Source organism: Streptomyces sp. NPDC101181 (assembly GCF_044767975.1).
In the GTDB taxonomy this organism is placed as follows: domain Bacteria; phylum Actinomycetota; class Actinomycetes; order Streptomycetales; family Streptomycetaceae; genus Streptomyces.
In genome coordinates this window covers 171,351-228,595 of record NZ_JBIWOX010000004.1, presented here as the reverse complement: position 1 = coordinate 228,595, position 57,245 = coordinate 171,351, and the positions used below count along the sequence as shown (strand labels likewise).

Here is a 57,245-nt window from a genome sequence, read left to right as displayed (position 1 = left end):
ACCAGACCCCCGAGCCGCACCCCTCGGGCGCGACACCGCCGAAGATCCCCGGTGAGCTGGTGCCCCGGCACGTCGCCGTCGTGATGGACGGAAACGGCCGCTGGGCCAAGGAGCGGGGCCTGCCCCGCACCGAGGGCCACAAGGTCGGTGAGGGCGTCGTCATGGACGTGCTCAAGGGCTGTATCGAGATGGGCGTCAAGAACCTCTCGCTGTACGCCTTCTCCACGGAGAACTGGAAGCGCTCGCCGGACGAGGTGAAGTTCCTGATGAACTTCAACCGCGACGTGATCCGCCGCCGCCGCGACGAGATGGACGAGCTGGGCATCCGCATCCGCTGGGTGGGCCGTATGCCCAAGCTGTGGAAGTCCGTCGTCCAGGAGCTCCAGGTCGCCCAGGAGCAGACCAGGGACAACGACGCGATGACGCTGTACTTCTGCGTCAACTACGGCGGCCGCGCCGAGATCGCGGACGCCGCGCAGCGCGTCGCCCAGGACGTGGCGGCCGGACGGCTCGACCCGTCGAAGGTCAACGAGAAGACGTTCCAGAAGTACCTCTACTACCCGGACATGCCGGACGTGGACCTCTTCGTCCGCCCCAGCGGCGAGCAGCGCACCTCGAACTACCTGATCTGGCAGAGCGCCTACGCGGAGATGGTCTTCCAGGACGTCCTGTGGCCGGATTTCGACCGCCGGGACCTGTGGCGGGCCTGCCTGGAGTACGCCCAGCGCGACCGGCGCTTCGGCGGTGCGCAGGAGGCGGAAGCCGCCAGGTGAGCGACGAGCGGGGGCGGGACCGGTTACGCGTGCCGGTCCCGCCCCCGCTCGTCCGTGTCCGCCGTCACGCCTTCTTCGCGGCGCACTCCGCGCAGGTGCCGAAGATCTCGACGGTGTGCGCGACGTTGACGTAGCCGTGCTGGGCGGCGACCGTCTCGGCCCACTGCTCGACGGCCGGGCCCTCCACCTCCACGGCCTTGCCGCAGAGCCGGCAGACCAGGTGATGGTGGTGGCTGTCGGTCGAGCACCGCCGGTAGACGGCCTCGCCCTCGGTGGTGCGCAGCACGTCGACCTCGCCCGCGTCGGCGAGGGACTGGAGGGTCCGGTAGACCGTGGTGAGGCCCACGGAGTCACCGCGGTGCTTGAGGACGTCGTGCAGCTCCTGGGCGCTGCGGAACTCGTCGACCTCGTCGAGGGCCGCCGCCACCGCCGCGCGCTGCCGGGTGGACCGGCCGCGTACCGCCGCCGCGTTCGTGCCACTGATCGGCGCCGTGGCCACAGGTGCCTCCTCGTGTCGCCCGTACATGTGTCGGGCCATTGTGCCAGCCCGACCGGACGCCGAGCTCATACGCGCACGTCGTCCGTGCCCCGCCGGGCGGGCGGTACTTCCAGGGTGCACTCGGTCTCCTTGGTCTCGCTCGCCCTGGCCCGCCGCTTCGCGAGCGGAGCGGCGAGCGCGGTCGTGACGACGAACACCGCGATGGCCAGCAGCACGATCGTCGCGCCGGGCGGTACGTCCTGGTAGTACGAGGTCACGGTGCCGGTCAGGGTCACGGCCGTGCCGATCACCACGGAGAGCACGAAGGTCACCTTGAAGGACTTGGTGATCTGCTGGGCGGCCGCCACCGGCACCACCATCAGCGCGCTGACCAGCAGCAGCCCCACGACCCGCATCGCGACGGTCACGGTGACCGCGGCCGTGACGGCGACCAGCAGGTTCAGCAGCCGCACCGGCAGCCCGGTGACGCGGGCGAACTCCTCGTCCTGGCTGACGGCGAACAGCTGCCGCCGCAGCCCCACGGTGACCAGCACCACGAAGGCGGCCAGCACGCTGATCGCGACGACGTCCGCGTCGGAGACCGTGGAGAGCGAGCCGAAGAGATACGAGGTCAGGTTGGCGTTGGAGCCGGTGTCGGAGAGGTTGATCAGCATCACGCCGCCCGCCATGCCGCCGTAGAACAGCATGGCCAGGGCGAGGTCGCCGCGGGTGTGGCCGTACCAGCGGATCAGCTCCATGGTGACCGCACCGGCCACGGCGACGGCGGTGGCCATCCACACGGGGCTGGTGGACAGCAGGAAGCCGAGGCCGACACCGGTCATCGCGATGTGCCCGATGCCGTCGCCCATCAGGGCCTGACGGCGCTGCACCAGGTAGATGCCGATGGCGGGCGCGGTGATGCCGACCAGGACGGCCGCGATCAGCGCCCGCTGCATGAAGGGGGGGTTGAGGAATTCGAGCATCATCAGGTCAGCAGTCCCGTCCGGACCGGTTCGACGGTCGCGTGGGGGTGTACGTGGTCGTGGCCGGGCAGCGCGTGCTGCCCCAGCGCCTCCGGCGGCGGGCCGTCGTGGGTGACGCAGCCGTCGCGCAGGACGACGGCCCGGTCGATCAGGGGCTCCAGCGGGCCCAGCTCGTGCAGCACGAGCAGCACCGAGGTGCCCACCGCCACCTGCTCGCGCAGGGTCGCGGCGAGGATCTCCTGACTGGCCAGGTCCACCCCCGCCATCGGCTCGTCCATGATCAGCAGCTCCGGCTCGGCGGCCAGGGCGCGGGCGATCAGCACCCGCTGGTGCTGGCCGCCCGACAGGGCGCTCACGGAGTCCTTGGCGCGGTCGGCGAGCCCCACCAGCTCGATGGCCCGGTCCACCGCCGCCCGGTCGGCCTTGCCGGGCAGGCGCAGCCGGGTCCGGGCCAGCCGCCCGGAGGCGACGACCTCGCGGACGGTGGCGGGCACCCCGCCCGCGGCCGTGGTGCGCTGCGGGACGTAGCCGACCCGGCCCCACTGGCGGAAGCGGCGCAGCTCGGTGCCGAACAGCTCGACGGTGCCGCCGGTCAGCGGGACCTGGCCGATCACCGACCGTACGGCGGTGGACTTGCCGGAGCCGTTGGCCCCGAGGAGGGCGATGACCTCGCCGCGGCCCACGGTGAGGTCCACCCCGCGCAGCACGGGGCGCGCGCCGAGGGTGGCCGTGGCGCCGCGGAGGCTGATGACGGCCTCGCGGGCGGTGGTGGTCTCACGCTCCGGCATGAGCGCCTCCGTTCCGGGTGTGGGGCGGGTCCTGCGGGTCACTTCGCGCCGAGAGCCTTCTCCAGCGCGGCCAGGTTGGCCTCCATGACCTCGAAGTAGTCAGCGCCCTTGGACTTGTCGTTGATTCCCTCCAGCGGGTCCAGGACGTCGGTCTTGAGGCCGGTGTCCTTCGCGAGGGTCTTGGCGGTCCGGTCGCTGGCGAGCGTCTCGAAGAAGACCGTGGTGGCCTTCTCCTTCTCCGCGATGGTGTGCAGCTCCTGGACGCGGGCGGGGGTCGGCTCGGCCTCCGGGTCGATGCCCGCGATGCCCTGCTGGGTGAGCCCGTAGCGCTCGGCGAGGTAGCCGAAGGCGGAGTGGGTGGTGATGAAGGTCTTGGTGGCCGGGTTCTTCAGCCCCGTCTCGAACGCCGTGTTCAGCTTGTCCAGCTCGCCGACCAGGGCCTCGGTGTTCTTCTTGTAGTCGGCGGCGTGGTCGGGGTCGGCCTTCTCCAGGGACGCGCCGACACCCTTGGCGACCTCGGCGTACTTCACCGGGTCCAGCCAGACATGCGGATCGGCGCCGCCTTCCTCGCCGTGGTTGTGGCCGTCGCCCTCGGCGTGCTCCTGGTGGGCGTCCTCTTCGTGGCCGTGCCCGTCCCCGCCCTCGTGCGCGTGCCCCTCCTCGCCCTCGTGGCCGTGGTCGTGGCCGACCTCGGCGCCGTGGTTCTCCAGCGTCGTGAGGGTCGCGGCGTCGACGGTGTCCTTCACCCCGGACTGCTTGATGGCGTCGTCCACGGCGGGCTGGACGCCCTTGAGGTACAGCACGTAGTCGGAGTCGCTGATGGAGCCGATCTGGCGCGGGGTGAGCTCCAGGTCGTGCGGCTCCACGCCCGGCTTGGTCAGGCTGGTGACGGCGACGTGCTCCCCGCCGATCCGCTCGGCGAGGAACTGCATCGGGTAGAACGACGCGGTCACCTTCAGCTTGTCCCCGCCGCCTCCCTCCGCGGCGTCGGAGGTGGAGCAGGCCGAGAGGGCGGTCAGGCCGAGGGCGACTGCTCCGGCGACGGCGGTGGTGGGTATCAGACGACGTACGTTCATGACTCTCATTTTCAACAAAACTGGAAACGATTGTCAACAAGGCGGATGAGATGCCCGGAAGATCACAAGACGGCGGCGGGGTGCCCGTACGCCCCCCGCCGATTTGATACGAGGGGTGCGCGCGCCGGTAACCTGAGCCCTTCGCCGTTCGTCATCGTCGTATGAAGAGAGCACCGTGGCCGCCGACAAGATCGACACCATCGTCAGCCTGAGCAAGCGCCGTGGCTTCGTCTACCCGTGCAGTGAGATCTACGGTGGCCAGCGCGCCGCCTGGGACTACGGGCCGCTGGGCGTCGAGATGAAGGAGAACCTGAAGCGCCAGTGGTGGCGCTACATGGTCACCTCGCGCGAGGACGTGGTCGGCATCGACTCGTCGGTCATCCTGGCCCCGGACGTCTGGGTGGCCTCCGGCCACGTGGCCACCTTCACCGACCCGCTCACCGAGTGCACCTCCTGTCACAAGCGCTTCCGCGCCGACCACCTGGAGGAGGCGTACGAGGAGAAGCACGGCAAGCCCCCGGTGGGCGGCCTCGCCGACCTCAACTGCCCCAACTGCGGCAACAAGGGCACCTTCACCGAGCCCAAGCAGTTCTCGGGCCTGCTCTCCACCCACCTCGGCCCCACCCAGGACTCCGGCTCGGTCGCCTACCTGCGCCCCGAGACCGCCCAGGGCATCTTCACCAACTTCGGCCAGGTGCAGCAGACGTCCCGCAAGAAGCCGCCGTTCGGCATCGCGCAGATGGGCAAGTCCTTCCGGAACGAGATCACTCCGGGCAACTTCATCTTCCGCACCCGTGAGTTCGAGCAGATGGAGATGGAGTTCTTCGTCAAGCCGGGCGAGGACGAGGAGTGGCAGCAGTACTGGATGGACCAGCGCTGGAACTGGTACACCGACCTCGGCCTGCGCGAGGAGAACATGCGCTGGTTCGAGCACCCGCAGGAGAAGCTGTCCCACTACTCCAAGCGCACCGCCGACATCGAGTACCGCTTCCGCTTCGGCGGCAGCGAGTGGGGTGAGCTGGAGGGCGTCGCCAACCGCACCGACTACGACCTCAAGGCGCACTCCAAGGCCTCGGGCACCGACCTCCAGTACTACGACCAGGAGGCCGGCGAGCGCTGGACGCCGTTCGTCATCGAGCCCGCGGCCGGTGTCGGCCGCGCGATGCTGGCGTTCCTGCTCGACGCCTACGTCGAGGACGAGGCCCCCAACGCCAAGGGCGTCATGGAGAAGCGCACCGTGATGCGTCTCGACCACCGCCTGGCCCCGGTCAAGGTCGCGGTCCTGCCGCTCTCCCGCAACCCGCAGCTCTCGCCGAAGGCCAAGGGCCTGGCGACCGACCTGCGCAAGAACTGGAACATCGAGTTCGACGACGCGGGCGCCATCGGCCGCCGCTACCGGCGCCAGGACGAGATCGGCACCCCCTTCTGCGTCACCGTCGACTTCGACACCCTCGACGACAACGCGGTGACCGTGCGCGAGCGCGACACGATGAAGCAGGAGCGCGTCTCCCTCGACCAGATCCAGGCGTACCTGGGTGCGCGCCTGATCGGCTGCTGACGGCCTTCGTACGCCGCCCCACGCGCGTGAGGCCCCCGGTTCCGGGTACGGAACCGGGGGCTTCGTCGTTTCCTCGGAGCCCCCCTCGGACCCGGGAGGCACGATGCCGTCGATCCTCACCAGCAAGGTCAGCAGATGGGACCAGCACGGGCGCGAACACGTCGTGCACGTAAGGAAGTCGGGGGTGACGCGTCAGCTGACCTGTGACACCTGCGGATGGCGGCGCTCGGCGCAGTTCCTGCCCTGGCTGAAGGCCGAGGAGCACCTGACCGAGACCCACCAGGCGACGGTCGACCCGACGGCCTGAAAACCTGGTGCGGCGCGCGCCGGGAGCGCGGTACCGTTCCGGCATGTCTTCGTTCTTCCAGATCTACGAGTGAGAGCGCGGCGGGTGCGACCACCCCGCCGCCCCCGGGGACCGGCGCGATCGGCGCGGCCCCGAGCACCTTCACCGCATGACTTCACACTCCGTAGGGGAGAACACCATGGCCAAGAGCCGCAACAACCTGCTCGGCGTCGGCGGACAGCGCAAGAAGCTGTCCCGCGCCGACCAGCAGGGCGCGGGTTCCGCGCGCGACGCCGACCGCAAGGTGGCCGAGGACAAGAAGCAGGAGCTGGTCCGCAAGATGCGCGAGCGCGCCGAGGCCCAGGCACCGGCCACCGCCGGGCCGGGCGGCGACCAGGACACCTCGTCGGCGGGGAGCTGACGCCCGCGCGGCGACAGCCCGCCTGACGGCAAGCCCCAGAACACCCGTGGGCCCGGATCATCCGTGATCCGGGCCCACACCCGTACCCCCTACTCCGCGAACCGCACACCCGTCAGCTTCTCGGAGACCTCCCACACCCGCTGGGCCTCCTCCGTGCCGGTCAGCCGGGTGTACAGCTTCTGCTCCGCGGGCGGGCCGCCCATGTGCCCGGGGCCGCTCGGCCCGTAGAACGCGCCGCCGCGGGAGTCCGGCGAGGCGGCGGCGTACAGCGCGGGCAGCTTGGCGCTCTCCACGGTGCCGACGACGATGCCCCGCGCCGACAGGAAGCGGATCACGCGGATGCCCGGGGTGTCCCTGGCGCGGCCCACCTCGGGGCGGGCGGCGAGCAGGCTCGTCGGCGCGATGCCCGGGTGGGAGAGGTTGCTCGTGATGCCCCACCCGCCGGCTTCGCCGCGCCGGTGGAGTTCGAGACCGAAGAGGCCGAAGGCGATCTTCGACTGGCTGTAGGCGCGCATTCCGTCGTAGGACTTCTCCCAGTTGAGGTCGGACCAGTTGATGCTGTCGCGGTTCGCCGAGACGCTGATCTGCGAGGTCACCCGGGCCCGCCCCGCGCGCAGCAGCGGCAGCAGACGCCCCACCAGGGCGAAATGCCCGAGGTGGTTGGTGCCGAACTGAAGCTCGAAGCCGTCCGCGGTCCGCTGCCGGTCGGGCGGTGTCATCACCCCGGCGTTGTTGACCAGCAGGTGGACGGGCCGGCCCTCGGCGAGGAGGGCGTCGCCGAGGGCCGCGACGGAGTCCAGGGAGGACAGGTCGAGCGTCCGCAGCGAGACCTGCGCGCCGGGGATCTCCCGGCGGATCCCGGCGGCCGCCTTCTCGCCCTTGGCGGGGTTGCGTACGGGCAGGACGACCTCGGCGCCCGCGGCGGCGAGCCGGGTGGCGATGCCGAGTCCGATGCCGTCGCTGGCTCCGGTGACGACAGCGCGCCTGCCGGTCAGGTCGGTCAGAGGGATGTCGGTGGTCTGGCGATGCATGAGGGCTCACTTCCGTTCGGTCCGCTGCTCCCCACAGTGGCGACGGCGCACGGGGCTATCCAGGGCCTCCCGATCCACCGATACCCGGGCCGTGGCTACGGGGGCCCGAGCGGGAACGGGCGGGCGGCGGAGGGGAGAACCGGCGGGCCGGAGGGGGTGGGGGAAGGGCGGATGGGGGGATCGGCAGGCCGTGGTTGCCGTCGGCGCCGCGCGGTACAAAGAGATTCAGTGCCGCGGAAGGAAATCTATGGAGATCGACCGGGCCCAACTGGCCGCGTTCCTGCGACGCCGCCGGGAATTGCTGCAACCGGAGGACGTCGGCCTCCCGCGCGGGCAACGCCGCAGGACCGGCGGACTGCGCCGGGAGGAGGTCGCGGCGCTCTGCCACATGTCGACCGACTACTACGCCCGGCTGGAGCGGGAACGCGGCCCGCAGCCGTCCGAGCAGATGGTCGCCTCCATCGCCCAGGGACTCCACCTCTCCCTGGACGAACGCGACCACCTCTTCCGGCTCTCCGGGCACACCCCGCCCACCCGGGGCACCGCCGGCGAACACATCAGCCCCGGTCTGCTCCGCATCCTCGACCGGCTGGACGACACCCCCGCCGAGATCGTCACCGAACTCGGCGAGACGCTGCGCCAGAGCCCGCTCGGCGTCGCGCTCACCGGCGACACGACGAGCTACACCGGTCTCGCCCGCAGCATCGGATACCGCTGGTTCACCGACCCCGCGACCCGGGCGCTGTACGTGGCCGACGACCACGCCTTCCTCTCCCGCATGTTCGCCTCCGGCCTGCGGGAACTGGCCACCCTGCGCGGGACCGGCTCCCGGGCGGCGCACTGCGCCGAACTGCTGCGCGAACAGAGCGGGGAGTTCCGCCGCCTCTGGGACGAGCACGAGATCGGCATCCGCCCGCACGAGGTCAAGCGCTTCATCCACCCGGAGGTCGGCGTACTGGAGCTGAACTGCCAGCGGCTGCTGGACCCGGACCAGTCGCACAGCCTGCTCGTGTACACGGCGGCCCCCGGCAGCGAGAGCCACGAGCGGCTGCGCCTGCTGTCGGTCATAGGGACGCAGTCCATGCGGACGACCAGCTGACGGCACGGGTGCGGGACCCCGCGCGGCGACCGGGGGACGGGGCGGTGTCAGAGGGGGTGGATACCCTGCGGGAATGAGCAACGCGACGTGGGAAGCCCTGGCAGCGACGCCTCTGGAGGAGGTGCGCCGCCGCGCGGCCGTCCTGGACGAGCTGGCCGAGGTCGAACCGGTCCTGGTGCCCGGAGCGCGCCGCCTCGCCTGGAACGACAGCGGTGGCCAGTCCGCCGTCTGGTATTTCGCGGAGGACGGCCGGGTGCTGCTGCTGACCTTCGACCACGAGGCGACGCTCAATCTGTACGCGGAGGAGGACTACGCCCTCCAGGAGTCCTTCTACGCCGGTGTCCCGGCCTCCCTCGTCGACCTCGTCCGCGACCGCCTGGAGAACTACGAGTCGCTGAACCTCACCGACCCCGCGACGGGCCGGACGATCCACTACGCGGGCGGCGTCTTCTGGTACGACGGCGCGGACTGGCACGTGTCCGAGGGCACGGCGGAGCACTGCCGCCGCGAGGAGATCGACCTCTTCGGCGAGTCCGGCTTCGACTACTGCCTGAGGGACTACCGCTTCGGCGCCGACCTGACCCCGGAGGCCGTGGTGGAGTCCCGGGACGAGGGCGGCTGGTACGGGAGCGAGCAGGAGAGGGAAGCGGACCTGGCGCGCGTCCGCGAGCTCTTCACCCGGCAAGCGTAGGGGGCCGGTCGCACGGACCGGTCGCGGACGCGGCGATGAGTTCCGCCCGCCGGACAGGTCTCACCACCGCTGTCGACCACTCAGGAGGAACAGATGGCTCAACTACTGAGAGTCCAGAACTTCAACGTCTCCAGTGACGGGATCGGTGCGGGCGAGGACCAGACCCTCGACAGGCCCTTCGGTCACGTCGATCCCGAGAGGCTGTTCGCCTGGGCCGGTGCCACGGCGAGCTGGCCCATGCGCACCGACCCCGGGGGGAGCCGCGGGCTGGACGACTACCTGACGCGGGACTACGCCCGCAACATCGGCGCCGAGATCATGGGGCGCAACAAGTTCGGTCCCCAGCGCGGGCCCTGGCAGGACCACGAGTGGCAGGGCTGGTGGGGGGACGAGCCGCCGTTCCGCACCCCGGTCTTCGTCCTGACCCACCACGAGCGCCCCTCGTTCACGCTGTCGGACACCACGTTCCACTTCGTCCACGACGACCCGGCCACGGTCCTTCGAAAGGCGCGGGAGGCGGCGCGGGGCAAGGACGTCCGGCTCGGCGGCGGGGCCACCACCATCCGGCAGTTTCTCGACGCCGACCTCGTCGACACCCTGCATGTGGCGGTCTCACCGGTGAAGCTCGGGTCGGGAGTACGGCTCTGGGAGTCCCCCGACGAGCTGCTCGACCGGTTCCACCGGGACGTCGTTCCCAGCCCGAGCGGGGTGACCCACCACCTGTTCTGGCGCAAGTGACCTGGGCGCCGGGAGGCGTACACAGCGCGAAGGCGAGGAGAAAGCTCTCCTCGCCACTCTCAACGTATAGCGCACAGGGGGTCTTGCCGCAAGGCCCTGGGTGAGGCGCAGAATGTCCGCCTATGCCACAGCCTGCGGAAGAAACCTGGAATGACGACGTGTACGACAAGAGGCGTGACAAGAGGTCCGACGAGGGACGTGAGACAGCGGGCCGCCCCGGTGCCGCCGGTGAGGACACCACCCCCGGCAGCCGTGAGGGCGGCGGTGTGAGCGGGGTCTACGTGCTGGGGCTCGGCGAGGCCGACGAGGCGCGGGCCGGGCTCGTCGGCGGCAAGGGGGCCCGCCTCGGCGCGCTCTCCCGGGTCGACGGTGTCCGGGTGCCGGACGGCTTCTGTGTGACGACCGACGCCTTCCGGCGGGTGATGGCGGGGGCTCCGGCGGTCGACGCCCTGCTCGGCCGGCTGGCGGGGACGGACCCGGACGACCACCAGGCGGTCCGGGCGCTCGGCACGGAGATCCGGCGGGCCGTCGAGGAGGCGGACATCCCCGGTGATCTCGCCGCCGAGATCACCGGGGCGGTCGCCCGGTCCGGCGAGGGGGCCGCGTACGCCGTGCGGTCCAGTGCCACGGCGGAGGATCTGCCGACGGCCTCGTTCGCCGGACAGCAGGACACGTATCTGAACGTCGTGGGACCCGCGGCGGTCCTCCGGCACGTCAGCCGGTGCTGGGCATCGCTGTTCACCGAACGGGCGATGACCTACCGGCACCACCACGGCATCGACCACCGCACGGTCCACATGGCCGTGGTCGTCCAGCGCATGGTCTTCCCGGACGCGTCCGGGGTCCTGTTCACCGCCGACCCCGTCACGGGCAACCGGCGGACCGCCACCGTGGACGCCGGGTTCGGGCTCGGCGAGGCGCTGGTCTCCGGGCTGGTGAACCCGGACGTCTTCACCGTGCGGGACGGCGAGGTCCTCGCCAGGACGATCGCCGTCAAGCGGCGCGCTCTGCACGCCCTGCCGGGCGGCGGCACCCGGGAGGTGACGGTCGCCCCGCAGCAGCGGGAGCGACCGGCGCTGACCGACGCGCAGGCCGTCGAGCTGGTGCGGCTCGGGCGTCGCATCGAGGCCCACTTCGGGCGCCCGCAGGACATCGAGTGGTGCCTGACCGACGACGGCTTCCGGATCGTCCAGAGCCGCCCGATCACGACGCTGTTCCCCGTCCCGGTTTCCGTTCCCGAGCCGGTTTCCGCTCCTGACCCCGATTCCGTCCCTGAGCTGGGTTCCGCTCCTGACCCCGAATCCGTTCCCGCAGCCGGGGCCGCCGACGGCCGGACCCCGAGCGTCTACCTCTCCGTCGGCCACCAGCAGATGATGACCGACGCCATGAAGCCGCTGGGCTGGTCCATGTGGCAGCTCACCGCCATGGCGCCGATGCACGAGGCCGGCGGGCGGCTGTTCGTCGACGTCACCCCGCGCCTGGCCTCACCCGCGTCCCGCGCCGCCCTCCTGGACGTCGTGGGGAAGGGCGATCCACTGGTCCGGGACGCCCTGGAAACGGTGCTGGAGCGGGCCGGGTTCCCGCCGCCGGTCCCGGACGCGGAGCCCGCGGCTCCCGCGACCCCTCCGGCGGACGGCGCGCCCGGAGCGCCGGTGACCGAAGCCGATCCGGCCATCGTCGCGGAGCTGGTCGAGCGCAGCGAGACGTCCCTCGCCGCCCTGGACCGCGCCATCCGGACGAAGAGCGGACCCGCGCTGTTCGACTTCCTGGCGGAGGCCTTCGAGGAGCACAAACGCGTGCTGAGCGACCCGTTGAGCATTCGGGCGATCATGGCGGGGATGGAGGCCACGTGGTGGCTCAACGACAGGCTGGGGCAGTGGCTGGGCGAGAAGAACGCGGCCGACGCGCTCACGCTCTCCGCCCCCGGCAACATCACGTCCGAGATGGGTCTCGACCTGCTCGACGTGGCTGACGCGATCCGCCCGCACCCCGACGTCGTGGCGTTCCTGAACACCGTGCGGGACGACGGCCTGCCGTTCCTGGACCACCTCGGGAAACTGCCCGGCGGGAGTGGGGCGCGCGAGGCGATCGAGGCGTATCTCCTCCGCTACGGCATGCGCTGCGTCGGCGAGATCGACATCACGCGGCCCCGGTGGAGCGAACGGCCCGCCACGCTCGTCCCGCTGATCCTCGACCACGTCCGGAACTTCGGGCCCGGTGCCGCCGGACGCCGCTTCGAGCAGGGCCGGCAACGGGCGCTCCAGGCTGAGCGGGACGTGCTGTCCCGGCTGCGGGCGCTCCCGGACGGAGAGCGGAGGGCCGAGGAGACCGAGCGGATGATCGACCAGGTACGGGCCTTCGCCGGGTACCGGGAGTACCCGAAGTACGGCATCATCTGCCGCTACTTCCTCTACAAGCGGGCCCTGCTGGAGGAAGCCGGGCGGCTCGTGCGGGACGGTGTGCTCGCCGAGCGGGAGGACGCCTTCCACCTCACCTTCCAGGAGCTGGAGAGCGCCGTCCGTTCGCACCGGGTGGACGACGGGCTCGTCGCGCGGCGCAAGGAGGCGTTCCGGTCCTACCAGGCGCTCACCCCGCCCCGGGTGCTGACCTCGGACGGTGACGCCGTGAGCGGCGCGTACCGGCGCGACGACGTACCGGCGGGAGCCCTGGCCGGTCTCGCGGTCTCCACCGGGAGCGTGGAGGGGCGGGCGCGCGTCATCCTCGACCTCGCCGACGCCGAGGTCGCCGAGGGCGACATCCTGGTCACCCGGTTCACCGACCCCAGCTGGTCGCCGCTGTTCCCCGGCGTCGCGGGGCTGGTGACGGAGGTGGGCGGACTGATGACCCACGGCGCGGTGATCGCCCGCGAGTACGGACTGCCCGCGGTCGTCGGCGTGGACCGGGCCACCCGGCTGATCCGTAACGGCCAGCGCATCCGCGTGCACGGAACGGACGGGTACGTCGAACTCCTGGACTGACGGCCGCCTACGGCGACCGGGCGGCCCCGGCGAAACCCTCCCAACGGAGCCCCGCGGGGCGCCCGGCACCGCGGTCTCGCCGGACGTCCCACGGGGTGTCCGGCCCCGTCCCGCCACGGTTTCGAACGGCTGCCCGGGGGCATCCGGCCGCCATGGAGACCAATGAGCGCACCGAAGCAGCGGCCCCGACCCAGGGCGACGAGCACCACGTCCTCCTCAGCGCCGACACCAACGGCGACGGCAAGCCCGACGTCTGGATGACGGACACGACCGGTGACGGGACGGCGGACCTCTACCAGTTCGACACCACCGGCGACGGCACGATCGACGTGACGGTCGTCGAGGGGGCCGAGCAGCCCGGCACGGACCGGCTCGTCGTCGAGGGCGACGGCGGCCACCCGCAGCCGGTCTGACCACTGCGGGGTCCGACTCCCGGCACCCGGGGCGGCGGGGGGGGGGGGGGCGCGCGCCGCGGGGGGGGGGCGCCCCCCCCCCCGGGGGGGGGGGGGGGCCCCCCCCCCCCCCGCGCGCGGCCCGGGGGCGGGGGGGGGGGGGGGGGGGGGCCGGGGCGGCCGCGGGGGGGGGGCCCCCCGGGGGGGCCCCCCCCCCCCCGCCGCCCCGGGTGTACTCGGTTCAGCCGCCTCCTCCCGACGGGCGGGCCGGGCCCGCGCGAGGGGGTGACTCGCAGGCAAACAGGCGTGTAGGCAAGGAAGTTGGGGGCATCCGAGCGTTAGGCCGGTCACTTCGAGACCGGAGCTCGGAGCGATCGTCCCGAAGGAGCGAGTGATGGCTACGCAGTACGGCAACCAGCCGACCGGACAGCAGCACAACGGCGCGCCCAAGGCCGGTGCCGACGGCAACGTCTTCAGCATCATCGCGATAGTCCTGGGCGTGATCGGGTTCATCTTCCTGCCGATCGTCTTCGCCCTGGGCGGGCTGATCATGGCCATCATCGCCAAGGTCGTCCGGCACGAGAGGCTCGCCACGATCGCCATCGTGGTCAGCGCCGTCGGACTGGTCGGCGGCATGGTCCTGGGCGCCGTCCTCGCCAGCATGTAAGTGCTGGGCGCGAGTCCACGAGAGGCCTGAGGGCTCTGAACGCCTCGAAGCCCGCACAACCGCGAAGGTCCTGAAGACCCTCCCGAAGCCCTGACGGCTTGTGGCGACCTCGGCGGCCCTGAGAAGCCCTGAAGGTCTTGCGTCCGGCGGCACATGACCCGGACGCAAGACCTTCACGGCCTCTCAGGGCCCGTCATGGCCCGTCGCGGCTGGTCAGGGCTCATCGCCGTGTTCGCACTCAGACGCTGATCACCCGCCTTCCGCGCGTATGGCCGGCCTGGCTGTCGATGTGCGCGGCGGCCGCCTCGGTGAGCGGATACACCTTCTCCACCGGGATGTGGAGCCTCCCGCGCGCGATGAGCTCCGCCGCCTCGGCCAGCGCGTCCGGCACGCTCCCCGCCACGCCCGAGAAGCGGACGCCGAGTTCCGGCGCGCCCAGGTCGGCGATGGAGACCACCTTCCGTGCGTCCCCGGTCAGTTCGACCAGTTCGCGGATCACCCCGGAGCCCGCCAGGTCGAGCGCGGCGTCGACGCGGCCGAGCCGCCGTACCCGCTCCACCCAGTCGTCGCCGTACGTCGTGGCGAGCGCGCCCAGGCCGCGCAGATAGTCCTGGTTGGCGGACCCGGCCGTACCGATCACCGCGATGCCCCGGTCCCGGGCGATCTGCACCACCGCCGAGCCGACACCGCCGGAGGCCCCGCTGACCAGCAGCGTCTGCCCCGGCCGTACGCCCACCTCACGGATGACGCGCAGCGCCGTCTCCACGACGGAGGGGTAACCGGCCGCCTCCTCGAAGCTCAGCCCCTCGGGCATGAGGGCCCAGGCGGTCAGGACGGCGAACTCCGCGTATGTGGCCGCGCCTTCGCCGAACACACGGTCGCCCACGGCCACCCCCTCGACACCTTCACCCACCTCGTCGACCACTCCGGCGGCATCCAGCCCCACGCCGGACGGCAGCTCGATCGGATGGGCGCCGAGGACCTGGCCCTCGCGAAGGCGCCAGTCGACGGGGTTCACGCCCGCCGCGCGGACGGCGACACGGATCTGGCCGGGGGCCGCGTGGGGCTCGTCGGCGGTGATGAGGCGCAGGACATCGGGACCGCCGAACTCGGCGAAGCTCACCTTCTTCATGGAGCCGACCGTAACACTAACCGTTAGCTTTTAGGAACGGTTCCATCTTCGGATCTGGTAGCTTCAGGTCATGATCGAGCGGACCGGAAGCGCCGAGCGGACCGGAGACAGGGAACGGGCCGGGGGCGCCGAGCAGGGCGGGCGGCGCGAGCGGAAGAAGGCCGCCACCCGCCGGAAGATCGCCGACACCGCGCTGCGGCTCTTCCTGGAGCGCGGCTACGACGAGGTGGGCATCCGGGACGTGGCGGCCGAGGCGGACGTGGCCGTGACCACGCTCTTCTCTCACTTCGCGTCGAAGGAGGCCCTGGTCTTCGAGCAGGACCAGGGCTTCGAGCACGGCCTCACCCGGGCGGTGGCCGACCGTGCCCCGGACGAACCGCTGATCCCCGCGCTGCGCGAGGAGATCCACGCCCTGGTGCGGCACTGCACGGCGCCCGAGGCGGCCCCCGTCCGGGGCCTGATCGACGCGTCGCCGACGCTGCGGGAGTACGAGGAGTCCATGCGGCTGCGCCACGCGGAGTCGTTGGCGTCGGCCATCGCCGCCGACCTCGGGGTGCCGGAGACCTCGACCGCCTGCCGCACGATCGCCCGCTTCGTGATCGACGCGTACGCCTTGGCGCGCGAGGCGGCCGACCCGGAGGCGGCGGTGGACGAGGTGTTCCGGATGATCGAGGCGGCGTGGGCGGTGGGGCGGCCGGGGGCGCGCGGGGAGTGAACGGGCGTGTTGTTCCGTGCCTCGCGGTGGCCGGAGCGGCGTGACTCCGACACAGCGGGATCCACGCGGCCTGCCGTTTCCTGGCGGAGGCCCAGGCGGAAGCCTCGGCGGAGACCGCCCTCGCCTCTGAGGCGGAAGCTTCCCTGTGTCCGGGAAGCCTCTTTCGTACCCCGACAGGTCCTGTTCATCCTGGAATACGGCCAAGGATCAACAGGCACAGGGGGCGCGGGAATGCAGGAGAATCTTGCGGATGACTTTCCGCTGATCGAACGGGCGGGCGGTTGGTCGGAGACCGCGGTTCTGGCGGAGGCGACCAGCCAGATCCGATTTCACGACGACCGGTCGGTGGCACGGTTTCGTGCCTTCTCACTGGGCGAGGTCCAGCTGTCCGTGCTCCGCTACTCCTCCATGCTGGTGCGGCGCACACCCCGCCTGGTGCGGCAGTCGGACCCCGATATGTACGGGGTGTGCGCGGTCATCAAAGGAGACCATGCCGCCGAGCACGCGGGGCGGAACGTCGCTTTCAAGGGCGGTCACATGCTGGTGTACGACAGCGCTCTGCCGTACTACATGGATGTCGACGCGACTCAGTCGGACGCCCAGGGAATGGTGGTGCAGATCCCGAAGAAGTCAGTGCCGATCAGGGAACGCCACATCCGCCCGGTTCTGGGGGTGACTCTCGGGGAGAACAGCGCGGTGGAACGTATGCTCTTTCGCTTTCTGGCCGAGCTTCGGCGGGAAAGCGGAAACTGCACGCCCCAGGACCTGGTGCGGCTCCAGACGACGGTCATCGACCTGGTGGGGGCGGCTGTGGCCCACCGCGTGGACCGCGAGGACCAGTTGCCGCACGAGCCGCGGCAACGGGTTCTGTTCTTGCGGGCGGTGGCGTTCATCCGAGGGCATCTGAACCACGCGGACCTCGGCCCCGCTCTGGTCGCCGCGGCGCACCAGGTGTCCGTGCGGACCCTGCACCGCGTCTTCGAGGAACAGGGCACCACGGTCTCCTGCTTCATCAGGAGGCAGCGCCTGGAGCGTATTCGTACCGACCTGACGGCACCGCACCTGAGTCATCTGACGGTGCACGCGATCGCCGCTCGCTGGGGATACCCGCGGCCGACCGCGTTCAGCAGAGCGTTCCGTACGGCCTACGGCGAGTCTCCCGGTGCCTACCGACGACGGATTCCGGCAGGGTGAAGCACCTGGCACGCGGTGGTAAGCCCTTGGCGCGGAGCGGCAATGTCACCGGTTCCGAGGCTGGCTACGTTGGCTGTCGGTCGGGCACCGGCCCGGCTTTCCACCATGACGAGCCCGCCTGACGGGCCGGGCTCATGCCGGAAGGACGTGACGAGATGCGCGCTCACTTCATCAAAGCAGCAGGAACGGTCGGCGGACTGGTGCTGACGGCAGGCTTTCTGACCTCCGCACCCGCGACCGCCGTCTCCGCCGGACAGCAGACCAGCACGCAGGAGCAGCAGGTTCTGGCCTGCCGCGACCACGCCAAGTCCTACACCAAGGCGAAGGGGAAGAAGAACACCGCGACGGCCACCACCACCGGCCGCTGCACCGATATCCAGATCAGGACCAATACCGCCCGGAAGGTGAGGGTCTGCCTCAAGCCCAGCGGCGGCGGCACGAATTGCCGACCGTGGAAGACCACGAAGGCGAAGACCTGGAAGAACCTGGCCAGCGACGTGGCTGACGGTACGAAATTCTACTTCAACTTCGCCTCGTCGGCGCGTTCCACGGGCAAGTGGGCGGCCTGACACAGGCACGCCGCTCGGCGCACCGCGTAATCGGGGGAGGCAGCACCGCGTAATCCGGGGAGGGAAGGTTCACAGGAAAGGGTTCACAGGGAAAGGCTCCTGAGCCACCGAGCCCGTAGCCTGTGCCCCGGGAATGACCGAGGCCCGGCCGGCGACAACACCGGCCGGGCCTCGACCGTGCGAGCGGGCCACTTCGCACCGCAACCTTCCCCGGCCACTCCCACAGGGACCACAGGGCCAACCCGCCGCATCGAGGGGTGCGGCGGGCCGGGGGAGTGGTTCAGCGGTAGGGCAGTGGTCCCGAGAGCAGCCACGTGGTGGAGGCCGCCCCGCACAGGACGCACACCGCGTTCGCCGCCCAGCGGGGGCGTTGAGCTTCGCCGTGGCGTCGGCCGCTTCAGCCGTGATGAGAAGCCCGCTCAGGAGTACCAGGACGCTTGAGGACCAGGTGAACTCCGGGCGCCCGATGCCGAGCCGGCCGACGGCGATCCCGAACCGATCCGCGACCGCCTTGCGGTGCGCCCCGAGGCCGCCTTGCGACGCTTGGCGTACGTACGGATGAGGTTGGCGGTCCTCTTCACGCCGATGTGCTTCACCAGGCGGACCGCCGTCCAGACCTTCGTGGAGGAGCCGGCGGGGGTCAGGGCGAAGACGACGCTCGCCACGGCCGCCGCGCACGTGGTGCTTTTCCACGTGGTCGACCAGAAGCCGGGGTCGTGGGGATGGTGCGGCCGCCCGCGCCCTTCTCCTCTCCCACGGGGCGTCGAAGAAGGCCGTGGCTTTCCGGGCCGGGGCCGCGTCGTGGTTGGTGTCGCCCGGCGAGTAGAGGGAGACCGAACCGTCGTCTGAACTACCGCGATAATGTTCACGTTTTATCTTTTATTTTTGTGCCGGATAATCAAAGTCGATATAAAAACGAAAGCAAGGCAAATGGCGAGTCCGGGCAGGGCCCACCCCTCGGGCACCCATGACCCCTTTCCTTCACTTGCGAAAATCCGCATATGTTTCACCTGTGAGGTTTGCGGCCTGGATTTGTCGGAATTGACCGAGCTTTGTGGATCAGCGGTCAGGTGGCAATTGTTCCGCCGGTGATCATCGCTGCGGCGTGGACTCCCGGGTCGGTACCGCCCGCAGTGACGCTTGCGACCACCGAAGCGACAAAGAGTGTCACCGCTAATCGAATATAGAAGGGAGGATCGCCTTGCATGGCCATTTTTCCTTTGTGGTGCGTCGTCGCGGGATATCTACCGTTGGCGCCATTTGGCGAAAGCGATAACGGCCGCAACGATCAGCAGGCCGATAAGGGCTACTGGAAGCTCCATACCTTCGAGAATCCAAAAACCTTTTCCCTGGTTCTCTGCGATGTGAATCACTGAACCTCCAGTGGTGAGATTATGGGGCCGGTGAGGTTTTCCCGAACGTGGGAATCGACCATGCCACCCAAGTCTGCTGCGATCATGCTCGGCCGCTCTTTCCTCTCTGGATGAAAAAATATCCCACCAGTGAGATGCACGCGATAATTGCCAGGAGCCCCCACCCTCCGCTATTTCCCGAAGCAATCAAGAAGATCGAGAAGGCTACGCCCAGAACTGCGAAAACGGCCGCAAATTGCACATAGCGCTTAACTGTGGCGCGCTGTTCCAGTGTCCATCCGACATGTGGCTCCGACATGCTGAATTCCTTACCGTCGTCGGGTGGGGAGAAGGATTCTCCTCCCCACCCGTAACCTTAACTATCCGCTGACAGCGTTAGACGCTATTTGCCTTGCGTTCCACGAAATTGCCTAGCACCCGCCGTAGCGCCCAGGGGCCCTCTGTAGATAAAGAACAAGCTCAGTTCCGGTGCCACGCTGCTCACCATCCGTGCAGGGCTGCAGAAAACACTAACCGGTCCTGCCGCCCATGAGGCAGGACCGGTTGGTGTGCTGATCTCTCCGGTGCAGTTGGCAGCAGAGCGGTCAGTACGACCGATCTCACCTGCGAGCGGTCACTTGCAGACCCTGCTCGAGGTTCACCTGGCTCGAAGGCCAAATCCGTTCGTCAGGATGGAGATGCCGGCGATGGCCATAACTGCTGCTGCTGCTACATACGTCAACACTCCACGTCCTGTTATAGCCAGCGCGATAGCTACCAGAATCAGGACCACTGCGAGAATTTTCATGGCTTTTGAACTCTGCTCGTTCTGCACCGATTCTCCTGGGCTCTTAGTTCACATTCTCCGTATGAGGTAGGAGACCTCATACGGAGGCGGGTGCTATTCGCTGGTTGCGACGCCGAAGATTCCGGCCCCTGCCGCGACCGCACCGCATACGGGTGTCGCAGGTGAAGGAACTGCGGCGCAGGCAGATGCTCCGGCTGCTGCCCACTGAGTTTTTTTGTTGATCTTCTTCTTTGTCTTCTTGTCAGCGCAGGCCCCGACACCGAGGGCGGCCTTAAGTACCGAGTTGTCACAGGCCGCAAGCCCGCTTGGATCGATGAGATTGACGGGGTCGCCTGCGGCGTATAGGTAGGGGTTCTTTTCCTGGCCGGAGGGGTCGGGGGTGGTGAAGCGGCCGATGTTGGGGTCGTAGTAGCGGGCCGCGAAGTGGTAGAGGCCGGTGGGGTCCTCGTAGCCGCCGACGAGCCGTAGGGCTGAGGGGCCTGCTCGGTGGTGGCGGCGCGCTGGACGCCGCGCGGGCTGTAAACGTTATGTGTGGAGGTGAGGTGGTTTTACTGTCTGGGTCCGCCACCCAAGGTTGGGTGGCGGACCCAGGGGCCGCCTTCTGTGGTATGTCGGCTCTCAGGCGTGATGCGATCGCTAATCGGCGGTCATAATTCCTACCGCGATCGCGGTGACGATGAGCAGTCCCCACAGCAAGTACTGGACGACTTTCTGGCCGCTCATATGAAAGGCTCCTCTTGCTTCCTAGTCACCTTGGAAGTCGCTGGTCGGATCTGCGCAGTCTCGCAAGTCCGACAACTCACTTTTTATTGTTCCATCCTCCGAGCCTCCGTCAGTCAGCGAATTGGAGGTATAGCAGAGAGCAACCCACGCAGGCGCTGGCTTTCCTCCCCTCAGGAACTTTTTTCCGCCCTTCTTGATGTCATCCCATGAGAGCAGTCCGGTGAGGTCGATGCGGTTGACCGGGTCGCCTGCGGCGTACAGGTACGGGTTCTTTTCCTGGCCGGAGGGGTCGGGGGTGGTGAAGCGGCCGATGTTGGGGTCGTAGTAGCGGGCCGCGAAGTGGTAGAGGCCGGTGGGGTCCTGGTAGCCGCCGGCGAAGCGGTAGGGCTGGGGGACCTGCTCGGTGGTGGTGGTGCGCTGTACGCCGCGTGGGCTGTAGGCGTACGTGTTGACCTTCGTGCCCGCCTCGTCGGCGAGGGCCACGACGCTGCCGAGTGCGTCGGTCAGGTAGTAGTGGTTCTTCCCCCCACGGGTCATGGAGTTCAGCGTGCCCCCGGGTTCGCGGTTGAATCCCGTGTCGATTCCGGCCGTTGAGGCGGCGGAGAGGCCGAGCGGGCCGTTGTGGAAGAAGGTGTCGCCGAGCTTGATGCGCTCGGACTGGTCGGTGGAGCCGTACTGGCCCGTGTGCGTCTTGCCGCCGGTGGTGATCGACGTCATCTGCGAGTGGTCGGTCCACTTGATGCCGGTGCGCGTCCCCTCAGTAGTGGAGGCGGCGGCGGTTTCGTTGCCGATCTGGTTGTAGGACCAGTTGGTGGTGGAGCCGTCCTTCGCGGTGATCTGCTGGGCGTCGTTGATGGTGTAGGTGGTGCCGCGCGGGCAGCCCTTGTCGGTGCCCTGCGAGGTGAGGTTCCCGGCGAGGTCGTAGCAGTACTGCCAGGAGGAGGCGAGCGTCGTGCCCTTCTTCTCCGCCGCGTAGGAGAAGCGGCCCGCGCTGTCGTACTCGTAGCTGGTCTTCGTGCCCGCCACCGCGTCCGTCGTCGTGCGGATCTTGCCGCCGTCGGTCGCACCGCCGGTTCCGTAGCCGTAGGTGTAGGCGAGGTCGACCAGGGTGCCCTTGGGGCTGGTGGCCTTGATCTTTTCCGGGCGGCCGGACTTGTCCGGGGTGACTTCCTGGACGGTGTTGCCGGGGTACGTGGTCCTGGTGCGGACGTCGTTCTTGTTGTACGCGTACGTGGTGACCTTGCCCTTGGGATCCTTCAGCTCGGTGAGCTTGTTGACCTTGTTCCAGGTGTAGTCGGTCAGGCCCGCCGGGTCCTCGTAGGTATCGACGTTGCCCGCGGGGGTGTACGTCAGGACCGTCTGGGAGCCGTTCTGGAGGGTGCGGACCGTCTCGCGGGACAGCGGGTCGAAGGCGTAGGCGATGACGCCGGTGCCGTCCGAGCGCTGGGTCAGGTTGCCGTCACCGTCGTACTCGTAGCTGACCGTCTGGTAGTTGGAGGAGTCGACCTTCTTGACCCGGTCCCGGTGGTCGTACTCGTAAAGAATGGTGATGCCGCGGGCGTCCTTCGCGGAGGCGACCCGGCCGAGGTTGTCGTAGGTGTAGGTGGTCGTGCCCAGCGGGGCCGGGGCCTTGACCGTCTTGAGGTTGCCCTGGGCGTCGTAGGTGAAGGTGGTGGCAACCGACTTGGTCGCTGTCATCTTCGTGGTGACCTTGCAGACCTGGCCCTCGAAGCCGCCGCAGGTCGGGGCGGCCGGGTTGTAGTCGAAGGATTGGTTGCCGCCGCCCGTTCCCTGCACGGCGACGGACTTGGTGTTGCCCGCCGTGTCGTAGGTGTAGTCGGTCTTCTCGCCGTCCGCCGAGGTCATGGTCCCGGGCAGGTCGCTGCCCGCGATCGTCTGGTAGCCGCTGACCGTGGCCGTCGCCCCGGTGGGCAGAGTGGAGCCGGTGGGGTTGTTGCGGGAGTCCCAGCCGTAGGTGGTGACGTTGCCGGAAGCACCGCCCACGCCCATGGCGTCGGCCGCCTCTTCCACGTTCCGGTTCCCGTCGTACTTCTTGGAACGCGACTGCGCCAGGGCGTCGGTGACCTTCTCGACCTGGCCGTCCGCGTCGTGCTCGTACGTCGTCGCGTGGTTCTCCGGGTCGGTGACCGTCGTCGTACCGGCCGCCGACGGGGTGGTGGCGGAGTAGGCGTAGGTCCAGGTCGGGCCGGTGTGGCCGGAGCCGTTCAGGGTGGTAGCCCGGAGCATGGAGGTGACGCGGTTGTGGCTGTCGTAGGTGAGGACCGTGACCCGCCCCTTCGGGGTGGTGATCTTCGTCAGACGGCGTGAGGAGTCGTAGCCGAAAACCGTGGACTTGCCCTCGGTGTCCGTCGTCTTCGCCAGGTCGCCTGCCGCGTTCAGGTCGAAGACGGCGGTGCGGCCGGTGTGGTCCTTGGCCTGCCACTGGTTCGGGTAGGTCTTGACCAGGTCGACCCACCGGCCCGAGCGGGTCTCGGTGAGTTTGAAGCCCTTGTGCTCGCCGCCCTGGTCGTGCTGGGTGACCGTGATGGCCCCCTTGTTCTTGTCCGTGACCCTGGTCAGCGTGCCGTGCTCGTCGTAGGTGTCCTTCGAGCCGGACTTGCGGTCGGTCAGCGTGTACGTGCCGTCCGCGTTCTTCTTCAGGTCCTTGGAGTACCCCTTGGGCGTGGTGAGCGATCCGTCGGACTTCTTCGCGAAGCGGACCGCCGCGCCGGTGGCGTCGTACAGCACCACCTCGCTCGCGTCCGAGAGGTTCAGATAGCGCTCGTACTCCTGCCACCACCGCTGCGACACCTTCCCCCAGGGGGCGTCCAGCGAGTTGTACGTCCGCGCCAGCCGCAGCTTCTGCCCGACCCCCGCGATCTCGAAGTCCGTGCCCGCCAGCATCAGGTTGCCGTTGGAATGGTTTACCCGGGCCACCAGCGAATCGGTGATCCGGAAATCGGATATCTGGTGCCAGGGCACCGCACCCTGACCCTCCGGAACGTACGACGCCTCGGCCGCCGCCCCGTGGCGCGAGGCCTTCCGGGCGGCCGGTACGGGCGGAGTTCCCGTCGCCGCCCGCTTCTCCTCGGCCTCCAGCCAGGCCGCCTTCTGTGCCGACGGCGCCGCCTGCGCGTCGTTGCCGGCCGGCTTGTTGGAACCGACCCGCACCGGCGGGATCTCCGCCTTCGGCCCGCCCGGCCCCCAGGCCGAGACCGGAGCGGGAGCCGTCGCCGGGTCTTCCCCCGGTGCCGCCAGCGCCGGGAGTGCCGAAGCGCCGAGCGCGGCGACGACGAGCGCCGCTGTCAGAGCATTTCTGCGATGGATACGGGCACGCCGAAACGGCGTGCCGGAAGCACGCAAAACCATGCGATCCCCCCGTGGGATGTGTAGACGCGGTGAACGTTGTGTTCACCGGAGCGGCACACGCTGCCACGGCATCTTCACGCGACGCGAACACTTAGTCGCCGTGAAACGAGTAAACGAGCCAGAACCGGCCAACCTGTGGGTCGTATTTGTCCCGCTATGTGGCCCCGGCGCCCGTTCCTTGCCTTGTGGAAACTGTTCCGACATCAACAAAATGGGGCTGAAAACCGACCGCGTGGCGCCGTGTCGCTCGCTTTCGAACGCATGGGCGGTCAAGGTCGGGTAAAGAGTGCAGGGGAAACGGGGAAACATGGATAAGCGAAAGTCCGGAGCGAGACCCGGGCGCGATCTGACGGACCGGTCGGTCCGTTTGGTCGGTGTGCTGCTGTGCTGGGTTCACGCGGTCGCGATGGTCCTCACGGTCGCGACGGCCCTGTCGCGGCCCGCGTTCGGTTGGTGGGGCCCCGCCTGGGTCGGCTCCTGGGTACTGACCGGCGTGCTGCTCGTCGCCTGGGGAGTGTTGCGGGCGGCTCAGAAGCATCGGCAGCCGCGAAGCGCACGGCCCGATTCCGGTGGTGGCCCCGGCGGCGCGGACGAGTCCGGAGGCTGCGAGGGGTGTGACGGGCCCTCCGGCGGCGAACCCGAGGACTACGGCCGCGCCGCGTGAGGCGGCCCATCGGGCTCCCCGCGTATGCACGGGTCAGCGTTCGGTGGGCGTCGGCCCGGCGGCCGCCCCGCGCGTACCGGGTCAGCGTTCCGTGAGCGGCGGCCCGCCGGACTCCCCGCGCGCGCCGAATCGGCCAGCTCCCCGCGTACGCCCGGCCCGCCGGGCTCCCCGCGTGCGCCCGGCTGGTAGCTCCGCGTACACCGGCTCGGCGCTCCGCCGCCCGCGCGCCCCGTAACCCACCACCCGTCCCCGCCACCCACCGCCCGCCCCCGCCCCGTCCCGCGTACGCGACAATGGGGCCATGACCACGCTCGCCCCCGTTCTCCCGCAGCTCCGTATCGGTCCGCACACCGTGCAGCCGCCGGTCGTGCTGGCCCCGATGGCCGGTATCACCAACGCCCCCTTCCGGACCCTGTGCCGGGAGTTCTCCGGGGGCAAGGGGCTCTTCGTCAGCGAGATGATCACCACCCGGGCGCTGGTCGAGCGCAACGAGAAGACCATGCAGCTGGTCCACTTCGACGCGACCGAGACCCCGCGCTCCATCCAGCTGTACGGCGTGGACCCGGTCACCGTCGGCAAGGCCGTCCGCATGATCGTCGACGAGAACCTCGCCGACCACATCGACCTGAACTTCGGCTGCCCGGTCCCCAAGGTCACCCGCAAGGGCGGCGGCTCCGCGCTCCCGTACAAGCGGCCGCTGCTGCGGGCCATCCTGAACCAGGCGGTCTCGAACGCCGGGGACCTGCCCGTCACCATCAAGATGCGCAAGGGCATCGACGACGACCACCTCACCTTCCTGGACGCCGGTCGCATCGCCGTCGAGGAGGGCGTCACCGCCGTCGCCCTGCACGGCCGGACGACCGCCCAGCACTACGGCGGTACCGCCGACTGGGACGCCATCGCCCGGCTCAAGGAGCACGTCCCGGAGATCCCGGTGCTGGGCAACGGGGACATCTGGTGTGCCGACGACGCCCTGCGGATGATGCGCGAGACCGGCTGCGACGGGGTCGTCGTCGGCCGTGGCTGCCTGGGGCGGCCCTGGCTCTTCGCCGACCTGGTCAGCGCGATGGAAGGGCGTCCGACCCGGCACGCGCCCCGGCTCGCGGAGGTCGCGGAGGTCATGGTGCGCCACGCGACGCTGCTGGGGGAGTGGATCGGTGACGAGGCCCGCGGCGTGATCGACTTCCGTAAGCACGTCGCCTGGTACCTGAAGGGCTTCGCCGTCGGCTCCGAGATGCGCAAGAAGCTCGCCGTCACCTCCTCGCTGGAGGAGCTGGCCTCCCAGCTCCACGAACTGGACCTCGACCAGCCCTGGCCGGACGGCGCCGACGGCCCGCGCGGCCGCACCTCCGGCAACAACCGGGTCGTCCTGCCCGACGGCTGGCTGAAGGACCCCTACGACTGCGCGGGCGTCAGCGCCGACGCGGAGCTGGACACCTCGGGGGGCTGAGCCCCGGCCCGCGGCGGAGCCTCAGCCCGCCAGGTCCCGTCCCGCCCGCCGCTCCAGCGGGGAGGCCGCCGCGGAGTTCATGACGTTGAAGACGACGCTGCCCGCCCGGTAGCGGTCGTCCGTCCACTCGATGGCGCGGCCCGCCGCCGTGTGGGTCACGTGGCGTTGCCGGAGCAGGGGGCTGGCCCGGCGTACCAGCAGGAGGCGGGCGTCCTGGGCGCCCGCCGCGATGGCGTCGATGAGGTGCTCGCCGTGGTGCGCGACGATGTCCGCGCGCTCCGCGATGCTGTCCATGATCGATACGCAGTCCTCGGGGAGCGCGCGGACCGTCGGGGCCACCCAGTGCGCGTACACCGTCCGTTCCACCATGACCGGCTCGCCGTCCAGGTGGCGCAGGCGCAGTACGGAGAGGACCTCGCCGCCCGGTCCGGTGTCCAGCCGGGCCGCCTCCTCGTCGGTCGCCGGGCGGGTCGTGCGGTCCAGGATGCGGCTGGAGACCTCGCAGCCCATCGCGTGGGCCCACTGGGCGAAGCTGTTGAGCTGCTCGAAGCTCTGGCGGCGCTCCCCGCGCAGGACCACCCGGCGGGCTCCCTGGCGGGAGCCGATCAGACCCTCCTGGGCCAGCAGCGCCACCGCTTGGCGGACCGTGCCGCGCGAGGCCTTCCAGCGTTCGGCGAGGGCGCTCTCGGACGGCAGCCGGGCGCCCGGAGGGAAGTCGCCGCCGTGGATCGCCTGTCGCAGGGACTCGGCGATCTCCTCGTAGCGCGCGTGGCCCACGCTCCCCCCCCTCCCCACCGTTCGGTCCACCGCTCGGTGCGTATGCCGGACTGTGTACAGACGCGGGTTCTTCCGTGTGGTCTCCGGGTCACTCTAACCCCGCATCAGACTGTCGCGGTGCTCGGTTCCTTACCTGCCGCAACCAGGACATGACCGGCTTTCCTCTTCCTCGGCTCTTGCGGCACCAGCCATCGGACGTTCATGCACACGACATCTGAGCCGGGCGAACTGATGCCAGCTTGTATGAACAAGTAGCCCTCATGCCTCGCTTCTGGGAGATCTGCCGTGCACAGAGCCCGACCCCGCACCCGCCTCCGCTCCACCGGGCGTGCCGTCGCCGCCCTCGCTCTCTCCACCGCGGCCCTCACCGCGCTCACCGCCTGCGGCGCCGCGCCCGAGGACTCCGCCCAGGCCGGTGCGAACGGGGTGAAGTCCGCCGACGCCGCGTCGGTCGCGGACTTCGGCGGGATGGACGAGCTGGTCGCCGCCGCCGAGAAGGAGGGCGAGCTGAACGTGATCGCCCTGCCGCCGGACTGGGCCAACTACGGCGAGATCATCAAGGCGTTCCAGGCCAAGTACAAGATCAAGATCAAGAGCGAGACCCCGGACGCGTCCAGCGCCGACGAGATCGCGGCCGTCAAGTCCCGCAAGGGCCAGAAGCGCGCCCCCGACGTCCTCGACCTCGGCATCGCCTTCGCCCGCAGCGGCGCGGCCGAGAACCTCTTCGCCCCCTACAAGGTCGCCTCCTGGGACCGTATACCCGACAGCCAGAAGGACGCCGACGGCCGCTGGTACAACGACTACGGCGGCTACGTCTCCATCGGCTGCGACGCCGCCCGCATCACCACCTGCCCCGAGACCTTCGCCGATCTGCTGAAGCCCGAATACAAGGGGAAGGTCGCCCTCAACGGCAACCCCACCAAGTCCGGCTCGGCGTTCGGCGGTGTCTACGCGGCGGCCCTGGCCGACAAGGGGTCGTTCGGGGACATCCAGCCCGGCATCGACTTCTTCGGCAAGCTGAAGAAGAGCGGCAACTTCATTCCCGTCGAGTCCACCCCGGCCACCGTCGAGAAGGGCGAGACGCCGATCAGCATCGACTGGGACTACCTGAACGCCGGGTACGCCGACCAGTTCGCGGGCAAGGGCGTCGACTGGAAGGTCTCCGTGCCCGGCGACGGCGTCTACGCCCAGTTCTACTCGCAGGCCGTCAACAAGGAGGCCCCGCACCCGGCCGCCGCCCGCCTGTGGATGGAGTACCTCTACAGCACCGAGGGCCAGAACCTCTGGCTCAAGGGGTACGCCCGCCCCGTGCTGCTGCCCGCGATGACCGAGGACGGCACCGCCGACAAGACCTTCGTAGCCAAGCTGCCGGAGGTCGCGGGCACCCCGGCCTTCCCCAGCTCCGAGGAGCTGGACCGGGCCAACGCCACGCTCTCCGGGAACTGGGACAAGGCCGTCTCCTGATGGCCGTCCCGCACCCGTCCGCCGCCCCGGGTCCCGGGGCGGCGGCAGCGAAGGCCGGGCGCCCCGCCCGCCGCCGCCCGTCCCGTGCCTGGCTCGGCGCCCTGCCGCTGCTCGTCTTCGCCGGGCTCTGCTTCGGACTGCCCGCCGGGGCCCTGCTGCACGGGGCGCTCACCCGTACCGACCCGGCCTCCGGCGCCACCGAGTTCACCGGTGAGCACCTGTCGCGCTCGCTCCAGGGGCCCTACCTGACCTCGCTCGCCGGCAGCGTCCAGCTCTCCGCGCTCACCGCGGCGCTCGCCACCGTGCTCGGGGTGCTGATCGCCCAGGTTGTCGTCACCTCCCGGCGCGGCGCCCTGCGCGGGGCGGTGCTCACCGCCTCCGGAGTGCTCGCCAACTTCGGTGGCATCCCCCTGGCCTTCGCGTTCGTGGCGACCCTCGGCATCTCCGGGGTGGTCACGGAGCTGGGACACCTGGAGGCGCTCGGCTGGAACCTCTACTCCTTCACCGGGCTCACCGTCATCTACCTCTACTTCCTCGTCCCGCTCATGGTCCTCGTCGTCGTCCCGGCGCTGGACGGGCTGCGTCCGCAGTGGCGGGAGGCCGCGCTCAACACGGGTGCCTCCGCCTGGCAGTTCTGGCGCCATGTCGGTCTGCCGGTCCTCGCGCCCTCGCTGCTGGGCGGGTTCGTCCTGCTCTTCGGCAGCGCCTTCGCCGCCCATGCCACGGCCGCCGCCCTGGTCGGGGGCTCCGTCCCGCTGGTCACGCTCAAGATCGCCGACGCCCTCTCGGGGAACGTCCTGGTCGGCCAGGAAAACGTGGCCCTGGCGCTGAGCCTCGACATGATCCTGATCGCCGCCCTGGTGATGGCCGTCTACCTGCCCCTCCAGCGAAGGAGCTCCCGATGGCTGCGCTGATCCCGGTCCCCGCGGCCCCCGCGGTCGCCCCGGCGAGGACGGCCCGGCGCCGCCCGCGCTGGTGGCGCGGGGCGGTCCTCACCGTCGCCGGGCTGTACTTCCTCACCCCGCTGGTCTCCTCCTTCGTCTTCACCGTCCAGGTGCCGGGGCAGGGCCTCACCTTCGCCGCCTACAGCGGAATCCTGTCCGCCGACGGCTTCACCGAGAGCCTGTTCCTCTCGCTCTCCCTCGCCGCCGCCACCATCGCCCTCGCCCTGCTGCTCGTCGTGCCCGCCCTGGTCGCGGTCCGGCTCGGGCCGCCCCGGCTGCGCGCCGTCGTCGAGGTCGTCTGCATGCTGCCGCTGGTGGTGCCGCCGATCGCGCTGGTCACCGGAATCGCCACGGTGCTGCGCTGGGGCCCCGACCACCTCTCCCGCACCCCGCTCTACCAGACCTTCCTGGCCGTCCAGAACGAGTCCTTCCCGGTGGTGCTGGTCCTCGCCTACACCGTGCTGGCGCTGCCGTTCGTGCACCGCTCGCTGGACGCCGGGCTGCGTGCGGTCGACGTGCCCACCCTGGTGGAGGCGGCCCGCAACTGCGGCGCGGGCCGGGCCTACGTCATCCTCCGGGTCATCCTGCCCAACCTGCGCTCCTCGCTCGCCGGGGCCTCCTTCCTGACCCTGGCCCTGGTGCTCGGTGAGTACACCGTCGCCTCGCTGCTGGGCTTCCGCCCCTTCGCGGTGTGGATCGTCACCGTCTCCGGCGCCGAGGCCCGGATGTCGGTCGCGGTCTCCCTGCTCTCGCTGCTGATCACCTGGGCCCTGCTGCTCGTCCTCTCCCGCGCCGGGACCAGGTCCGCCGCCCCGGCCGGAGCCGCCGCGGTCCCGCCGCCCGGAGCCGCCGCCTCCGCCGTCCCGGCCGCCCCCACCCCCGTACCCGGCAAGGAGTAGCCACCCATGTCAGCCCTGCCCGCCCCGCCCTCCGCGACCGCCGCAGCCGGACCTCCCGAGCCGGCCCGGTCCGCCGGGGGTGCGCCACGCGCCGCCACCGGCGCCCGGGTGGAGTTCCGCTCGCTGCGCCGGGCGTTCGGCCCGACCGTGGCCCTCGACGGACTCGACCTCACCGCCGAGCCCGGCGAACTCCTCGCCCTCCTCGGCCCCTCCGGCTGCGGCAAGACCACCGCGCTGCGGGTGCTCGCCGGGTTCGAGCAGCCGGACTCCGGTGAGGTTCTGGTGGACGGTGAGGACATCACCCGGGTCCCCGCCAACCGGCGCGACGCGGGCATGGTCTTCCAGTCCTACAGCCTCTTCCCGCACCTGAACGCCCGCGACAACGTGGCCTTCGGCCTGCGCGTACGGAAGGCGCCCGCCGCCCAGCGGCGCGCCACCGCGGCCGAGCTGCTCGACCTGGTCGGGCTGCCCGACCACGGCGACCGCTACCCGCACCAGCTGTCCGGCGGCCAGCAGCAGCGCGTCGCCCTGGCCCGCGCGCTCGCCCTGCGGCCCCGGGTGCTGCTGCTCGACGAGCCGCTCTCGGCACTCGATGCCAAGGTCCGGCTGGCGCTGCGCGAGGAGATCCGCCGCCTCCAGCTCTCGCTGGGCATCACCACGATCTTCGTCACCCACGACCAGGAGGAGGCCCTGTCCATGGCCGACCGGGTCGCCGTCCTCAACGCGGGCCGCCTGGAGCAGTGTGCGCCCCCGGCCGAGCTGTACGAGCGGCCGGCCACCGCGTTCGTCGCCGAGTTCGTCGGCACCATGAACCGGCTGCCGGGCCGTACGGCCGCCGGTGGCACGGTCGAGGTCGCGGGCGCCGTCCTGCCGGTCGACGGCCCGGCCCCGGTGGAGGGTGAGCCCGTCGACGTCCTGATCCGCCCCGAGGGCATCCGCGCCGAGGCCGACCCCGAGGGCACCGCCACCGTCGTCTCCGCGTCGTTCCTCGGCTCGGTCACCCGGGTCCTGCTCGACCTCCCGGACGGGGCCGCGGTCAAGGCCGACCTCCCCTCCCGGGACGCCGCCGACCTGCTGCCCGGGGTACGGGCCCGGGTCACCCCCGTCCCGCGTCCGGTGCTGGTCGTCCCCCAGCGGACACCGCTCGGCTGAGCGGGCGGCGTCCTCATGCGCCGCCCGCGGGCGGTCCGCATCCTGACATCCGGGGTCCGAATCCGGCGTGATTCGCGCCACCCTTGATAGGTATGGCGCTCAGATGAGCGAGAACGGGGTGGCTGCACTTCCGAAAGCTGTGGCACTCAGTGCCATGGGCTTGAGTTCGGAAGGTGTACTCGCTTGGTGAACATGCAGCTCATGTGAGCGCTCAGGGTCAAGTTCTGGCCATGCCGCCTTCAGGGAATGAACCCGCGAAGGCGCCCGCCGCAGCAGCGTGACCCTTTCGATCTGCTGGCGGACGGGTGGTTGCGGCCGTATGACGACCAAGTGGACGTACCCAGGCACCTTCGATCTGGGTATGTTCCTGGCCGTCAGGGCAGCCACCGCGTCCTCGAGGAGTCGAGACCCGTGTCGGAAAACAACGATCCCCAGAAGTTCGTCTACGACTTCACCGAGGGCAACAAGGACCTGAAGGATCTCCTGGGCGGCAAGGGCGCCAACCTCGCCGAGATGACCAACCTCGGGCTGCCGGTCCCTCCCGGCTTCACGATCACCACCGAGGCCTGCAAGGTCTACCTGGACAGCGGCGAGGCGCCGACCGCGCTGCGCGACGAGGTGAGCGCGCACCTCGCCGCGCTGGAGTCGCGAATGGGTAAACAGCTCGGCCAGGCCGACGACCCGCTGCTGGTCTCCGTCCGCTCCGGCGCCAAGTTCTCCATGCCCGGCATGATGGACACGGTCCTGAACATCGGGCTCTCCGACGCCTCGGTGGCCGGTCTCGCCACCCAGTCCGGTGACGAGCGTTTCGCCTGGGACTCCTACCGCCGGCTGATCCAGATGTTCGGCAAGACCGTCCTGGGCGTCGACGGCGACCTCTTCGAGGAGGCCCTGGAGGCGGCCAAGGCGGCCAAGAAGGTCAGCGTCGACACCGACCTCGCCGCGGCCGACCTGAAGAAACTGGTCGAGCGGTTCAAGAAGATCGTCCAGGACCGGGCCGGACGCGAGTTCCCGCAGGACCCGCGGGAGCAGATGGACCTGGCCATAAACGCGGTCTTCGACTCGTGGAACACCGACCGCGCCAAGCTCTACCGCCGCCAGGAGCGCATCCCCGGCGACCTCGGCACGGCCGTCAACGTCTGCTCGATGGTCTTCGGCAACCTCGGCCCCGACTCCGGTACGGGCGTCGCCTTCACCCGCGACCCGGCCAGCGGCCACCAGGGCGTCTACGGCGACTACCTCCAGAACGCGCAGGGCGAGGACGTCGTCGCCGGTATCCGCAACACGGTGCCGCTCGCCGACCTGGAGTCGATCGACAAGAAGTCCTACGACCAGCTCATGGGCATCATGGAGACGCTGGAGAACCACTACAAGGACCTCTGCGACATCGAGTTCACCATCGAGCGCGGCCAGCTCTGGATGCTCCAGACCCGGGTGGGCAAGCGCACCGCCGGAGCCGCCTTCCGGATCGCGACCCAGCTCGTGGACCAGGGCCTGATCGACGAGGCCGAGGCGCTTCAGCGGGTCAACGGCGCCCAGCTCGCCCAGCTGATGTTCCCGCGCTTCGACGACACCGCGAGGACCGAGCTGCTCGGCCGGGGCATCGCCGCCTCGCCCGGTGCCGCCGTCGGCAAGGCCGTCTTCGACTCGTACACCGCGATCAAGTGGTCCCGCTCCGGCGAGAAGGTCATCCTCATCCGCCGGGAGACCAACCCCGACGACCTCGAAGGCATGATCGCCGCCGAGGGCATCCTCACCTCGCGCGGCGGCAAGACCTCGCACGCGGCGGTCGTGGCGCGCGGCATGGGCAAGACCTGTGTGTGCGGCGCCGAGGACCTGGAGGTCGACACCAAGCGCCGCCGGATGACGGTGGGCGGCACGGTGATCGAGGAGGGCGACCTCGTCTCCATCGACGGCTCGACCGGCAAGGTCTACCGGGGCGAGGTCCCCGTCGTACCGTCCCCGGTCGTCGAGTACTTCGAGGGCCGGATGCACGCCGGGGCCGACGACGCCGACGAACTGGTCGCCGCCGTCCACCGGATCATGGCGTACGCGGACCGGGTGCGCCGCCTGCGGGTGCGGGCCAACGCGGACAACGCCGAGGACGCGCTGCGCGCCCGCCGCTTCGGCGCCCAGGGCATCGGCCTGTGCCGCACGGAGCACATGTTCCTCGGCGAGCGCCGCGAGATGGTCGAGAAGCTGATCCTGGCGGACACCGACGACGAGCGCGAAAGCGCGCTGGCGGCCCTGCTGCCGCTCCAGAAGGCCGACTTCATCGAGCTGTTCGAGTCGATGGACGGGCTGCCGGTGACCGTACGGCTGCTGGACCCGCCGCTGCACGAGTTCCTGCCGGACATCACCGAGCTGTCCGTACGCGTCGCGCTCGCGGAGTCCCGCAAGGACGCCAACGAGAACGACCTGCGCCTCCTCCAGGCCGTCCACAAGCTGCACGAGCAGAACCCGATGCTGGGCCTGCGCGGAGTACGCCTGGGGCTGGTCATCCCCGGTCTGTTCGCCATGCAGGTACGGGCGATCGCCGAGGCCGCCGCCCACCGCAAGAACGCCAAGGGCGACCCGCGCGCCGAGGTCATGATCCCGCTCGTCGGCACGGTCCAGGAGCTGGAGATCGTCCGCGAGGAGGCCGACCGGGTCATCGCGGAGGTCCAGGCCGCCACCGGCACCGACCTGAAGCTGACCATCGGCACCATGATCGAACTGCCGCGCGCCGCGCTGACGGCGGCCCAGATCGCGGAGGCCGCCCAGTTCTTCTCGTTCGGCACCAACGACCTGACCCAGACGGTGTGGGGCTTCTCCCGCGACGACGTGGAGGCCTCGTTCTTCACCGCGTACCTGGAGAAGGGCATCTTCGGGGTCTCCCCGTTCGAGACGATCGACAAGGACGGCGTGGGCTCGCTGGTCCGCAGCGCCGTCGAGGCGGGCCGGGCCACCCGCCCGGACCTCAAGCTCGGCGTCTGCGGGGAGCACGGCGGCGACCCGGAGTCGGTGCACTTCTTCCACGAGGTGGGCCTGGACTACGTCTCCTGCTCTCCGTTCCGCATCCCGGTGGCCCGGCTGGAGGCGGGCCGCGCCGCCGCCGCGTCCCGGGGCAGCGACAGCCGCTGACGCGGCGACACCGACGACCACCGTCCCCGCTCCGGGGCGCCGCCGCCACCGCCCGAGCCGGACCCTCACCGGCTCGACGGGCCCGGCGGCGGCCCCCGGAGCGCCCGGAAGCGGCGGCACCCTGTGCGGGGGTGCCGCCGCTTCGCCTTGCGTACGGGGGCCGGGCGACCCCGCAGGCCGAGGGGTCGGTGGGGCCGACGGGTCCGTAGGGCGGCCGAGGGGGCGTGGGGCGGCCGACGGGGCCGCGGGGCCGAGGGGTCCGTGGGGTGGCCGACGGGTCCGTGGGGCCGAGGGGTCCGTGGGGCGGCCGATGGGGCCGCGGGCCGTCGCCTGCGATGCCCGGAAACGATCCACGGCCCAGGGACCGGGCGGTGCGCGGATGTGACCGGCGGTCGGGAACAGCCGTCAGGATCGCGCAGGGATTCCGTCAGAACCGCGCAGGAATACGGCCCGGGAAATGTGGCGCAGAGCACATTGCTTCGTTTAATGCGCAAAGAAATAGGGGTGGCGGCCGAAGGGCCGGGAGGCGATGGACCGGGGTGCGGTCCATGGATCCCCACCCACGGACCGCACCCGGCTTACCCCCGTCGGGCACGGAGCCGCACCGCCGCCCACCGCCGCCGAACACACAAAGCCCCCCACGGCCTTCACGTGCTCATCCGGTGGGCACCGGATGCGTACCCGACGCCGTACAGCCTTTCGGGTGAGGAGCAGCGGGGCGAGACGTTTCACTTCTGGCCGAAACCCCGTGGTGACCTCCTGTGACGGCCCGCATACCCTTCGGTGGGGGCAATTGCGGATGCAACACATGAGGAAACAGGTGGGGGAGCAGTGCTGCGTATCCATGTGTCCCGACTGGACCTTTCCCGGGTGCGGATGGCCACGAGGCCGGACGCGCTGTGGGAAACGGTTCTCAGTTTTCACCGGCTGCGGGACCAGCGCGCTTCGACCGTCTTCGGGAAATGGCGTACGGAAACCCGGACCCGGTTGAATGGTGAAGTACATCTGCTGGCGGCGGTCGTTCCGCCCCGCGGCTATTTCCCGGATTTCCTGACGCCCTCGCGGGAAGGGGCCGAGCCGTTCGGGCTGGACGCCGGGATGGAGGCCCTGCGCGACACCCCCGCCGACCGCGTCCGCGCGGAGCTGGAGCTGCTGGCCGCCGGGCGGCAGCGGCAGCGGGTGGGCCGTCCGGCCGGGCAGCGGGCCGCGGAAAGAGCGAACGCGGCGCTGCCCGCCGCACTCCTGGAGGGCCGGGCCGAGCCGCTCGGGAGGCTGATCGGGGCCCTCCGCGGCTACCACCACGCCGCCGTCGAGCCGTACTGGACGCACATCCGGGCCAGTGTCGAGGCGGACCGGGCCGTCCGCGGCCGGGCGCTGCTGGACGGTGGCGCGGACGGGCTCCTGGCCACGCTGCCGCCGATGATCCGCTGGCGGCCGCCGGTGCTGGAGGTGGACTACCCGGTCGACCGCGATCTGTACCTGGACGGGCGCGGGCTGCTGCTCCAGCCCTCGTTCTTCTGCCGGAACACCGCCGTCGTCTACCGCGACCCGGCCCTGCCGCCGGTGCTCGTCTACCCGGTGGCCCACCGCTCCGCCCCGGAGTTCGCCGAGCCCGGACCCTGGCTCGGCCGCCTCGTCGGCCACACCCGCTCGGCCGTCCTCCAGTCCATCGGCAACGGCTGCACCACGAGCGAACTGGCCCGTCGCGCCGGGGTGTCCCTGGCCTCCGCGAGCCAGCACGCTTCGGTGCTGCGCGAGGCGGGCCTCGTCCACACCCTGCGGCACGGCAGTTCGGTGCTGCACACCCTGACCCCGCTGGGCGGCTCCCTGCTGCGCGGCGGCGCGCCCCTGGCCCTGCCCTGAGCGGACCCGTCCCCGCTCGCGCCCGCCTGTAGCCGTCCACGGTCATGCACGCCCGCCCGTCCGCGCTCCTCCGCGCCCGTCCCTCCGCGCCCGTCCGCGCCCGGGGCCGTCCACGACCGGGCCGCGGCTCTCCGTGGGCATCCGCGAGAAGAAGTTCCCCGGACGCCGATGAGTTCCGCGCGGCACCGTCGTCTAACCATCGAAAGCGCCGGACGGACCGACGGCGGCGCGAGGGAACAGAGGAAGAGGAACCCACCATGGCGCAGATGATCTTCGTGAACCTGCCGGTGAAGAACCTGGAGACCACCAAGGGCTTCTTCGAGAAGCTCGGCTACGGCTTCAACCCGGCGTTCAGCGACGACAAGACCGCCTGTCTGGTCATCAGCGACACGATCTTCGCGATGCTGATGTCCGAGCCGCGCTTCAAGGACTTCACCAAGAAGGACGTCGCCGACGCTTCGAAGACCACCGAGGTCATCCTCGCCCTGAGCGCGGACAGCCGCGAGGAGGTGGACCGGCTCGCGGACGCCGCCCTGGCCTCCGGCGGGTCCCCGGCGGGCGAGACGCAGGACATGGGCTTCATGTACGGCCGCTCGTTCCAGGACCCCGACCACCACATCTGGGAGGTCATCTGGATGGACCCGTCCGCCATGGAGGGCCAGGCCTGAGGCGTCGGTTCCTCGGTCCGTCGGCCCACGGTTCACCGGTCGCGCCTCCACGGGGGGAGGCGCGACCGGGCCGGTCGGCCGTCAGGCGGTCGGTCGTCGGGCGGTCGGTCGTCGGGCGTCAGGCGGACAGTCGGCCGGCAGCGTGGCCGGTCGCCCGGTCAGCCGCGGAACGGGCCCCGCACCTCGTAGGTGATGCCGCCCGACGAACTGCCGCTCGTCCCGCGCTGCGAGGAGAAGTAGAGCCGTTTGCCGTCCGGCGAGAACGCGGGTCCGGTGATCTCCGAGCCGGACTGGCCGGTGATCCGCAGGAACGGCGCCACCTTGTCGTCCGGGGTGATCAGGCAGATGTCCATCGTGCCGCCGTCCTCCGCGACGTAGAGGTCCCCCGAGCCGGACCGGGTGACGTTGTCGACCCCGGTCAGCGGGGCCGCGCCGCCCGGCACCAGCGAGTCGTCGTAGGCGAGCGAGACCGACGAGGCGTTCGCGTCGTACGCCCACACCCGGTTGTCGCCCTTGGTGGTGAACCAGCAGGTGCCCGCCGCGTAGAAGCAGCCCTCCCCGCCGTTGAAGACCTTCGCCCCGGACACCTGGTGCCGGGTCTGGGTCGAGGAGGCGGCCGTGTCCGGTACGTTCGCCCAGCTCACCGGCCCCGACGTGGCCGAGCCCGCCACCAGCACCTGAAGGGTCCCGCTCGACAGATCGCCCCAGGTCGTGGGCCGGAAGCGGTAGAAGCGGCCGTCCGACTCGTCCTCGGTGAGATAGACGTAACCGTGGTCCGGATCGGCGGCCGCCGCCTCGTGCTTGAACCGGCCCAGCGCGGGCCGCCGCACGGCGGCCTTCACACCCCACGGGTCGGTCTCGTAGACGTACCCCCGGGTGACCTCCTCGCAGGACAGCCAGGTGTTCCACGGGGTCGCGCCACCCGCGCAGTTGTTGTTCGTGCCGCTCAGGATCCGGTACGCGGACGTCACCGTGCCCGAGGAGCCGAACCGCAGCGCGCTCGCCCCGCCTCCACTCCCGGAGGACACCTCGGCGTTGGAGACGTAGATCCAGCCCGAGCCGTCCGCGAACACCGCCCCGCCGTCGGGTGCGCTGTGCCAGCGGTAGGAGGTGCCGGGGACGGACTGCCCGGAGCGGGCCACGACGCGGCTGGTGAAACCGCTCGGCAGCTGGATGCCGTCGCTGTTGGCCGCCTGGAGCGCGCCGTACGGGCCGGGGGCGGGCTGGGCCGGGTCGGCGAAGGCGGCGCCCCGCCACAGCGTGCCGCCGAAGGCCGCCGCCGAGCTGCCGATCACCGCGGTGCGCAAGAAGTTCCGACGTTCCACGATCACTCCACGACATGAGTGAGGTCCCGCCGTCCCGGACGGACCGGCGGGTAGCGCGTCGCGACTGTAGGGGTACGGAGTTGACAGTCCGTCAAAAAGAGGTGAACGCCCGGAGGAGGACGGGTGCGGACCGGGACGGAGCGGTGTGGTCCGGTCCGGAGCGCGCGCGTCCGGGTGTGCGAGGAGCGGTGCGAGGGGCAGTGCGTGGACCGTCGGGAGCGGGATCTAGGGTCGGGTCGTGCCTGACATAACCCTGACCACGCTGGTCCTCCTCTGCCTGGCCGCGGCCGCCGCGGGCTGGATCGACGCCGTGGTCGGCGGGGGTGGGCTGCTGCTCCTGCCCGCGCTGCTGCTCGGCCTGCCGAACGTGTCGGCGGCCCACGTCCTCGGGACCAACAAGGCCGTCGCGATCGTCGGGACCACCGGCGCGGCGGTGACCTTCGTCCGCAAGGCCCCGGTGCGCGTCGGGCTCGCGGTACGGGTCGGGCTGATGGCCCTGGCCGGATCGATGACCGGGGCGTTCTTCGCCGCGGGGATCAGCAGCGACGTGCTCCGCCCGGTGATCATGGTGGTGCTGCTCGGCGTCGCGGCGTTCGTCATGCTGCGCCCGTCCTTCGGCGCGGCGACGGGCGACGGCACCGGACGTCCGGTCGGGCGCGCCCGGATTCTCACCGCGATCGTGCTGGTCGGCGGTGGGATCGGCTTCTACGACGGCCTGTTCGGGCCGGGCACCGGCACCTTCCTGGTGCTGGCGCTGAGCGCGGTGCTCCAGCTGGATCTGGTGACCGCCTCGGCCACCGCGAAGATCGTCAACGTCTGCACCAACGCCGGGGCGCTGGCGATGTTCGCGTATCAGGGGACGGTGCTGTGGCAGCTGGCGGCGCTGATGGCCGTCTTCAACCTCGCGGGCGGCATGGTCGGGGCCCGGATGGCGCTGAGCCGGGGGAGCGGCTTCGTCCGCGCGGTGCTGCTGACCGTGGTGTTCGCCCTGGTCGCCAAGCTGGGCTTCGACCAGTGGAACGCGTAGCGGGGCGGGGCCGGGGAGCGCGGTGCGCGCGGCACCCCCTCGTGCTCAGCGCACCTCGGTGAGGTGGGCGTACGCCACCACGTTGCCCTGGTAGCCGGTCTCCTTCGAGAAGCCGCCACCGCAGGTGATCAGGCGCAGGGACGCGTGCGGCGAATCGCCGTAGACGCGCTGGTCGGGGAAGTCGTCGTTGTCGTAGACCTCGATCGCGTCGATCGAGAACACGGCCGTGTGCCCGTCCCGGCGGTCCACCTCGACCTTGGTGCCCTTGGTCAGCGCTCCCAGGGCGTAGAAGACGGACGGGCCGTCGGCGTTGTCCACGTGTCCGGCCACGATCGCGGTGCCCCGCGCGCCGGGCGGCACCCCGTCGCCGTACCAGCCCGCGAGGTTGCGGTCCTTGTCCGGCGGCACGTCGAGGCTGCCGTCGGCGGCGAGGCCGAGCCGTGTCATCGGCGCGTCCACCTCGATGCTCGGGATGCGGATGCGCACCGGTTCGGAGGAGGGCAGCGGGGCGGCGACGGGGGAGCCGGGCTGGAGTTCCGGCCCGGCGGCGAAGGCCTGGGCGCTGGAGGGCTGCGGCGGTATGAGCTGGGCGCCGGTGCCGTTCTGGACCAGCCAGACGCCGCACAGCACGGCGATGCCCATGAGCCACCCCTTGGCCTTCTGTGCGCCCTGGGACACATCGACGTCCTTCGCGGAGAGGACGGGCGGAGCGCGCTCGGGGACGCGCCCCGCCCGGTCGGCGGGGAAGCGGTGGTTCAGCTTCCTTCGGTGCCCTCGGAGCGGCGGCGCAGCAGCCACAGGCCGCCGACGGCCGCGAGCCCGATCACGCCGACGCCGAGCGCGACCTGTGTGGAGTTCGGCTCGACGCTGCCGCCCACCCCGGTCCGCACATGGCCGGAGGGCTTCTCGTGCTTGCCGCCGCCGATGATCTTGAGGTCGCCCGCTGCTTCCTTGCCGTTGTAGCAGAAGACGAAGACCTCGTAGGTGCCCGCGCTGGTGTCGTGCGGAACGGTGAACTGGCCGACCGAGTCCTCCTTGTGCGTCGTGGGGCGCACCGTGAAGTCCTCGGCGTTCAGGTCGCTGGCGTCGCCGTCGCCGCCCTTGGAGCCGCAGAGCGTGGTGTTCACGGTGACGGTGGCGCCCGGGGTCGCGGTCGACGGGGTGATCTCCAGCCGGCCGACGTCGCCCGCGTGCGCGGGCGGGGCGGCGACGGTGAGACCGAGCGCGACGGCGGTGAACGCGGCACCGACGGTGCCGGTCGCGAGGCGGGCGGGACGGCGCATGGGAATCCTCCGGGCAGACGGGACGAGCGGATGTCCTGCTCCCGAGACAAGAGCGACCGGGCGGTCCGCGCTCCCTGACGCTGGATCAGCTTTCACCCGTACGGACCGGCGTGGCGCCCTGGCCGTGGCGGATCGCCGCAGGTCGCAGCGGTACGGATGGGCCGTTCGGGTCCGTACGGGTCCGTCCGGGCGGCCCGGGTGCCGATCGGGTGATGCCACCCTACCCGTTCGGTGTGACCTACGTCACATGAATGCCCGTCGGGCCGCCGGGCAGACGATATACATCCCCCCACGGGACGGATTCCCGCCCCCAGGGCACCCGCCATCACCGGGCCCCACCCCCCCCAGGGCCCGGTCGGCGGGTGTCGGGTGGGAAGCGCGGCCCCGCCCCTGTTCCGGCTCCAGCTCGTGGTTCGCGCTGGTTCATGGCGTTCGTGCCGGTTCACGACCCGTCCGTGGCGCTCCAGGTGATCTGTGGCGGACGCACTCGCCCGCACAGCGGCTGGCCCTTGGCGTCGGTCAGTCCGAGCCGCCCCACGAGGTACCCGGTGCGCGCGGCGGCTGCGAGGACGTCGGGATCGATGTCGGCGAACATCAGCTTGGCACGCCGGAACATGGTGAAGGTCCCGGCCTCGTCCACCGTGCCCCAGGACAGATAGACGAACCGCCCGCCCAGCCGGTTCTGGATGTACGGCCCCGCCACCTCGATCCCGCCCTCCGCGCCCGGAGCGGCCGTGCACTCCAGCGTCCACGTGGCCGACGCGGCGTCGCCGGGGTGCGGGCCGAGCAGTTCGCCGGGCCGGTCCTTACGCTGGACGCCGACGTGGATGTCCGTGAACCCGGGGAAGTCGGTGTCCGGCCCGCAGGCGCGGCCGGGCAGGTCCGACGCCTCGATACGCATCTGCATCTGCATGCCCCCAGTCTCCCTTCCGCTCATCCCCTGCCCAGCCGCGCACTCCCGCTCCCTCGTCGCGCGTCCCGACGTCCTGCCCCGTCAGCCGCGCGTCCTCACGTCCCGCCCCCTCGGTCGCCCGTCTCTCCCCGCCTCGCTCCGGGGGCGTCGGAGGGGCCCGCCTGCTCCCCACGAGCCCCCGCTTGCCGGGTGGTGTCACAGGGCTTCCGGTGGGGCGCTCCCGTACGCCCGGTCCAGCAGGCTCAACAGCTCCTCGTCGACGGCGAACCGCCGTTCGTCGATTCGCCCCACCGCCGTGATCCCCCGCGCGTTACAGGCGAAGGCCGCCCGGTACCGACCGATCCCGTCCGGGCCCTCCAGGGTCACCGGGCGGCGTGCCGAGGGCGATCCGGCCCGCGCCAGGCCCAGTTCCAGCAGCGCCATCGTCGTCCCGGCCAGTGCCGGGGCGTCCGGCCACACCACCGAGGTGCCGTCCCAGAAGCCGACGTTGGTGAACGCGCCCTCGGTCACCACCCCGCCGGGCAGGGTCAGCAGCGCCTCGTCGAACCCCGCCCGCCCGGCCAGCAGCCCGTGGTACGTCTGCCCGAAGTCGCCCGGCCGCTTGATGTGCGGGGCGGTGCGCGCGTACGGCACCGACATCAGGGCGCGGACCCCGGAGGCCGCCCGCGCGGGCTGGTCGACGGTGACCATCACCCGCGTACCGCCGTCCTCCGGGGGCGGGCAGCCGTGCACCCGCACCGAGGCGTCCCGTACCCCCGCCCCCTCCAGGGCGTGGCGGACCAGCTCACGGACCCGGCCGCCGTCCAGGGGCTGCCCGAACAGCTCCCGGTTCGCGGCGTCCAGCCGGGCCAGGTGCAGCCCGAGCCCCCGCACCCCGCCGTCCCGCACCTGGAGCGCGGTGAAGTGGCAGAAGCCGCGCAGCGCGGCGCTCCGCAGATCGTCCTCGGCGGCCGGGCGGCCGTCGAACTCGACATATGGGGCGGGAGGTTGCGTCGTCATCCAGCCACCGTAGAGCGTTCCGGCCAGGGTTCCCCCGGAAAGCTTGACCTGAACCATGGTTGAGGCTGAAAGCTCGTCCTCATGACCACCACACCAGCCTCCTCCGTATCCACGCCCGCCCCCCTCAAGGTGGCCGTCATCCTCGGCAGCAACCGCACGGGCCGGTTCGGCCCCGTCGTCGCCGACTGGTTCCTGGAGCGCGCCGGACGCCACCCCGGTGTCGAGACCGAGCTGATCGACGTCGCGACGGCCGATCTGCCGACCGCCCTCTCCTGGACCCCCACCCCCGAGGAGACGGCGCGGCTCCAAGCGGTCTCCACCCGGTTGGCGGCGGCCGACGGCTTCGTCGTCATCACTCCCGAGTACAACCACTCCTTCCCCGCCCCCCTGAAGAACCTCATCGACTGGCACCGCGAGGAGTGGCAGGCCAAGCCCGTCGCCTTCGTCTCGTACGGCGGCGTTTCCGGGGGGCTGCGGGCCGTCGAGCAGCTGCGCCAGGTCTTCGCCGAACAGCACACCGTCACGGTCCGCGACACCGTCTCCTTCCACGACGCGGGGACCCACTTCGACGACGAGGGCCGCCACCGCGACCCGGCCGGGGCGGAGGCGGCGGCCAAGACGCTGCTGGACCAGCTCGTGTGGTGGGGAACCGCGCTACGGGACGCCCGGACCCTCCGCCCGTACGGCGGCTGATCCTCCGGCCGTAGGGCGGCTGATCCTCTGCCCGTACGGCGCTGCTCCTCCGCCCATACGGCGGCTGACCTCCGTCCGTTCGGCGGCTGATCCACCGCCCGTACGGCGGCCGGCCTGCCGCCGGTCCACGGTTGCCCCCGGCCCGTACGGGGGTGACCGACGTCCGTCGGGCGGGCGGCTCTCCGCCCGTGCGGCGGCTGGCCCGCCGGAGGACGACCATCGGATCAGGGCCCGGCATGATCGGGACGACACCCGTTCAGAGGGCCCACGACTCCGGTTCGAAGAGCCGGAGGGCCGCCGTACCCCGAGGAGACCGACGATGACAGCGCCACCGGCCTGGCTGACCGTACTGACCACGACCGACAGCGAGGACAAGGCCCAGCGGCTGGCCCGGTCCGCGGTGGAGGCCCGGCTGGCGGCCTGCGCCCAGGTCTCCGCACCCGTCACCTCCGTCTACCGCTGGCAGCACGCCATCGAGTCGTCCGAGGAGTGGCAGGTGCTCTTCAAGACGACGGCCGAGCGCTACGGCGAACTGGAAGCGCTCATCGAGCGGGAGCACGACTACGACACGCCGGAGATCATCGCGCTGCCGGTGGTCCGCGGCAGCGCGCGCTACCTCGGCTGGGTGACGGCGGAGACGGCCCCCGAAACCGCCCTGTGACGGCTGCCGTCAGCACGACCGCCCCCGGCTCCCCGCCCGCCGTCGAACGGCCCTTCTTCGTGTACGGGACGCTGCTCCCCGGCGAACCCAACCACGAGCTTTTCCTCCGCGGCCGTACGGCGCGGGAGCGCCCCGCCGTGCTGCCCCGGGCGCTCCTCTACGAGGGGCCCGGCCACCCGTACGCGATCGACGGGCACGGCCGGGTGCACGGCACGCTGCTGACCGCCGCGCCCGGGGTGTACGGGGAGCTGCTCGGACTCCTGGACCACCTGGAGGAGTTCCTCGGCCCCGGCCATCCGCGCAATCTGTACGAACGCGTCGTCCGCGACGTCGAGCCGGGGCCGGACGGCGGTGCGGGCGGAGCCGGGGGTTCCGGGACCACCGTGCGGGCCTGGGTGTACCTCGCCGCGGCCGCCGTCACCCGCTCGCTGCGGACCGGAGGCGTCCTCATCCCGGGCGGCCGGTGGACCACCGGCCGGACCCCGGGCGGCCCGGACTCCCCGTGAGACGGCCGGACTCCACCCGAAGGCGGATCAACCGCCGGCGCGAGATCAGTCCCCGTCAGCGCCCCCGACGGCCGCGTCCCCCGCGCCCCCACCCCCGACGCCCCTGCGCCCGGCTTCCCTGTCCCCAGCTCCAGCTCCAGCCCCCGCGTCCCCGGCGGCCAGAGCCTCCGTGACGCCCGGTTCCTCGGGGCCCAGGAAGCGCGGGTCGGGCCGGAGCAGTGCGTCCAGGGCCGCCTTGCCGGAGGCGGCCAGCTCCCGGACACCGCCGTAGTACCAGGTGGCGTCCCGCGGTTCGGCGACCCCGACCCCGTACGCCTCGATCCCGGCCGACCGGCACAGCGTGACCGCCCGGTGGATGTGGAAGTCCTGGCTCACCAGCACCGCCCGGTCGACCCCGAAGATCTTCCTGGCCCGGACGCAGGAGTCCCAGCTGTCGAACCCGGCGTAGTCGCTCACGATCCGCCCGTCGGGCACCCCGCGTTCGGTGAGGTAGGTGCGCATCGCGTCCGGCTCGTCGTACTCCACCCGGCTGTTGTCCCCGGTGACCAGGACGACCCTGACCTTCCCGGTCCGGTACAGCTCGGCCGCCGCGTCCAGCCGGTGCGCGAGATACGGGGTCGGGCGCCCCTGCCGCAGACCGGCCCCGAACACCACGGCCACCTCGTGGTGCGGTGCGTCGGCCGTGGTCCCCACCCGGTCACCGGCGCCGAGCCGCATCCCGGTGGCGGGCAGGAGGGCGAGCACAGCGGCGGCCATCAGGGCCTGCGCGAGCCGCCGCTGTCCCCGCCGGGTGCGCGGCGGCCGGACCCGGCGCAGGACGGACCGCGCCCGTGGTCCCAGCCTCCCCGCCCGGCCGGGCGCCGCGCGTCCCAGCGCCCGCGCCCGGTCGGCCACCTGCCGTCTCCACCCGCCCACCGAGTCCCCCCGATCTTCCGTCCGGCTTCCGCGTGCCTCACCTGACCTGACGACGCGTGCCTCACCTGACCTGACGAGCGGAGCGCCGGGAAGGTTGGCTCACCGCCCCCGCTGTGACGCCGAGCACCGGCGGCAGCCACGGTGACCGCCGTGGAGCGGCCGTGAGGTTGCTCGCTTCCAGCTGACTTCGGGCCCGCACGCCCCCGGTCACCGCCCGCGGTCGCTACTGTCGGGATCATGCACGGCACACAGGGCGCACACGAGGCAGACCGGACACCCGGCACACACCAGGCACGGGGAGTGCCGGGCGGCGTCTCCGCGAGCCCGTACGGTCCCGCCGACACCGAGCGCTTCGACACCGAGCCGGACAAGCGCCCCGGCCGCACGGCCTTCCAGCGCGACCGGGCCCGGGTGCTGCACTCCGCCGCCCTGCGCAGGCTCGCCGGGAAGACCCAGGTGGTGACGCCCGGCACCCGCTCCCTCGCCTGGGACGCCAGCCCCCGCACCCGGCTCACCCACTCCCTGGAGTGCGCCCAGGTCGGCCGGGAGCTGGGCGCCGTGCTCGGCTGCGACCCGGACCTGGTGGAGACGGCCTGCCTCTCCCACGACATGGGCCACCCCCCGTTCGGCCACAACGGCGAACAGGCCCTGAACGACTTCGCGTCCGACTGCGGCGGCTTCGAGGGCAACGCCCAGTCGCTGCGCCTGCTGACCCGCCTGGAGCCCAAGCGCTTCGTCCGCGACCCGCGCACCGGCGAACAGGTCAGCGTCGGCCTCAACCTCACCCGGGCCGCCCTGGACGCCGCCACCAAGTACCCCTGGCCGCGCGGCGCGCACCCCGTGGACCCGCACTCGGTGAAGTTCGGGGTGTACGCCGACGACCTCCCGGTCTTCGCCTGGGCCCGGGAGGGCGCGCCCGAGGACCGCACCTGCTTCGAGGCCCAGGTGATGGACTGGTCCGACGACGTGGCGTACTCGGTGCACGACTTCGAGGACGGGCTGCACGCCGGGCACATCGACCCCAACTGCCTGGAGGCGGAGCCCGAGCGCGAGGAGATCTGGGCCGTCGCCATCGGCCGGTACGTCCCCGCCTACACCGATCCGCAGGAGCTCGCCGAGGCCCTGGACCGGCTGATCGGGCAGGAGTGGTGGCCGCACGGCTACGACGGCTCCGCCGTGGCCCAGGCCCGGCTGAAGGACGCCACCAGCCAGCTCATCGGCCGTTTCTGCACGGAGGCCGAGACGGCCACCCGCGCGGTCCACGGTCCCGGCCGCCTCACCCGGTACGGCGCGGAGCTGGTCGTCCCGCGCTCGGTCCGTACCGAGTGCGCGGTCCTCAAGGCCGTCGCCGACCGGTACGTGATGCAGCGCGCCGAGCAGGAGTCCCTCCGCGCCGACCAGCGCATCGTCATCGCCGAGCTGGCCGCCGCCCTCACCGCCCGCGCCCCCGAGGGGCTGGAGCCGCACTTCCGCGCCCTGTTCGACCGGGCCCCCGACGACCACGCCCGCAAGCGGGTCCTGGTCGACCAGATCGCCGCGCTCACCGACGCCTCCGCACGATCCCTGCACGCCGCGCTCACCGCACGCCCCCGCTGACCGGCAGACTGGAAGAAGCCGAAGACGGACGCGAGGAATCCGGATGCGGCCGGGCAGAAGCCCGGACACGGACGGGAAGAACCGGACCCGGACGCCAGGAGCCGGGCACGGACCCGACCGGGGGCCGGATGTGGGCCGAAAGAGCCCCGGTGCGGACGCGAGGGGGCCGGAAGCGAACGCGGGGAGAGTCGAACGTGTACAGCAGGGGCCGGACATCTGACCACTGGGTGTGACCTGTCCGGGGCACACCCTCTTTCGCCATCACGCTGCGTGCGGGACGCTCGCAGCTGGGGCGCCGCGCAGCACAGCACTGAGGAGGCATCACGTGGTCGACGCACATCGGACGTTCGTCATCGTCGGAGCAGGACTCGCAGGGGCGAAAGCGGCCGAAACACTGCGCGCCGAAGGGTTCACCGGCCGGGTGATCCTCATCGGCGACGAGCGCGACCACCCCTACGAACGGCCGCCGCTCTCCAAGGGCTACCTGGAAGGCAAGGCCGACCGCGACAGCGTCTTCACCCACGAGCGCCCCTGGTACGCGGGCGCCGACGTCGAGCTGCACCTCGGCCAGCCGGTCACCGCCCTCGACCGCTACGCCAGGACCGTCCAGCTCGGCGACAACACCGTCATCCACTACGACAAGCTGCTGCTGGCCACCGGCTCCGAACCACGCCGCCTGGACGTCCCCGGCACCGAGCTGGCGGGCGTCCACCACCTGCGCCGCCTCGCCCACGCCGACCGGCTGCGCAACGTGCTGGCCGCCCTCGGCCGCGACAACGGCCACCTGGTGATCGCCGGAGCCGGCTGGATCGGCCTGGAAGTCGCCGCGGCCGCCCGGGGGTACGGGGCCGAGGTCACCGTCGTCGAAGCCGAGTCCACGCCGCTGCACCAGGTCGTCGGCCCCGAGGTGGGCCAGATCTTCACCGAACTGCACAGCGCCCACGGCGTCCGCTTCCACTTCGGCGCCCGCCTCACCGAGATCACCGGCCAGGACGGCATGGTGTTCGCCGTCCGCACCGACGACGGCGAGGAGCACCCCGCCCACGACGTGCTCGCCGCGATCGGCGCCGCCCCCCGCTCCGCCCTCGCCGAGGCCGCCGGACTGGAGCTGGCCGAGCGCGCCCACGGCGGCGGCATCGCCGTCGACGCCTCGCTGCGCACCTCCGACCCGCACATCTACGCCGCCGGGGACGTCGCCGCGGCCGCCCACCCGCTGCTCGGCACCCGGCTGCGCGTCGAGCACTGGGCGAACGCCCTCAACGGCGGACCGGCCGCCGCCCGCGCGATGCTCGGCCAGGACGTGACGTACGACCGCGTCCCGTACTTCTTCTCCGACCAGTACGACGTCGGCCTGGAGTACTCCGGGTGGGCCCCGCCCGGTTCCTACGACGAGGTGATCCTGCGGGGCGACGCGGGGAAGCGGGAGTTCACCGCGTTCTGGCTCAAGGACCGCCGCGTCCTCGCCGGGATGAACGTCAACGTGTGGGACGTCACGGAGACGGTCCAGGAGCTGATCCGCGAGCGCCGCCAGCACGACCCGGAGGCCCTCGGCGACCCCACGGTCCCGCTGGACTCGCTGCTCTGAGACGCCTTGGGGGACACCGGGCGCGCCGCCCGGTGTCCCCGAAGGACTCCTGCCGTGCGTCCGGCTGTCCGAGCCCACCCGTAGACTTCACACGTGGCTGGCAGGATCAATGACGACGACGTGAAGGCGGTACGGGACGCTGTCCCGATCGACTCCGTCGTGTCCGAGTACCTCCAGCTGCGCAGCGCGGGCGGCGGCAATCTCAAGGGCCTGTGCCCCTTCCACGACGAGAAGTCCCCCTCCTTCCAGGTCAGTCCGGGCAAGGGCCTGTTCCACTGCTTCGGCTGCCAGGAGGGCGGCGACACGATCGCCTTCGTGATGAAGATCGACCACCTCTCCTTCTCCGAGACGGTCGAGCGCCTCGCCGCCAAGGCGGGCATCACCCTGCGCTACGAGGAGGGCGGCTACAACCCCTCCCACCAGCGCGGCGAACGCATCCGGCTGATCGAGGCCCACCAGGCCGCCGCCGAGTTCTACGTCGCCCAGCTGGACGGCCCCGAGGCCGAGGCCGGCCGGAAGTTCCTCGCCGAGCGCGGCTTCGACCAGGCCGCCGCCGCCCACTTCCGCGTCGGCTACAGCCCGGCCGGCTGGGACCACCTCACCCGCTATCTGCGGGGCAAGGGCTTCAGCGACAAGGAGCTGATCACCTCCGGGCTCTCCCAGGACGGCCGCCGCGGCCCCATCGACCGCTTCCGCGGCCGCCTGATGTGGCCGATCAGCGACACCGCCGGGGAGATCGTCGGCTTCGGCGCCCGCAAGCTCCGCGACGACGACAACGGCCCGAAGTACCTGAACACCCCCGAGACCCCCATCTACAAGAAGTCCCAGGTGCTGTACGGCATCGACCTGGCCAAGAAGGACATCGCCAAGGCCAGCCGGGCCGTCGTCGTCGAGGGGTACACCGACGTCATGGCCTGCCACCTCGCCGGGGTCACCACCGCCATCGCCACCTGCGGCACCGCCTTCGGCAACGACCACATCAAGATCCTGCGCCGCCTCCTCATGGACAACGGCAGCGCCCGGGTGATCTTCACCTTCGACGGTGACGCCGCCGGTCAGAAGGCCGCCCTGCGCGCCTTCGAGGACGACCAGAAGTTCGCCGCCGAGACCTACATCGCCATCGCCCCGGACGGCATGGACCCCTGCGACCTGCGCCTCGGCAAGGGCGACGACGCCGTGCGCGACCTGGTCGAACCGCGCACCCCGCTCTTCGAGTTCGCGCTGCGCCAGATCGTCGGCCGCTACGACCTGGAGACCCCCGCGGGCCGCGCCGCCGCCCTCGACGAGGCCGCCGCCGTCGTCGCCAAGATCAAGACGAGCAGTGTGCAGCGCGAGGTCGCCGTGCAGCTCGCCGGGTTCGTCGGCATCCTCGACCAGGAGTTCGTGGTCCGCCGCGTCGCCCAGCTCGCCCGCTGGGCCCGCGACAAGGGCGGCGACCCGTCGGGGCGCGGCGGCCGCGGCGGCCCCCGGGGCGGGCGCGGCGCACCCCCGCAGCACACCGCCCCGCACCCCGCGCCCGGCTTCTCCGGGCCCGCGCTCAACCTCCGCAGCCCCGCCCACCGCACCGAGCGCGAGCTGCTGAAGCTGGCCCTCCAGAAGCCCGCCCTGGTCTCCCCGGCGTTCGACGCGTACGGCGCGGACGAGTTCACCGCCCCGCCCTACGCCGCCGTGCGCCGCTGCATCGAGGACGCGGGCGGTGCCGAGCAGGGCCTCGCCGACGACCGCGCGTATCTCGGCGCGGTCCTGGACGCCGCCCCCGACGACACCGTCCGCAACCTCGTCACCGAGCTGGCCGTCGAGGTCTTCCACGGCCGCACCATCGACGAGACCTACGCGGGCGTCCAGCTCGTCCACGTCCGGCTGCGCGCCGTGGACCGCCGGATCAACGACGTCCAGGGCAGCCTCGCCCGCCTCGGCAGCAACGTGGCCCCCGCCGAGCTGGCCGCCGCGCAGAACGAGGTCTGGGTGCTCCAGCAGTACGCCCAGTCCCTGCGCATCCACGGCGCCGCCGCCCTCTGAGCCCCGGCGCACGCCCCCCGGCGAGACCTCGGACACCGTCATCACCGGGTAACCGGCCGAACTCAAAAAGTCACCGCACGCCCCTCGTGGCGGCCCTGTGTCGTACCCCACACTGGGAAGGTCCGACACCCCCACCGGCCGTGCCTGAGTCAGCGGAGGGCACCGGTCCGCAGGGGAGCGCCCCGGGGCCGGACAGACCTCCACCCCCGTCATCCGGCAGCGATCATCTGGAGGTCGCCCCCGTGCAGACCCGGACCGTGACGACCACGCCCGAGCCCCTCGCGGCCATCCCGGCGCAACGCGGTGCCCTGTACCACCCGGAGGCGGCGGCCCGACCGCCCTCAGACGCATCCGAGGCAGTCATGGTGGAACCGGCGCAGCTCCCCGACCCCCCGGACCCGCGCACCCGGTCGGACTCCGGCGGCCCCACCTCCGACCTCTTCCGGCAGTATCTGCGCGAGATCGGCCGCATCCCGTTGCTCACCGCCGCCGAGGAGGTCGAGCTGGCCCGCCGCGTCGAGGCCGGACTCTTCGCCGAGGAACGCCTCGCGAGCACCCCGGACCCGGACTCCCGGCTCGCCGGGGACCTGGACCGGCTGGTGGTCCTGGGCCGCACGGCCAAACGCCGCCTCATCGAGGCCAACCTCCGCCTCGTCGTCTCCGTCGCCAAGCGGTACGTCGGCCGCGGGCTGACCATGCTCGACCTGGTCCAGGAGGGCAACCTGGGTCTGATCCGGGCGGTGGAGAAGTTCGACTACGCCCGGGGCTACAAGTTCTCCACGTACGCCACCTGGTGGATCCGCCAGGCCATGTCCCGCGCCCTGGCCGACCAGGCCCGCACCATACGCGTCCCCGTCCACGTCGTGGAGCTGATCAACCGCGTCATCCGGGTCCAGCGCCGGCTCCTCCAGGAGCGGGGCGTCGAACCGGCCGCCGAGGACATCGCCGGCCAGCTCGACGTGACCCCCGAGCGGGTCACCGAAGTCCTGCGCCTGGCCCAGGAACCGGTCTCGCTGCACGCCCCCGTCGGCGAGGAGGACGACGTCTCCTTCGGCGACCTCATCGAGGACGGTGACGCCGCCTCACCCGTCGAGTCCGCCGCCTTCCTGCTGCTGCGCGAACACCTGGAGGCGGTCCTGTCCACCCTCGGTGAGCGCGAACGCAAGGTCGTCCAGCTCCGCTACGGCCTGGACGACGGGCGGCCCCGCACCCTGGAGGAGATCGGCCGGATCTTCGGCGTGACGCGCGAACGCATCCGCCAGATCGAGTCCAAGACCCTCAGCAGGCTGCGGGACCACGCCTTCGCCGACCAACTCCGCGGCTACCTCGACTGATCCACGGAAGGAGAGTCAGTCCACCTCGGCCAGTGCCTGGGCGAACTGGGCCGCGTACAGCCGGGCGTAGGCACCCTGGGCCGCCAACAGCTCCTCGTGCGAGCCCTGTTCGACGATCGCCCCGTTCTCCATCACCAGGATCACGTCCGCGTCCCGGATGGTGGAGAGCCGGTGCGCGATCACGAACGACGTACGTCCGTGGGCCAGGCGCGCCATCGCCTTCTGGATCAGCACCTCGGTCCGGGTGTCCACCGAGCTGGTCGCCTCGTCGAGCACCAGGATCACCGGCTCGGACAGGAACGCCCGCGCGATGGTGATCAGCTGCTTCTCGCCCGCGCTGACCCCGGTGCCGTCGTCGTCGATCACCGTGTCGTAGCCGTCGGGCAGCGTCCGCACGAAGCGGTCGGCGTGCGCCGCCTTCGCCGCCTCCTCGATCTCCTCCCGGGTGACCTCGCGCGAAGCGCCGTACGCGATGTTCTCCGCGATCGTGCCGCCGAACAGCCAGGTGTCCTGGAGCACCATGCCGATCGAGGACCGCAGGTCGGTGCGGGACATCTTCGCCACGTCGACCCCGTCGAGCGCGATCCGCCCGCCGGTCACCTCGTAGAACCGCATCAGCAGATTGACCAGCGTCGTCTTGCCCGCACCGGTCGGGCCGACGATCGCGACCGTCTGCCCCGGCTCCACGTCCAGCGACAGCCCCTCGACCAGCGGCTTCTCCGGCTCGTAGCGGAAGGACACCTTCTCCAGCGAGACCCGCCCCGCCAACTCCTCGGGGCGCTCGCCGTGTTCCGGGTCCGGCTCCTGCTCCTCGGCGTCCAGCAGCTCGAAGACCCGCTCGGCCGACGCGATACCGGACTGCACCAGGTTGGCCATCGAGGCGACCTGCGTCAGCGGCATCGAGAACTGCCGGGAGTACTGGATGAACGCCTGCACGTCACCGATCGACAGCGCGCCCGAGGCGACCCGCAGCCCGCCCACGACCGCCACCAGCACGTAGTTCAGGTTCGAGATGAAGAACATCAGCGGCTGCATGGCGCCGCTCGCGAACTGCGCCTTGAACCCGGCCTCGTACAGCGCCTCGTTCTGCTCGGCGAAGTCCCGCGCGGACTCCTCCTGGCGGCCGAAGACCTTCACCAGGGTGTGCCCGGTGTACATCTCCTCGATGTGGGCGTTGAGTTTCCCCGTCACCCGCCACTGCCGCACGAACTGCGGCTGCGACCGCTTGCCGACCTGGGTGGCCACCACGACCGACAGCGGGATCGTCACCAGCGCGACCAGGGCCAGCAGCGGCGAGATCCAGAACATCATGATCAGTACGCCGACGATGGTCAGCAGCGAGTTGATCAGCTGGCCCATCGTCTGCTGGAGCGTCTGCGAGATGTTGTCGATGTCGTTCGTCGCCCGGCTGAGCACCTCGCCCCGCTTGGAGCGGTCGAAGTACGACAGCGGCAGCCGCGCCAGCTTCGTCTGGAGGTCCTCACGGAGCTGGAACACGATCCGGTTGATCACCCGGATCGACAGCCGCGTGGAGACCAGCATCAGCAGCCCGGCCCCGACGTAGACCACCAGCGCCACCATCAGCACCTGGCCCACCGCGCCGAAGTCGATGCCCTCGCCCGGGGTGAAGTCCACCCCGGAGAGCATGTCGGCCATCGAGCCGCTGCCCTCCGCGCGCAACCCCTCGATCGCCTGTTCCTTGCTGGCGCCCTCCGGCATCCCGCGCCCGACGACCCCCGCGAAGATCAGGTCGGTGGCCATCCCGAGGATCTTCGGGCCCATCACCGACAGACCCACGCTCAGCGTCACCGCGGCGAGCATCAGCCACAGCGTCGCCTTCTCCCGGCCGAACCGCCGCAGCAGCCGCTTGCTCGACCCCTTGAAGTCCATCGACCGCTCGGTGGGCGCGCCCCCGGCCATCATCCGTCCGCCAGGACCGGCCATCACGCGGCCTCCGCTTCCGTCAGCTGGGAGAGCACGATCTCCCGGTAGGTCTCATTGCCGTCCATCAGCTCGTGATGGGTGCCCATCCCCACGACCCGGCCCTCGTCCAGGACCACGATCCGGTCCGCGTCACGGATGGTGGACACCCGCTGCGCCACGATCACCACGGTCGCCCGAGCGGTCTCCCGGGCCAGCGCGGACCGCAGCGCCGCGTCGGTCGCGTAGTCCAGCGCGGAGAACGAGTCGTCGAACAGGTAGATCTCCGGCCGCTGCACCAGCGTCCGCGCGATGGCGAGCCGCTGCCGCTGACCACCGGAGACATTGGTGCCGCCCTGCGCGATCGGCGCGTCGAGCCCCTGCTCCAGCGCCTCCACGAACCCCTTCGCCTGCGCCACCTCCAGCGCGTGCCACAGCTCCTCGTCGGTGGCGTCCGGGTTCCCGTACCGCAGGTTCGTCGCCACCGTCCCCGAGAAGAGGTACGGCTTCTGCGGCACCAGGCTCACCGTCTTCGCCAGCAGCACCGGGTCGATCCCGCGCACGTCCTCGCCGTCGACCAGCACCGCGCCGTCCGTCACGTCGAACAGCCGGGGTACGAGACCCAGCAGCGTCGACTTCCCGCTGCCGGTCGACCCGATGACCGCGGTGGTCTCGCCGGGCCGGGCCACCAGATCCACCGCTCGCAGCACCGGCTCCTCCGCCCCCGGGTAGCGGAACTCCGCGCCGCGCAGCTCCAGCTGCCCGTGCACCCGCAGTTCGGTGACGGGGGCGACGGGCGGCACGACGCTCGAACCGGTCTGGAGCACCTCCTCGATGCGCTCCGCGCACACCTCGGCGCGCGGGACCATCATGAACATGAAGGTGGCCATCATGACGGCCATCACGATCTGCATCAGATAGGCGAGGAACGCGGTCAGCGCGCCGATCTGCATCCCGCCGCCGTCGATGCGGTGCGCGCCGAACCACACCACCGCGATCGAGGACAGGTTCACCACCGTCATCACGGTCGGGAACATCAGCGCCATCAGCCGTCCGGTCTGCACCGACACATCGGTCAGCTCGGTGTTCGCGCCCCGGAACCGCTTCTCCTCGTACTCGTCGCGGACGAAGGCGCGGATCACCCGGTTGCCGGTGATCTGCTCGCGCAGCACCCGGTTCACCGAGTCCAGCCGCACCTGCATCGTCCGGAACAGCGGCCGCATCCTCTTCACGATGAGGCTGACCGAGATGCCGAGCACCGGCACCACCGCCAGCAGCACGGCGGAGAGCGGGACGTCCTGCCCGAGCGCCATGATGATGCCGCCGACGCACATGATCGGGGCCGACACCATCAGGGTGAACGCCATCAGCACCAGCATCTGCACCTGCTGGACGTCGTTCGTGGTCCGGGTGATCAGCGAGGGCGCCCCGAACCGCCCCAGCTCGCGGGACGAGAAGGACTGCACCCGGTCGAAGACGGCGGCCCGCACGTCCCTCCCCAGGGCGGACGCGGTACGGGCCCCGTAGTACACGGCCCCCACGTTGCCGAGGACCTGGAGCACGCTGACGGCGATCATCAGAGCGCCGAACTCCAGGATGTAACCGGTGTCCCCTTGGACGACACCGTTGTCAATGATGTCCGCGTTGAGGCTGGGCAGATACAGAGTGGCGCACGTCTGGAGCAGTTGGAGCAGCACCAGCAGCGCGATGGGTTTCTTGTACGGGCCCAGATGGGTCCGCAGGAGTTTTATGAGCACGCGGGGTCTTTCGGGTTCGGCGGAAGGCAGAGGCCGACCCAGTTTCGCGTACGCCGTACTCCGAAGGCGAACCGTTTTCCTCAAACTCCGGTCAAAGCTGGAGCGCGCACCCCACCCGGGCGCGTTCCGTCGCTCTCACGCCGGGAGCCGGCCGGGGGCGGAGCACCCCGCCCCGCCGCCGGACACCGGGATCACTCCGAGCCGCCCGCCCCGGCGAAGGCACCGGGATGGACCTGCTCCCGGGTCGCCCGGTACTGCTGGCGTACGGCCCCACCCACCGCCAGCTCCTCGCCCGGCTCCAGCACCTGGGCGGTGGCGCCCTGCCAGGCCGGGGGAGTGCGCGGGTCGAGGGAGCCCTGCGAGACCCCGAGCGCCCAGGCCGCCTGCCGGGCCGCCCCGATCGCCGCGTACTGGGCGGGCCGCGGGACGACCACCTGGCTGCCGAAGACCGCCGGGGCGATCGCCTGGACGGCCGGCAGTTCGGCGGCGGCCCCCAGCAGGAAGACGCGCCGCACCTCCACGCCCCGCCCGCGCAGCACGTCCAGGGCGTCGGCCAGCGAGCAGAGCATCCCCTCGAAGGAGGCCCGCGCCAGATGCTCCGGCTTCATCGACTCGCGCCGCAGTCCGCAGAGGGTGCCCGCGGTGTGGGGGAGCTGAGGGGTGCGCTCCCCTTCCAGATAGGGGAGCAGGACCAGGCCGGAGGACCCCGGCGTCGACTTCAGGGCGAGGTCCGACAACTCCTCCAGCCCGTCCACCCCCAGCATCTCGGCGGTCCCGCGCAGCGCCCGTACGGCGTTGGAGACGTGGACGACCGGCAGATGCATCCCGGTGGCGTCCGCGAACGAGGTGATCATCCCGCTGGAGTCGGCGAGCGCCTCGTGGTGCACGGCCATCACGGAACCGGAGGCCCCCAGCGACACCACCGCGTCGCCCACGGCGACCCCCAGCCCGAACGCGGCGGCCATGGTCTCGCCGGTCCCCGCGGAGATCAGCAGCCCCTCGGGCGTCGTCCCGGCGGACTCGGCGGGCCCGAGCACCTCGGGCAGCGCGGCCGAATGCCCGAGGGCCAGCTCCACCAGGTCGGGGCGGTAGGAGGCGGACCCGGCCGACCAGTAGCCCGACCCCGACGCGGCGCCCCGGTCGGTGGTCCGCCGGGCGGGCCGCCCCAGCAACTGCCACACCAGCCAGTCGTGCGGCTGGAGCACGGCGGCCACCCGCTGGGCGTTCTCCGGCTCGGCCCGCGCCAGCCACCGCAGCTTGGCCACGGGCTGCGCGGCCTGCGGCACGCCCCCGACCGCCTCGGCCCAGGGCTGCCGCCCGCCCAGCGAGTCGACCAGATCGGCCGCGGCGACCTGCGCCCGCCGGTCGTTGCCGAGCAGCGCGGGTCGTACGAGGTTGCCCTGCCGGTCGAGCGGGACGAGCCCGTGCTGCTGGGCGGAGACGCCGATGGCCTGCACGCCCTCCAGCAGCCCGCCGGACGCGGCCTCGCCGAGCGAGAGCAGCCAGACCTGCGGATCGACCTCGGCGGACTTGGCCTCGACCGGATGGGGGGCGTACCCCTCCCGGAGCACGGCGCCCGAGTCCGTGTCGCAGACGACGATGTGAGTGAAGGCGGAAGAACTGTCCAGCCCCGCGACTATGCCCATGGGAAGAGTCTGCCGCACGCGCGGAGATTCCCGTAACGACGAAGCGGCCCGCCCTGATGGCGGAGCGGCCCCGGCACGACGGAGCGGCCCGCCCGGGGTGGGCGGGCCGCTCCGGCACGGACGGGACTTCCGACGGGGCCTCAGGTGTTCGTGGTTCCCCAGTCGTCCTCGGCGCCGCCGTTCTGGCTGCTCCGCTCCCGCAGGGTGCGCACCCGCTCGGCGACGGATGCGGGCACCCGGT

Annotated in this window: 49 protein-coding genes and 1 pseudogene (2 of these 50 cut by a window edge); 30 read left to right on the top strand and 20 right to left on the bottom strand. The window is 71.2% G+C overall.

Going from position 1 to position 57,245, the window contains the following annotated elements:
• On the top strand, positions 1-773 hold the 3' portion of the coding sequence (locus ACIRRU_RS09455) for an isoprenyl transferase (protein ID WP_363205167.1). 43 nt of this gene lie to the left of the window's left edge; 773 of the gene's 816 nt are visible here — the last part of the coding sequence; its start codon lies off the left edge, out of view; the stop codon is at positions 771-773.
• 64 nt (positions 774-837) lie between these two features.
• Here the strand turns inward: ACIRRU_RS09455 and ACIRRU_RS09450 are convergent, their stop codons facing one another.
• From ACIRRU_RS09450 to ACIRRU_RS09435, 4 genes are all read right to left on the bottom strand, one after another.
• Positions 838-1,272, bottom strand: coding sequence for a Fur family transcriptional regulator (locus ACIRRU_RS09450; protein WP_363205166.1), 435 nt, complete (start codon positions 1,270-1,272; stop codon positions 838-840).
• Between the two features lie 65 nt (positions 1,273-1,337).
• Positions 1,338-2,237 (bottom strand): metal ABC transporter permease, encoded by a 900-nt coding sequence (locus tag ACIRRU_RS09445; RefSeq protein WP_403678229.1) that lies wholly within the window; start codon positions 2,235-2,237, stop codon positions 1,338-1,340.
• Entirely contained in the window at positions 2,237-3,022 is a 786-nt protein-coding gene (locus ACIRRU_RS09440) for a metal ABC transporter ATP-binding protein (RefSeq protein ID WP_403678227.1), read from the bottom strand. The genes ACIRRU_RS09445 and ACIRRU_RS09440 overlap by 1 nt, the downstream gene beginning before the upstream one ends.
• Positions 3,023-3,060: 38 nt before the next feature.
• Positions 3,061-4,098: a metal ABC transporter substrate-binding protein gene (locus tag ACIRRU_RS09435; RefSeq protein ID WP_403678225.1), complete on the bottom strand. Its 1,038-nt coding sequence runs from the start codon at positions 4,096-4,098 to the stop codon at positions 3,061-3,063.
• 175 nt (positions 4,099-4,273) lie between these two features.
• Between ACIRRU_RS09435 and ACIRRU_RS09430 the strand changes: the two genes are divergently transcribed.
• From ACIRRU_RS09430 to ACIRRU_RS09420, 3 genes are all read left to right on the top strand, one after another.
• Positions 4,274-5,656: a glycine--tRNA ligase gene (locus tag ACIRRU_RS09430; protein WP_403678223.1), complete on the top strand. Its 1,383-nt coding sequence runs from the start codon at positions 4,274-4,276 to the stop codon at positions 5,654-5,656.
• Between the two features lie 103 nt (positions 5,657-5,759).
• Positions 5,760-5,963 carry a hypothetical protein gene (locus ACIRRU_RS09425; protein ID WP_403678221.1) on the top strand — a complete coding sequence of 68 codons (204 nt, stop codon included), beginning with the start codon at positions 5,760-5,762 and terminating at the stop codon, positions 5,961-5,963.
• A 178-nt stretch (positions 5,964-6,141) separates the two neighbouring features.
• Positions 6,142-6,363, top strand: coding sequence for a DUF6243 family protein (locus ACIRRU_RS09420; RefSeq protein WP_363205194.1), 222 nt, complete (start codon positions 6,142-6,144; stop codon positions 6,361-6,363).
• An 89-nt stretch (positions 6,364-6,452) separates the two neighbouring features.
• Here ACIRRU_RS09420 and ACIRRU_RS09415 read toward each other — a convergent pair whose 3' ends face one another.
• Positions 6,453-7,394 carry an SDR family oxidoreductase gene (locus ACIRRU_RS09415; protein WP_403678219.1) on the bottom strand — a complete coding sequence of 314 codons (942 nt, stop codon included), beginning with the start codon at positions 7,392-7,394 and terminating at the stop codon, positions 6,453-6,455.
• Between the two features lie 247 nt (positions 7,395-7,641).
• On the opposite strand from ACIRRU_RS09415, the gene ACIRRU_RS09410 reads away from it, so the two are divergent.
• The 6 genes from ACIRRU_RS09410 (at position 7,642) to ACIRRU_RS09385 (ending at position 13,959) form a co-directional block, all read left to right on the top strand.
• Positions 7,642-8,493 (top strand): helix-turn-helix transcriptional regulator, encoded by an 852-nt coding sequence (locus tag ACIRRU_RS09410; RefSeq protein WP_403678217.1) that lies wholly within the window; start codon positions 7,642-7,644, stop codon positions 8,491-8,493.
• Positions 8,494-8,566: 73 nt separating this feature from the next.
• Positions 8,567-9,184 carry a hypothetical protein gene (locus tag ACIRRU_RS09405; RefSeq protein ID WP_403678216.1) on the top strand — a complete coding sequence of 206 codons (618 nt, stop codon included), beginning with the start codon at positions 8,567-8,569 and terminating at the stop codon, positions 9,182-9,184.
• Positions 9,185-9,277: 93 nt separating this feature from the next.
• A complete protein-coding gene (locus ACIRRU_RS09400; protein WP_403678214.1) occupies positions 9,278-9,922 on the top strand; it encodes a dihydrofolate reductase family protein in 645 nt (214 codons plus the stop codon).
• A gap of 266 nt (positions 9,923-10,188) precedes the next feature.
• On the top strand, positions 10,189-12,900 hold the full coding sequence (gene rph, locus ACIRRU_RS09395; protein WP_403678381.1) for a rifamycin-inactivating phosphotransferase: 2,712 nt from the start codon (positions 10,189-10,191) through the stop codon (positions 12,898-12,900).
• Between the two features lie 152 nt (positions 12,901-13,052).
• On the top strand, positions 13,053-13,313 hold the full coding sequence (locus ACIRRU_RS09390) for a hypothetical protein (protein WP_363205156.1): 261 nt from the start codon (positions 13,053-13,055) through the stop codon (positions 13,311-13,313).
• A 373-nt stretch (positions 13,314-13,686) separates the two neighbouring features.
• A complete protein-coding gene (locus ACIRRU_RS09385; RefSeq protein WP_363205075.1) occupies positions 13,687-13,959 on the top strand; it encodes a hypothetical protein in 273 nt (90 codons plus the stop codon).
• 238 nt (positions 13,960-14,197) lie between these two features.
• Here ACIRRU_RS09385 and ACIRRU_RS09380 read toward each other — a convergent pair whose 3' ends face one another.
• Positions 14,198-15,091, bottom strand: coding sequence for an NADP-dependent oxidoreductase (locus ACIRRU_RS09380; RefSeq protein ID WP_403678212.1), 894 nt, complete (start codon positions 15,089-15,091; stop codon positions 14,198-14,200).
• Positions 15,092-15,161: 70 nt separating this feature from the next.
• Between ACIRRU_RS09380 and ACIRRU_RS09375 the strand changes: the two genes are divergently transcribed.
• The 4 genes from ACIRRU_RS09375 (at position 15,162) to ACIRRU_RS09360 (ending at position 18,945) form a co-directional block, all read left to right on the top strand.
• Entirely contained in the window at positions 15,162-15,806 is a 645-nt protein-coding gene (locus ACIRRU_RS09375; RefSeq protein ID WP_403678210.1) for a TetR/AcrR family transcriptional regulator, read from the top strand.
• Between the two features lie 231 nt (positions 15,807-16,037).
• Positions 16,038-17,000 carry a helix-turn-helix domain-containing protein gene (locus ACIRRU_RS09370; RefSeq protein WP_403678208.1) on the top strand — a complete coding sequence of 321 codons (963 nt, stop codon included), beginning with the start codon at positions 16,038-16,040 and terminating at the stop codon, positions 16,998-17,000.
• Positions 17,001-17,155: 155 nt separating this feature from the next.
• On the top strand, positions 17,156-17,569 hold the full coding sequence (locus ACIRRU_RS09365; RefSeq protein ID WP_403678206.1) for a hypothetical protein: 414 nt from the start codon (positions 17,156-17,158) through the stop codon (positions 17,567-17,569).
• Positions 17,570-18,774: 1,205 nt separating this feature from the next.
• Entirely contained in the window at positions 18,775-18,945 is a 171-nt protein-coding gene (locus ACIRRU_RS09360) for a hypothetical protein (protein WP_403678204.1), read from the top strand.
• Between the two features lie 634 nt (positions 18,946-19,579).
• Here the strand turns inward: ACIRRU_RS09360 and ACIRRU_RS09355 are convergent.
• The 3 genes and pseudogenes from ACIRRU_RS09355 to ACIRRU_RS09345 form a co-directional block, all read right to left on the bottom strand.
• Positions 19,580-19,756 carry a hypothetical protein gene (locus ACIRRU_RS09355; protein WP_403678203.1) on the bottom strand — a complete coding sequence of 59 codons (177 nt, stop codon included), beginning with the start codon at positions 19,754-19,756 and terminating at the stop codon, positions 19,580-19,582.
• Between the two features lie 66 nt (positions 19,757-19,822).
• Positions 19,823-20,149 (bottom strand): annotated as a pseudogene (locus ACIRRU_RS09350) (RHS repeat-associated core domain-containing protein); the annotation flags it as partial.
• A 324-nt stretch (positions 20,150-20,473) separates the two neighbouring features.
• Complete coding sequence (locus tag ACIRRU_RS09345) at positions 20,474-23,821, bottom strand: RHS repeat-associated core domain-containing protein (protein ID WP_403678202.1); 3,348 nt, start codon at positions 23,819-23,821, stop codon at positions 20,474-20,476.
• A gap of 965 nt (positions 23,822-24,786) precedes the next feature.
• On the opposite strand from ACIRRU_RS09345, the gene dusB reads away from it, so the two are divergent.
• Positions 24,787-25,935 carry a tRNA dihydrouridine synthase DusB gene (gene dusB / locus ACIRRU_RS09340; RefSeq protein WP_403678200.1) on the top strand — a complete coding sequence of 383 codons (1,149 nt, stop codon included), beginning with the start codon at positions 24,787-24,789 and terminating at the stop codon, positions 25,933-25,935.
• Positions 25,936-25,956: 21 nt separating this feature from the next.
• On the opposite strand, the gene ACIRRU_RS09335 is transcribed toward dusB, so the two are convergent.
• The gene (locus tag ACIRRU_RS09335) at positions 25,957-26,712 is read right to left on the bottom strand and encodes a GntR family transcriptional regulator (protein ID WP_403678198.1); all 756 of its coding nucleotides are present in this window, start codon (positions 26,710-26,712) and stop codon (positions 25,957-25,959) included.
• Between the two features lie 285 nt (positions 26,713-26,997).
• Here ACIRRU_RS09335 and ACIRRU_RS09330 point away from each other — a divergent pair, with 285 nt between their 5' ends.
• The 7 genes from ACIRRU_RS09330 to ACIRRU_RS09300 all read left to right on the top strand — a co-directional run bounded on the left by ACIRRU_RS09330 (position 26,998) and on the right by ACIRRU_RS09300 (position 36,825).
• Positions 26,998-28,176, top strand: a complete 1,179-nt coding sequence (locus ACIRRU_RS09330; protein WP_403678196.1) for an ABC transporter substrate-binding protein — start codon at positions 26,998-27,000, stop codon at positions 28,174-28,176.
• Positions 28,176-29,090 carry an ABC transporter permease gene (locus tag ACIRRU_RS09325; RefSeq protein ID WP_403678194.1) on the top strand — a complete coding sequence of 305 codons (915 nt, stop codon included), beginning with the start codon at positions 28,176-28,178 and terminating at the stop codon, positions 29,088-29,090. Before ACIRRU_RS09330 ends, ACIRRU_RS09325 begins: the two co-directional genes overlap by 1 nt.
• On the top strand, positions 29,078-30,019 hold the full coding sequence (locus ACIRRU_RS09320; RefSeq protein WP_403678192.1) for an ABC transporter permease: 942 nt from the start codon (positions 29,078-29,080) through the stop codon (positions 30,017-30,019). The genes ACIRRU_RS09325 and ACIRRU_RS09320 overlap by 13 nt, the downstream gene beginning before the upstream one ends.
• 6 nt (positions 30,020-30,025) lie before the next feature.
• On the top strand, positions 30,026-31,171 hold the full coding sequence (locus tag ACIRRU_RS09315) for an ABC transporter ATP-binding protein (RefSeq protein ID WP_403678190.1): 1,146 nt from the start codon (positions 30,026-30,028) through the stop codon (positions 31,169-31,171).
• 411 nt (positions 31,172-31,582) lie between these two features.
• Positions 31,583-34,294 (top strand): pyruvate, phosphate dikinase, encoded by a 2,712-nt coding sequence (gene ppdK, locus ACIRRU_RS09310; protein ID WP_403678189.1) that lies wholly within the window; start codon positions 31,583-31,585, stop codon positions 34,292-34,294.
• 831 nt (positions 34,295-35,125) lie between these two features.
• Positions 35,126-36,157: an ArsR/SmtB family transcription factor gene (locus ACIRRU_RS09305; protein ID WP_403678188.1), complete on the top strand. Its 1,032-nt coding sequence runs from the start codon at positions 35,126-35,128 to the stop codon at positions 36,155-36,157.
• 257 nt (positions 36,158-36,414) lie between these two features.
• Positions 36,415-36,825 carry a VOC family protein gene (locus ACIRRU_RS09300; RefSeq protein ID WP_403678186.1) on the top strand — a complete coding sequence of 137 codons (411 nt, stop codon included), beginning with the start codon at positions 36,415-36,417 and terminating at the stop codon, positions 36,823-36,825.
• A gap of 158 nt (positions 36,826-36,983) precedes the next feature.
• Here ACIRRU_RS09300 and ACIRRU_RS09295 read toward each other — a convergent pair whose 3' ends face one another.
• Positions 36,984-38,150 carry an alkaline phosphatase PhoX gene (locus tag ACIRRU_RS09295; protein WP_403678184.1) on the bottom strand — a complete coding sequence of 389 codons (1,167 nt, stop codon included), beginning with the start codon at positions 38,148-38,150 and terminating at the stop codon, positions 36,984-36,986.
• 238 nt (positions 38,151-38,388) lie between these two features.
• Between ACIRRU_RS09295 and ACIRRU_RS09290 the strand changes: the two genes are divergently transcribed.
• On the top strand, positions 38,389-39,177 hold the full coding sequence (locus tag ACIRRU_RS09290; protein WP_363205060.1) for a TSUP family transporter: 789 nt from the start codon (positions 38,389-38,391) through the stop codon (positions 39,175-39,177).
• Positions 39,178-39,222: 45 nt separating this feature from the next.
• Here ACIRRU_RS09290 and ACIRRU_RS09285 read toward each other — a convergent pair whose 3' ends face one another.
• The 4 genes from ACIRRU_RS09285 to ACIRRU_RS09270 form a co-directional block, all read right to left on the bottom strand.
• On the bottom strand, positions 39,223-39,855 hold the full coding sequence (locus ACIRRU_RS09285) for a class F sortase (RefSeq protein ID WP_403678182.1): 633 nt from the start codon (positions 39,853-39,855) through the stop codon (positions 39,223-39,225).
• A gap of 77 nt (positions 39,856-39,932) precedes the next feature.
• Positions 39,933-40,460: a hypothetical protein gene (locus ACIRRU_RS09280; RefSeq protein ID WP_403678180.1), complete on the bottom strand. Its 528-nt coding sequence runs from the start codon at positions 40,458-40,460 to the stop codon at positions 39,933-39,935.
• Between the two features lie 442 nt (positions 40,461-40,902).
• Positions 40,903-41,367, bottom strand: a complete 465-nt coding sequence (locus ACIRRU_RS09275) for a DUF5990 family protein (protein WP_403678379.1) — start codon at positions 41,365-41,367, stop codon at positions 40,903-40,905.
• A 201-nt stretch (positions 41,368-41,568) separates the two neighbouring features.
• On the bottom strand, positions 41,569-42,372 hold the full coding sequence (locus ACIRRU_RS09270; protein WP_403678178.1) for an aminotransferase class IV: 804 nt from the start codon (positions 42,370-42,372) through the stop codon (positions 41,569-41,571).
• A gap of 81 nt (positions 42,373-42,453) precedes the next feature.
• Between ACIRRU_RS09270 and ACIRRU_RS09265 the strand changes: the two genes are divergently transcribed.
• The 3 genes from ACIRRU_RS09265 to ACIRRU_RS09255 all read left to right on the top strand — a co-directional run bounded on the left by ACIRRU_RS09265 (position 42,454) and on the right by ACIRRU_RS09255 (position 44,232).
• On the top strand, positions 42,454-43,065 hold the full coding sequence (locus ACIRRU_RS09265; protein ID WP_403678176.1) for an NADPH-dependent FMN reductase: 612 nt from the start codon (positions 42,454-42,456) through the stop codon (positions 43,063-43,065).
• A gap of 319 nt (positions 43,066-43,384) precedes the next feature.
• A complete protein-coding gene (gene cutA, locus ACIRRU_RS09260) occupies positions 43,385-43,726 on the top strand; it encodes a divalent-cation tolerance protein CutA (protein WP_403678174.1) in 342 nt (113 codons plus the stop codon).
• On the top strand, positions 43,723-44,232 hold the full coding sequence (locus tag ACIRRU_RS09255) for a gamma-glutamylcyclotransferase family protein (protein ID WP_403678172.1): 510 nt from the start codon (positions 43,723-43,725) through the stop codon (positions 44,230-44,232). The genes cutA and ACIRRU_RS09255 overlap by 4 nt, the downstream gene beginning before the upstream one ends.
• 45 nt (positions 44,233-44,277) lie before the next feature.
• Here the strand turns inward: ACIRRU_RS09255 and ACIRRU_RS09250 are convergent, their stop codons facing one another.
• Positions 44,278-45,126 carry a vancomycin high temperature exclusion protein gene (locus ACIRRU_RS09250; protein WP_403678170.1) on the bottom strand — a complete coding sequence of 283 codons (849 nt, stop codon included), beginning with the start codon at positions 45,124-45,126 and terminating at the stop codon, positions 44,278-44,280.
• Positions 45,127-45,384: 258 nt separating this feature from the next.
• On the opposite strand from ACIRRU_RS09250, the gene ACIRRU_RS09245 reads away from it, so the two are divergent.
• The 4 genes from ACIRRU_RS09245 (at position 45,385) to ACIRRU_RS09230 (ending at position 51,681) form a co-directional block, all read left to right on the top strand.
• Positions 45,385-46,743: a deoxyguanosinetriphosphate triphosphohydrolase gene (locus tag ACIRRU_RS09245; protein ID WP_403678169.1), complete on the top strand. Its 1,359-nt coding sequence runs from the start codon at positions 45,385-45,387 to the stop codon at positions 46,741-46,743.
• 325 nt (positions 46,744-47,068) lie between these two features.
• Positions 47,069-48,328, top strand: a complete 1,260-nt coding sequence (locus tag ACIRRU_RS09240) for an NAD(P)/FAD-dependent oxidoreductase (protein WP_403678167.1) — start codon at positions 47,069-47,071, stop codon at positions 48,326-48,328.
• 93 nt (positions 48,329-48,421) lie between these two features.
• Positions 48,422-50,347, top strand: a complete 1,926-nt coding sequence (dnaG, locus tag ACIRRU_RS09235; protein WP_403678165.1) for a DNA primase — start codon at positions 48,422-48,424, stop codon at positions 50,345-50,347.
• 242 nt (positions 50,348-50,589) lie between these two features.
• A complete protein-coding gene (locus tag ACIRRU_RS09230; protein ID WP_403678163.1) occupies positions 50,590-51,681 on the top strand; it encodes an RNA polymerase sigma factor in 1,092 nt (363 codons plus the stop codon).
• Positions 51,682-51,696: 15 nt separating this feature from the next.
• On the opposite strand, the gene ACIRRU_RS09225 is transcribed toward ACIRRU_RS09230, so the two are convergent.
• The 4 genes from ACIRRU_RS09225 to ACIRRU_RS09210 form a co-directional block, all read right to left on the bottom strand.
• Positions 51,697-53,625, bottom strand: coding sequence for an ABC transporter ATP-binding protein (locus tag ACIRRU_RS09225; RefSeq protein ID WP_403678377.1), 1,929 nt, complete (start codon positions 53,623-53,625; stop codon positions 51,697-51,699).
• Complete coding sequence (locus ACIRRU_RS09220; protein ID WP_403678161.1) at positions 53,625-55,358, bottom strand: ABC transporter ATP-binding protein; 1,734 nt, start codon at positions 55,356-55,358, stop codon at positions 53,625-53,627. Before ACIRRU_RS09220 ends, ACIRRU_RS09225 begins: the two co-directional genes overlap by 1 nt.
• A gap of 191 nt (positions 55,359-55,549) precedes the next feature.
• Positions 55,550-57,004, bottom strand: coding sequence for an FGGY family carbohydrate kinase (locus tag ACIRRU_RS09215; protein ID WP_403678159.1), 1,455 nt, complete (start codon positions 57,002-57,004; stop codon positions 55,550-55,552).
• Between the two features lie 140 nt (positions 57,005-57,144).
• Positions 57,145-57,245 carry the 3' portion of a YtxH domain-containing protein gene (locus tag ACIRRU_RS09210; protein ID WP_363205047.1) on the bottom strand. The gene runs 208 nt beyond the window's last position, so 101 of the gene's 309 nt are visible here — the last part of the coding sequence; its start codon lies off the right edge, out of view; it ends in the stop codon at positions 57,145-57,147.

Coding starts and splice junctions, on each gene's coding strand:
- ACIRRU_RS09360 (WP_403678204.1), top strand. CDS start 18,775: ATGGCCATTTTTCCTTTGTGGTGCGTCGTCGCGGGATATCTACCGTTG.
- ACIRRU_RS09370 (WP_403678208.1), top strand. CDS start 16,038: ATGCAGGAGAATCTTGCGGATGACTTTCCGCTGATCGAACGGGCGGGC.
- ACIRRU_RS09320 (WP_403678192.1), top strand. CDS start 29,078: ATGGCTGCGCTGATCCCGGTCCCCGCGGCCCCCGCGGTCGCCCCGGCG.
- ACIRRU_RS09420 (WP_363205194.1), top strand. CDS start 6,142: ATGGCCAAGAGCCGCAACAACCTGCTCGGCGTCGGCGGACAGCGCAAG.
- ACIRRU_RS09445 (WP_403678229.1), bottom strand. CDS start 2,237: ATGATGCTCGAATTCCTCAACCCCCCCTTCATGCAGCGGGCGCTGATC.
- ACIRRU_RS09425 (WP_403678221.1), top strand. CDS start 5,760: ATGCCGTCGATCCTCACCAGCAAGGTCAGCAGATGGGACCAGCACGGG.
- ACIRRU_RS09315 (WP_403678190.1), top strand. CDS start 30,026: ATGTCAGCCCTGCCCGCCCCGCCCTCCGCGACCGCCGCAGCCGGACCT.
- ACIRRU_RS09225 (WP_403678377.1), bottom strand. CDS start 53,625: ATGGCCGGTCCTGGCGGACGGATGATGGCCGGGGGCGCGCCCACCGAG.
- ACIRRU_RS09375 (WP_403678210.1), top strand. CDS start 15,162: ATGATCGAGCGGACCGGAAGCGCCGAGCGGACCGGAGACAGGGAACGG.
- ACIRRU_RS09265 (WP_403678176.1), top strand. CDS start 42,454: ATGACCACCACACCAGCCTCCTCCGTATCCACGCCCGCCCCCCTCAAG.
- ACIRRU_RS09405 (WP_403678216.1), top strand. CDS start 8,567: ATGAGCAACGCGACGTGGGAAGCCCTGGCAGCGACGCCTCTGGAGGAG.
- ACIRRU_RS09300 (WP_403678186.1), top strand. CDS start 36,415: ATGGCGCAGATGATCTTCGTGAACCTGCCGGTGAAGAACCTGGAGACC.
- ACIRRU_RS09365 (WP_403678206.1), top strand. CDS start 17,156: ATGCGCGCTCACTTCATCAAAGCAGCAGGAACGGTCGGCGGACTGGTG.
- ACIRRU_RS09435 (WP_403678225.1), bottom strand. CDS start 4,098: ATGAACGTACGTCGTCTGATACCCACCACCGCCGTCGCCGGAGCAGTC.
- cutA (WP_403678174.1), top strand. CDS start 43,385: ATGACAGCGCCACCGGCCTGGCTGACCGTACTGACCACGACCGACAGC.
- dusB (WP_403678200.1), top strand. CDS start 24,787: ATGACCACGCTCGCCCCCGTTCTCCCGCAGCTCCGTATCGGTCCGCAC.
- ACIRRU_RS09385 (WP_363205075.1), top strand. CDS start 13,687: ATGGCTACGCAGTACGGCAACCAGCCGACCGGACAGCAGCACAACGGC.
- ACIRRU_RS09415 (WP_403678219.1), bottom strand. CDS start 7,394: ATGCATCGCCAGACCACCGACATCCCTCTGACCGACCTGACCGGCAGG.
- ACIRRU_RS09215 (WP_403678159.1), bottom strand. CDS start 57,004: ATGGGCATAGTCGCGGGGCTGGACAGTTCTTCCGCCTTCACTCACATC.
- ACIRRU_RS09245 (WP_403678169.1), top strand. CDS start 45,385: ATGCACGGCACACAGGGCGCACACGAGGCAGACCGGACACCCGGCACA.
- ACIRRU_RS09345 (WP_403678202.1), bottom strand. CDS start 23,821: ATGGTTTTGCGTGCTTCCGGCACGCCGTTTCGGCGTGCCCGTATCCAT.
- ACIRRU_RS09270 (WP_403678178.1), bottom strand. CDS start 42,372: ATGACGACGCAACCTCCCGCCCCATATGTCGAGTTCGACGGCCGCCCG.
- ACIRRU_RS09400 (WP_403678214.1), top strand. CDS start 9,278: ATGGCTCAACTACTGAGAGTCCAGAACTTCAACGTCTCCAGTGACGGG.
- ACIRRU_RS09390 (WP_363205156.1), top strand. CDS start 13,053: ATGGAGACCAATGAGCGCACCGAAGCAGCGGCCCCGACCCAGGGCGAC.
- ACIRRU_RS09410 (WP_403678217.1), top strand. CDS start 7,642: ATGGAGATCGACCGGGCCCAACTGGCCGCGTTCCTGCGACGCCGCCGG.
- ACIRRU_RS09440 (WP_403678227.1), bottom strand. CDS start 3,022: ATGCCGGAGCGTGAGACCACCACCGCCCGCGAGGCCGTCATCAGCCTC.
- ACIRRU_RS09380 (WP_403678212.1), bottom strand. CDS start 15,091: ATGAAGAAGGTGAGCTTCGCCGAGTTCGGCGGTCCCGATGTCCTGCGC.
- ACIRRU_RS09325 (WP_403678194.1), top strand. CDS start 28,176: ATGGCCGTCCCGCACCCGTCCGCCGCCCCGGGTCCCGGGGCGGCGGCA.
- ACIRRU_RS09275 (WP_403678379.1), bottom strand. CDS start 41,367: ATGCAGATGCGTATCGAGGCGTCGGACCTGCCCGGCCGCGCCTGCGGG.
- ACIRRU_RS09280 (WP_403678180.1), bottom strand. CDS start 40,460: ATGCGCCGTCCCGCCCGCCTCGCGACCGGCACCGTCGGTGCCGCGTTC.